The sequence below is a fragment of the Wolbachia endosymbiont (group A) of Volucella inflata genome (assembly GCF_947250665.1).
In the GTDB taxonomy this organism is placed as follows: Bacteria; Pseudomonadota; Alphaproteobacteria; order Rickettsiales; family Anaplasmataceae; genus Wolbachia; species Wolbachia pipientis.
In genome coordinates, this window is record NZ_OX366338.1 from 1,095,760 (window position 1) to 1,153,430 (window position 57,671).

General features: G+C 35.3%; 57 protein-coding genes, 2 tRNA genes, 1 other RNA gene and 4 pseudogenes (2 of these 64 only partly in view). 29 read left to right on the forward strand and 35 right to left on the reverse strand.

What is annotated here, in order from left to right; genetic code table 11:
- Both OOK85_RS05625 and OOK85_RS05630 read right to left on the reverse strand, forming a co-directional pair.
- Window positions 1–77 carry the beginning of an NADH-quinone oxidoreductase subunit D gene (locus OOK85_RS05625; RefSeq protein ID WP_065106821.1) on the reverse strand. It extends 1,096 nt beyond the left edge of the window, so only the first 77 of its 1,173 coding nucleotides appear in the window; the start codon lies at window positions 75–77; the stop codon falls past the left edge of the window.
- Between the two features lie 73 nt (window positions 78–150).
- Window positions 151–1,488, reverse strand: a complete 1,338-nt coding sequence (locus OOK85_RS05630; protein WP_264702686.1) for an IS110 family RNA-guided transposase — start codon at window positions 1,486–1,488, stop codon at window positions 151–153.
- Between the two features lie 480 nt (window positions 1,489–1,968).
- On the opposite strand from OOK85_RS05630, the gene OOK85_RS05635 reads away from it, so the two are divergent.
- From OOK85_RS05635 to uvrC, 15 genes are all read left to right on the forward strand, one after another.
- Window positions 1,969–3,147, forward strand: a complete 1,179-nt coding sequence (locus OOK85_RS05635; RefSeq protein WP_264702688.1) for an aspartate aminotransferase family protein — start codon at window positions 1,969–1,971, stop codon at window positions 3,145–3,147.
- 88 nt (window positions 3,148–3,235) lie between these two features.
- Complete coding sequence (locus OOK85_RS05640) at window positions 3,236–4,519, forward strand: HlyC/CorC family transporter (RefSeq protein WP_264702690.1); 1,284 nt, start codon at window positions 3,236–3,238, stop codon at window positions 4,517–4,519.
- Window positions 4,520–4,532: 13 nt separating this feature from the next.
- Window positions 4,533–4,799 carry a DUF2312 domain-containing protein gene (locus OOK85_RS05645; protein ID WP_182319348.1) on the forward strand — a complete coding sequence of 89 codons (267 nt, stop codon included), beginning with the start codon at window positions 4,533–4,535 and terminating at the stop codon, window positions 4,797–4,799.
- Window positions 4,792–5,367, forward strand: a complete 576-nt coding sequence (locus OOK85_RS05650; protein WP_264702693.1) for a UbiX family flavin prenyltransferase — start codon at window positions 4,792–4,794, stop codon at window positions 5,365–5,367. The genes OOK85_RS05645 and OOK85_RS05650 overlap by 8 nt, the downstream gene beginning before the upstream one ends.
- Window positions 5,351–6,238: a bifunctional methylenetetrahydrofolate dehydrogenase/methenyltetrahydrofolate cyclohydrolase FolD gene (gene folD, locus OOK85_RS05655; RefSeq protein WP_264704202.1), complete on the forward strand. Its 888-nt coding sequence runs from the start codon at window positions 5,351–5,353 to the stop codon at window positions 6,236–6,238. The genes OOK85_RS05650 and folD overlap by 17 nt, the downstream gene beginning before the upstream one ends.
- 623 nt (window positions 6,239–6,861) lie before the next feature.
- The gene (locus OOK85_RS05665; RefSeq protein ID WP_264702164.1) at window positions 6,862–7,614 is read left to right on the forward strand and encodes an IS5 family transposase; all 753 of its coding nucleotides are present in this window, start codon (window positions 6,862–6,864) and stop codon (window positions 7,612–7,614) included.
- Window positions 7,602–7,730 carry a hypothetical protein gene (locus tag OOK85_RS05670; protein WP_264702676.1) on the forward strand — a complete coding sequence of 43 codons (129 nt, stop codon included), beginning with the start codon at window positions 7,602–7,604 and terminating at the stop codon, window positions 7,728–7,730. The genes OOK85_RS05665 and OOK85_RS05670 overlap by 13 nt, the downstream gene beginning before the upstream one ends.
- 707 nt (window positions 7,731–8,437) lie before the next feature.
- On the forward strand, window positions 8,438–8,650 hold the full coding sequence (locus tag OOK85_RS05675) for a hypothetical protein (RefSeq protein ID WP_006279675.1): 213 nt from the start codon (window positions 8,438–8,440) through the stop codon (window positions 8,648–8,650).
- Window positions 8,651–8,655: 5 nt separating this feature from the next.
- Complete coding sequence (nuoG, locus tag OOK85_RS05680; protein WP_264702695.1) at window positions 8,656–10,704, forward strand: NADH-quinone oxidoreductase subunit NuoG; 2,049 nt, start codon at window positions 8,656–8,658, stop codon at window positions 10,702–10,704.
- Window positions 10,688–11,713 carry an NADH-quinone oxidoreductase subunit NuoH gene (nuoH, locus tag OOK85_RS05685; protein WP_264338578.1) on the forward strand — a complete coding sequence of 342 codons (1,026 nt, stop codon included), beginning with the start codon at window positions 10,688–10,690 and terminating at the stop codon, window positions 11,711–11,713. The genes nuoG and nuoH overlap by 17 nt, the downstream gene beginning before the upstream one ends.
- On the forward strand, window positions 11,706–12,701 hold the full coding sequence (hemB, locus tag OOK85_RS05690; RefSeq protein ID WP_264702698.1) for a porphobilinogen synthase: 996 nt from the start codon (window positions 11,706–11,708) through the stop codon (window positions 12,699–12,701). The genes nuoH and hemB overlap by 8 nt, the downstream gene beginning before the upstream one ends.
- 146 nt (window positions 12,702–12,847) lie before the next feature.
- A complete protein-coding gene (locus OOK85_RS05695; protein ID WP_182364786.1) occupies window positions 12,848–13,606 on the forward strand; it encodes a phosphatidylglycerophosphatase in 759 nt (252 codons plus the stop codon).
- 44 nt (window positions 13,607–13,650) lie between these two features.
- Window positions 13,651–14,490, forward strand: a complete 840-nt coding sequence (locus OOK85_RS05700; protein ID WP_182318999.1) for a glycine--tRNA ligase subunit alpha — start codon at window positions 13,651–13,653, stop codon at window positions 14,488–14,490.
- A gap of 3 nt (window positions 14,491–14,493) precedes the next feature.
- Complete coding sequence (gene glyS, locus OOK85_RS05705) at window positions 14,494–16,611, forward strand: glycine--tRNA ligase subunit beta (RefSeq protein WP_264702702.1); 2,118 nt, start codon at window positions 14,494–14,496, stop codon at window positions 16,609–16,611.
- Entirely contained in the window at window positions 16,595–18,412 is a 1,818-nt protein-coding gene (uvrC, locus tag OOK85_RS05710) for an excinuclease ABC subunit UvrC (RefSeq protein ID WP_264702704.1), read from the forward strand. The genes glyS and uvrC overlap by 17 nt, the downstream gene beginning before the upstream one ends.
- 101 nt (window positions 18,413–18,513) lie before the next feature.
- Here uvrC and OOK85_RS05715 read toward each other — a convergent pair.
- Window positions 18,514–18,590: transfer RNA gene (locus OOK85_RS05715), tRNA-Arg, on the reverse strand.
- A gap of 148 nt (window positions 18,591–18,738) precedes the next feature.
- On the opposite strand from OOK85_RS05715, the gene OOK85_RS05720 reads away from it, so the two are divergent.
- From OOK85_RS05720 to OOK85_RS07730, 6 genes and pseudogenes are all read left to right on the forward strand, one after another.
- Complete coding sequence (locus tag OOK85_RS05720; RefSeq protein WP_264702705.1) at window positions 18,739–19,557, forward strand: ABC transporter ATP-binding protein; 819 nt, start codon at window positions 18,739–18,741, stop codon at window positions 19,555–19,557.
- A gap of 209 nt (window positions 19,558–19,766) precedes the next feature.
- Window positions 19,767–21,103, forward strand: a pseudogene (locus OOK85_RS05725) (IS110 family RNA-guided transposase).
- Between the two features lie 152 nt (window positions 21,104–21,255).
- Window positions 21,256–21,423 (forward strand): twin-arginine translocase TatA, encoded by a 168-nt coding sequence (gene tatA, locus OOK85_RS05730; RefSeq protein WP_006013840.1) that lies wholly within the window; start codon window positions 21,256–21,258, stop codon window positions 21,421–21,423.
- A 166-nt stretch (window positions 21,424–21,589) separates the two neighbouring features.
- Window positions 21,590–22,246 (forward strand): exopolysaccharide biosynthesis protein, encoded by a 657-nt coding sequence (locus tag OOK85_RS05735; protein ID WP_264702706.1) that lies wholly within the window; start codon window positions 21,590–21,592, stop codon window positions 22,244–22,246.
- Complete coding sequence (gene cysS / locus OOK85_RS05740; RefSeq protein ID WP_264704206.1) at window positions 22,239–23,612, forward strand: cysteine--tRNA ligase; 1,374 nt, start codon at window positions 22,239–22,241, stop codon at window positions 23,610–23,612. The genes OOK85_RS05735 and cysS overlap by 8 nt, the downstream gene beginning before the upstream one ends.
- 6 nt (window positions 23,613–23,618) lie before the next feature.
- Complete coding sequence (locus tag OOK85_RS07730) at window positions 23,619–24,038, forward strand: DedA family protein (RefSeq protein ID WP_319803665.1); 420 nt, start codon at window positions 23,619–23,621, stop codon at window positions 24,036–24,038.
- Window positions 24,039–24,241: 203 nt separating this feature from the next.
- Here the strand turns inward: OOK85_RS07730 and OOK85_RS05745 are convergent, their stop codons facing one another.
- Window positions 24,242–24,994, reverse strand: coding sequence for an IS5 family transposase (locus tag OOK85_RS05745; protein WP_264702164.1), 753 nt, complete (start codon window positions 24,992–24,994; stop codon window positions 24,242–24,244).
- 61 nt (window positions 24,995–25,055) lie between these two features.
- Between OOK85_RS05745 and OOK85_RS05750 the strand changes: the two genes are divergently transcribed.
- Entirely contained in the window at window positions 25,056–25,886 is an 831-nt protein-coding gene (locus tag OOK85_RS05750) for an IS630 family transposase (protein WP_264704208.1), read from the forward strand.
- 48 nt (window positions 25,887–25,934) lie between these two features.
- Here the strand turns inward: OOK85_RS05750 and OOK85_RS05755 are convergent, their stop codons facing one another.
- Together OOK85_RS05755 and OOK85_RS05760 are read right to left on the reverse strand one after the other, a co-directional pair.
- A complete protein-coding gene (locus tag OOK85_RS05755; RefSeq protein WP_264702707.1) occupies window positions 25,935–26,624 on the reverse strand; it encodes an ankyrin repeat domain-containing protein in 690 nt (229 codons plus the stop codon).
- A 47-nt stretch (window positions 26,625–26,671) separates the two neighbouring features.
- On the reverse strand, window positions 26,672–27,301 hold the full coding sequence (locus tag OOK85_RS05760; RefSeq protein ID WP_264702708.1) for an ankyrin repeat domain-containing protein: 630 nt from the start codon (window positions 27,299–27,301) through the stop codon (window positions 26,672–26,674).
- A gap of 310 nt (window positions 27,302–27,611) precedes the next feature.
- Here OOK85_RS05760 and OOK85_RS05765 point away from each other — a divergent pair, with 310 nt between their 5' ends.
- Window positions 27,612–28,364, forward strand: coding sequence for an IS5 family transposase (locus OOK85_RS05765; RefSeq protein WP_264702164.1), 753 nt, complete (start codon window positions 27,612–27,614; stop codon window positions 28,362–28,364).
- A gap of 1,267 nt (window positions 28,365–29,631) precedes the next feature.
- Here OOK85_RS05765 and gatB read toward each other — a convergent pair.
- Entirely contained in the window at window positions 29,632–31,056 is a 1,425-nt protein-coding gene (gatB, locus tag OOK85_RS05770; protein ID WP_264702709.1) for an Asp-tRNA(Asn)/Glu-tRNA(Gln) amidotransferase subunit GatB, read from the reverse strand.
- 1,182 nt (window positions 31,057–32,238) lie between these two features.
- Between gatB and ruvX the strand changes: the two genes are divergently transcribed.
- Window positions 32,239–32,706, forward strand: coding sequence for a Holliday junction resolvase RuvX (gene ruvX, locus OOK85_RS05775; protein WP_010082183.1), 468 nt, complete (start codon window positions 32,239–32,241; stop codon window positions 32,704–32,706).
- Window positions 32,707–32,750: 44 nt separating this feature from the next.
- On the opposite strand, the gene ruvC is transcribed toward ruvX, so the two are convergent.
- The 10 genes from ruvC to pheS all read right to left on the reverse strand — a co-directional run bounded on the left by ruvC (window position 32,751) and on the right by pheS (window position 40,746).
- Window positions 32,751–33,239: a crossover junction endodeoxyribonuclease RuvC gene (gene ruvC / locus OOK85_RS05780; RefSeq protein ID WP_038199503.1), complete on the reverse strand. Its 489-nt coding sequence runs from the start codon at window positions 33,237–33,239 to the stop codon at window positions 32,751–32,753.
- Window positions 33,240–34,067, reverse strand: coding sequence for a cytochrome c oxidase subunit 3 (locus OOK85_RS05785; RefSeq protein WP_264702710.1), 828 nt, complete (start codon window positions 34,065–34,067; stop codon window positions 33,240–33,242).
- 47 nt (window positions 34,068–34,114) lie between these two features.
- Complete coding sequence (locus OOK85_RS05790) at window positions 34,115–34,846, reverse strand: thiaminase II/PqqC family protein (protein WP_264702711.1); 732 nt, start codon at window positions 34,844–34,846, stop codon at window positions 34,115–34,117.
- A complete protein-coding gene (locus tag OOK85_RS05795; RefSeq protein WP_264702712.1) occupies window positions 34,815–35,489 on the reverse strand; it encodes a thiaminase II/PqqC family protein in 675 nt (224 codons plus the stop codon). The genes OOK85_RS05790 and OOK85_RS05795 overlap by 32 nt, the downstream gene beginning before the upstream one ends.
- Before the next feature lie 125 nt (window positions 35,490–35,614).
- Entirely contained in the window at window positions 35,615–36,787 is a 1,173-nt protein-coding gene (gene metK, locus OOK85_RS05800; protein WP_264702713.1) for a methionine adenosyltransferase, read from the reverse strand.
- Between the two features lie 57 nt (window positions 36,788–36,844).
- Window positions 36,845–36,921 (reverse strand) — tRNA-Ile (locus OOK85_RS05805).
- Between the two features lie 9 nt (window positions 36,922–36,930).
- Window positions 36,931–37,200, reverse strand: coding sequence for a 50S ribosomal protein L27 (gene rpmA, locus OOK85_RS05810; protein WP_264702714.1), 270 nt, complete (start codon window positions 37,198–37,200; stop codon window positions 36,931–36,933).
- A 10-nt stretch (window positions 37,201–37,210) separates the two neighbouring features.
- Entirely contained in the window at window positions 37,211–37,513 is a 303-nt protein-coding gene (gene rplU / locus OOK85_RS05815) for a 50S ribosomal protein L21 (RefSeq protein WP_264702716.1), read from the reverse strand.
- 896 nt (window positions 37,514–38,409) lie between these two features.
- Window positions 38,410–39,702: a bifunctional UDP-N-acetylglucosamine diphosphorylase/glucosamine-1-phosphate N-acetyltransferase GlmU gene (glmU, locus tag OOK85_RS05820; protein ID WP_264702718.1), complete on the reverse strand. Its 1,293-nt coding sequence runs from the start codon at window positions 39,700–39,702 to the stop codon at window positions 38,410–38,412.
- The gene (gene pheS / locus OOK85_RS05825; RefSeq protein ID WP_264702720.1) at window positions 39,703–40,746 is read right to left on the reverse strand and encodes a phenylalanine--tRNA ligase subunit alpha; all 1,044 of its coding nucleotides are present in this window, start codon (window positions 40,744–40,746) and stop codon (window positions 39,703–39,705) included.
- 268 nt (window positions 40,747–41,014) lie between these two features.
- Here pheS and OOK85_RS05830 point away from each other — a divergent pair, with 268 nt between their 5' ends.
- On the forward strand, window positions 41,015–41,965 hold the full coding sequence (locus OOK85_RS05830) for an IS481 family transposase (RefSeq protein ID WP_264702189.1): 951 nt from the start codon (window positions 41,015–41,017) through the stop codon (window positions 41,963–41,965).
- On the opposite strand, the pseudogene OOK85_RS05835 reads toward OOK85_RS05830, so the two are convergent.
- The 17 genes and pseudogenes from OOK85_RS05835 to OOK85_RS05915 all read right to left on the reverse strand — a co-directional run.
- Window positions 41,961–42,230: pseudogene (locus OOK85_RS05835) on the reverse strand (transposase); the annotation flags it as partial. The gene OOK85_RS05830 and the pseudogene OOK85_RS05835 overlap by 5 nt on opposite strands.
- A gap of 145 nt (window positions 42,231–42,375) precedes the next feature.
- A complete protein-coding gene (gene ispG / locus OOK85_RS05840; protein WP_264702722.1) occupies window positions 42,376–43,656 on the reverse strand; it encodes a flavodoxin-dependent (E)-4-hydroxy-3-methylbut-2-enyl-diphosphate synthase in 1,281 nt (426 codons plus the stop codon).
- Window positions 43,657–43,672: 16 nt separating this feature from the next.
- Window positions 43,673–44,293, reverse strand: a complete 621-nt coding sequence (locus OOK85_RS05845) for a TRP75-related protein (protein WP_264702724.1) — start codon at window positions 44,291–44,293, stop codon at window positions 43,673–43,675.
- 196 nt (window positions 44,294–44,489) lie between these two features.
- Entirely contained in the window at window positions 44,490–45,062 is a 573-nt protein-coding gene (locus tag OOK85_RS05850; RefSeq protein WP_264702726.1) for a hypothetical protein, read from the reverse strand.
- Window positions 45,063–45,235: 173 nt separating this feature from the next.
- Entirely contained in the window at window positions 45,236–47,353 is a 2,118-nt protein-coding gene (locus OOK85_RS05855) for an FtsK/SpoIIIE family DNA translocase (protein ID WP_264702728.1), read from the reverse strand.
- Window positions 47,354–47,632, reverse strand: a complete 279-nt coding sequence (locus OOK85_RS05860; RefSeq protein ID WP_264702730.1) for a YggT family protein — start codon at window positions 47,630–47,632, stop codon at window positions 47,354–47,356.
- Window positions 47,633–47,803: 171 nt separating this feature from the next.
- A complete protein-coding gene (locus OOK85_RS05865; protein ID WP_264702732.1) occupies window positions 47,804–48,079 on the reverse strand; it encodes a type II toxin-antitoxin system RelE family toxin in 276 nt (91 codons plus the stop codon).
- Window positions 48,070–48,291, reverse strand: a complete 222-nt coding sequence (locus OOK85_RS05870; protein WP_264702734.1) for a hypothetical protein — start codon at window positions 48,289–48,291, stop codon at window positions 48,070–48,072. Before OOK85_RS05870 ends, OOK85_RS05865 begins: the two co-directional genes overlap by 10 nt.
- An 83-nt stretch (window positions 48,292–48,374) precedes the next feature.
- Window positions 48,375–48,686, reverse strand: coding sequence for a type II toxin-antitoxin system RelE family toxin (locus OOK85_RS05875; RefSeq protein WP_010962380.1), 312 nt, complete (start codon window positions 48,684–48,686; stop codon window positions 48,375–48,377).
- A complete protein-coding gene (locus tag OOK85_RS05880) occupies window positions 48,667–48,888 on the reverse strand; it encodes a hypothetical protein (RefSeq protein WP_095742622.1) in 222 nt (73 codons plus the stop codon). The genes OOK85_RS05875 and OOK85_RS05880 overlap by 20 nt, the downstream gene beginning before the upstream one ends.
- A gap of 106 nt (window positions 48,889–48,994) precedes the next feature.
- Window positions 48,995–49,288: a type II toxin-antitoxin system RelE family toxin gene (locus OOK85_RS05885; protein WP_306700832.1), complete on the reverse strand. Its 294-nt coding sequence runs from the start codon at window positions 49,286–49,288 to the stop codon at window positions 48,995–48,997.
- On the reverse strand, window positions 49,269–49,487 hold the full coding sequence (locus tag OOK85_RS05890) for a hypothetical protein (RefSeq protein ID WP_006279413.1): 219 nt from the start codon (window positions 49,485–49,487) through the stop codon (window positions 49,269–49,271). Before OOK85_RS05890 ends, OOK85_RS05885 begins: the two co-directional genes overlap by 20 nt.
- 200 nt (window positions 49,488–49,687) lie before the next feature.
- Complete coding sequence (locus OOK85_RS05895; protein ID WP_006279412.1) at window positions 49,688–50,125, reverse strand: ClpXP protease specificity-enhancing factor SspB; 438 nt, start codon at window positions 50,123–50,125, stop codon at window positions 49,688–49,690.
- 23 nt (window positions 50,126–50,148) lie between these two features.
- Window positions 50,149–50,485, reverse strand: a transfer-messenger RNA (tmRNA) gene (ssrA, locus tag OOK85_RS05900).
- 124 nt (window positions 50,486–50,609) lie between these two features.
- Complete coding sequence (locus OOK85_RS05905) at window positions 50,610–51,200, reverse strand: CvpA family protein (RefSeq protein WP_182318983.1); 591 nt, start codon at window positions 51,198–51,200, stop codon at window positions 50,610–50,612.
- A gap of 57 nt (window positions 51,201–51,257) precedes the next feature.
- Window positions 51,258–51,854 carry a riboflavin synthase gene (locus OOK85_RS05910; protein ID WP_264702741.1) on the reverse strand — a complete coding sequence of 199 codons (597 nt, stop codon included), beginning with the start codon at window positions 51,852–51,854 and terminating at the stop codon, window positions 51,258–51,260.
- A gap of 189 nt (window positions 51,855–52,043) precedes the next feature.
- Window positions 52,044–53,735, reverse strand: coding sequence for a hypothetical protein (locus tag OOK85_RS05915; protein WP_264702743.1), 1,692 nt, complete (start codon window positions 53,733–53,735; stop codon window positions 52,044–52,046).
- A 66-nt stretch (window positions 53,736–53,801) separates the two neighbouring features.
- On the opposite strand from OOK85_RS05915, the gene OOK85_RS05920 reads away from it, so the two are divergent.
- The 4 genes and pseudogenes from OOK85_RS05920 (at window position 53,802) to OOK85_RS05935 (ending at window position 56,844) form a co-directional block, all read left to right on the forward strand.
- Entirely contained in the window at window positions 53,802–54,554 is a 753-nt protein-coding gene (locus OOK85_RS05920) for an IS5 family transposase (protein ID WP_264702259.1), read from the forward strand.
- Between the two features lie 16 nt (window positions 54,555–54,570).
- A pseudogene (locus OOK85_RS05925) lies at window positions 54,571–55,506 on the forward strand (IS256 family transposase); the annotation flags it as partial.
- Window positions 55,507–55,527: 21 nt separating this feature from the next.
- Window positions 55,528–55,828 (forward strand): annotated as a pseudogene (locus OOK85_RS07890) (winged helix-turn-helix domain-containing protein); the annotation flags it as partial.
- A 65-nt stretch (window positions 55,829–55,893) separates the two neighbouring features.
- Entirely contained in the window at window positions 55,894–56,844 is a 951-nt protein-coding gene (locus OOK85_RS05935) for an IS481 family transposase (protein ID WP_264702189.1), read from the forward strand.
- Between the two features lie 163 nt (window positions 56,845–57,007).
- Here OOK85_RS05935 and OOK85_RS05940 read toward each other — a convergent pair whose 3' ends face one another.
- Window positions 57,008–57,671, reverse strand: partial view of a PDDEXK nuclease domain-containing protein gene (locus OOK85_RS05940; protein ID WP_264702746.1) — the 3' portion only. 368 nt of this gene lie beyond the right edge of the window; only the last 664 of its 1,032 coding nucleotides appear in the window; its start codon lies off the right edge, out of view; the stop codon is at window positions 57,008–57,010.

Sequence of the window (57,671 nt, forward strand, 5' to 3'; positions counted from 1 at the left end):
AAAACAAGACGCAACACTCCATGTGCAGCTGGGTGCTGAGGTCCAAAATTTAACATCATTGTCTTTAGATCGGGCATGTCCAGTAGTTTAAGATATTAAAATTGTATAGGCTAAAGTGCGCTCAAAGTCAATAAACTTCTCCTAAGAAACTCACTCAACTAACTCTTCTTGTTGAACTAATATGTAGCCAAATTCGCTCGCTTTTTTGATCAAATTTTTTACAGTTCTATCTTTATAGCGTGTTTCATAGTATTCCATTCCTTTTTCTACATATTCCTGTCCGTATTTGAGCATACTATAAAATATGCATGCCATTTTTCTTGCAGTAGCTGTTATTGCTTTTGGTGCTCCTAGTCGTTTTTTCAATCTTCTGTAGTATGCACCCAACGCACTTTTACTATTTCCTACAGAATGAGCAGCTATTCGCAAAGCATTTGCAGCACGGTTAATGACTTTACGTGTTTTTGTGTTAAACACTTTTTCCCCTGTAACTTTATTAGCAGGACTGAGTCCCAACCACGATGAAAAGTGCTTTTCTGTTGGCCATTTACTATGGTTTATACCAACTTCTGAAACTATGGTTTGTATACTTAATACATCAAATCCAGGAATTTTAGTGAAATCCATACCAGTTATTCGGTGCAGTTCCTCATACAAAGCAAAGCTTGGCTTACTTTTGCTATTTTTATTCTTTTGCTTACTTAGCTGTTTGCTTTCACAAGACTTTGTTTCAAACGTTTTGTAATAGGCCTCAATGTTTCTATCACACTCTGCTATTTTTTCTTGATAAATATTATATAGTTCAAATTCTTGCTTTAGCGTGAATAAGTGTTCCTCTCTATAATCACCAGCTAACGCTTTTGCAATAGTAGACTGATCATTTTTTATTCGTGCATCCCTGAATTTAGCCAATTTCTCAGGATCTCTTTCGCCTTCAATTATAGCTTCAATGATTTTCATACCAGTTATCCCAGTAATATGACTAATAACCTTGTGTAATTGTATATTCATTTGAATTAATGCCTTCTGCATACGCAGAATATGTGTAGATGCACTTTCAGTGAGATTTTTGCGTTGCCGCACGTAACTGCGCAATACACACATCTGATTATCTGGCCTAAACGATCCATGAAGCAGTCCGTAGCTATGCAGTTGTTGGAGCCATTGGCAATCTTGAACGTCAGACTTCCTACCAGGTACATTCTTTACATGCCGTGCATTTACCAATCTTACCTCGAATTTGTATGACTCAAGTATTTGAAATAAAGGAATCCAATATACTCCTGTTGATTCCATAGCTACTGTTGTAACTTTACACTTTTTCAACCACTGTGCTAAGTTATGAAGGTCTTCAGTAAAGCAGCCAAATTTCTGAACGCGTTGTTCATCTCTTCCTTCAGGTACACACACATAGTGTACAGCTGAACCAATGTCTATTCCTGCTGCATTAGGATTCACTATTTCTAATTTACTTTTTGCTTTTTTCATGGTAACTCCTACATATAATTTGTAATAGGGAAACGCTTCAGCTTGGAACGGTTGATAGTACAATCTCCTAACCGAGGTAGTCTAAATGACTCCATCAATGATTTGACCGTTCCTTCCAAAACCATCCTTGCATACGGGCACTTAGGCACCATTGAAAATGTCGGTCATAACTGCAGAGGCGCTTCCTGTACAACTATACTTGAAAACTACTAAAAACTTAAATTTGTGTGTTTCTTTCTGATTTGACAGATTTCGTCTGTTCGATGCTTGCATAGGCTACAACTATCATTCAATAGAAACAAAAACTTTTACAATGGCTAATAAGTGTTGGTAAAACTAAGTCACTTTAGCTATAGAATGACAAAAAAGGTTTGCATTAGCCAAATTTTTAGTTGAAGTAGCATAAGAGGTTAAAGGAAAAGCTTTGTGTTAATGGATTCATTTCAGGTATAGTATAGATAATACCACAATACTTATAAAATGGATCATGTTGTTAATGCGTATAATAGACTTGACACTCCTATAGTCAGGGGAGAAGGGGCATATCTTTTTGATAAAGATGGTAAAAAATATTTAGATTTTGCTGCAGGTATTTCTACAACTTCTTTAGGGCATTGTCATCCATACATTACAGATAAGCTGAAAGAGCAATTGAGCTCACTATGGCATTGCTCTAACATTTTCACTATTCCCGAGCAAGAAAGGCTTGCCGAGCGTTTAACAACCCTTACTTTTGCAGATAAAGTTTTTTTCTGCTCAAGTGGGCTTGAAGCAACAGAAGCTGCAATTAAGTTTATTCGTCGTTACTTTTATTCAAAAGGGCAAGCAAAACGTAATCGTATTATTACAATTGAAGGAGGCTTTCATGGCCGCAGTATTGCTGCAATTTCTGCTGGAGGCAATGAAAAATCACGCGAAGGTTTTGCTCCGCTCCTTTCTGGTTTTGATAAAGTGCCAAGAAATGACATTAAAGCATTAGAAGAAAAAATCAACAATGAAATAGCTGCTGTATTTTTAGAGCCCATACAAAGCGAAGGTGGAGTATATCCACTAGACGTGGAATATCTTCAAAAAGTAAGGGAAATAACAAAAGCTCAAGGAATAATTTTGTGCTTTGATGAAGTGCAGTGCGGATATGGACGCATCGGTTCTTTATTTCATTATCAAAATGTCGGCATTGAACCTGATATGCTAACCTGTGCAAAAGCTATGGGTAACGGTTTTCCTTTAGCTGCATGTTTAGTGAAAGATTACATAGCAGAAGCAATCACTCCAGGAACTCATGGATCAACCTATGGTGGCAATCCACTTGCCATGACTGTTGGTAATGCAGTGCTCGATATAATGCTAAAAGAAGGCTTTTTTGATCATGTTAAAAAAATTAGTAAAGATTTAAAAGAAAAGCTGTTGCTTTTAGCTAAAGAATTTCCTGAGATGATTTTAGAAGTTCGTGGAGAAGGGTTACTAATGGGAATAGAACTAGCAACTCCTGTAGCTGATAAAATTATTAGTCGATCTCTTGATAAAGGTTTAATAATAACTAGGGTTTTAAACAACAAAGTAGTAAGGGTAACCCCACCACTTATCATTGAGGATGAGCATGTGAACGCAGCGTGTAATATGCTTTATGATTTGTTTTTTAAGATTAAAGGTATATAAAATTCGGCAATATAAATTCAGGCTTGCAAATGCCTCTCATAACATGTAAAATTAATTTTATTTTTTATCACAATAACATCGTACTTTAATGGATTGGTTATTGGTCTTAGTATCATCAGCAATTTTTGTTTTGTTAGTTTTATCGTTTTTGTTCTCAGGAGCAGAAATAGGCTTAACCTCAATTAGCCGTTCTCGAGTTAATAAGCTAAAGCTAGACGGTAACAAAAGAGCCAGGATAATAGACCGCTTATTAAATAGGAAAGAATTGACAATAGGAACGGTATTGCTCGGCAATACAATTATTAATATTACTTGCTCTGCTTTATTTACAGCAATATTTATCAATCTTTTTGGAAATGAGGGCATTCTCCTATCAACAATTATAATGACATTTTGTATTTTATTGTTCTGCGAAGTTCTACCAAAAACTTATGCTATTCAAAATCCTGAAAAATTTGCATCATTTTCTGCTTATTTTGTATTGTTTTTTGTAAAGATTTTTTCTCCATTGACGCTAGGTATTCAATTTATTGTTAACCTCATCTTGAAATTATGTGGACTGCATAAAGATAAGGAAGTGATATCTGCAGCGGATGCAATGCGTAATATGATTACTCTTCACCGCAGTGAAGGAACTATGTTACAACAGGATTTAGATATGCTAAGCAGCATACTTGATTTGGCTGAGACAGAAATATCACAAATTATGACCCATAGAAGAAACCTATTTTCTCTTGATATAGATCGGAATAAAGAAGAGTTAATAAGAGAGATTTTAACCAGTAGTCACAGTAGAGTACCTTTATGGCAGAAGGAACCAGATAACATTGTCGGGGTGATTCACGTGAAAGATCTAATAAACGCCTTGCGTGAAAAGGATAGTAAAACAGAAGAAGTTAACATTGCCCAAGTTATGTCAAGGCCTTGGTTTATACCAGAAAGTACGCCGCTCAGCGTGCAACTTCACAACTTCCGTAAGAACAGGAAACACCTTGCATTTGTTATTGATGAGTATGGAGCACTGCAGGGAATTGTAACTCTTGAGGATATACTGGAAGAAATAGTTGGGGAAATTTCGGATGAACATGATTTGATCACGGAAAATTTTATAAAGAAAATATCTGATAATATGTATCACATAGAAGGAAAATCTACTATTAGGAACATTAACAGGCAGTTACACTGGAATCTCCCTGATGAAGAAGCTACAACTCTAGCAGGTATGATTGTGAATGAAATAGAGCGCATTCCTGACGAAGGCGAGGAGTTTTCCATGTATGGTTTTCGCTTTAAGATTTTAAAAAAAGATAAAAATATTATTACTGTTGTTGAAGTGCAAGTAAAAACTGGTAATACTAGTAGCAGCAATTAATTAGTGGAGTTTCATGGAAGATACAGTAAAAATAACGGCTGAAGAGTTGAAGGGTTACATAGAGAGAATCGAAAAACTTGAACAAGAAAAGAGGGATGTGCAAGATCACATTCGTGATGTATATGCAAAAGCTGCAGATGAAGGTTGGGATACAAAAGTGATGAAACAAATTGTTAGGCTGAGGAAGATGGATGATGATGACAGAGAGGAACAGGAAATATTGCTTGATACCTATAAACGTGCATTGGGAATGAGCTACGAAGAAGAGTTAAGTGAATAGCAGAATTGTAATTGGAATAAGTGGAGCATCTGGTTCTATTTACGGTGTACGTATTTTAGAAGCGTTGAAAGACGTCGATTATGAAACTCATTTAGTGATAAGCAGTGCTGGGAAAATAACTTTAGCTCATGAAATTACAGAAAAACTTGAAGATATTACATCACTTGCAGATTTTTACTATTCTGAAGAAAAAATAGGAGAAAAAATAGCAAGTGGCTCATTTAAAACCTCAGGAATGATTGTAGCACCATGTTCTATGAAGACAATGTCTGAAATCGCATCAGGTGTTACTTCCAATCTATTGACAAGAGCTGCAGATGTAACACTAAAAGAAAGAAGAAAGTTAGTTCTTATGGTGCGAGAGTCACCACTGCACCTTGGGCATTTACAAAATATGTTAAAATTAACAAAGATGGGAGCAATTATTGCTCCACCAGTACCAGCTTTTTATATTAAACCAAAATCGTTGGATGATATTATTAATCATTCTGTTGGCAAAGTATTGGATTTATTTGATATCAAATTACCCGACTTTAAGGAGTGGCAAGGAAGTGACAATTATTATTGATGGTAAAAAAATAGCAAACGACCTATGTGAGAGGCTATCACAAAAAATTGATATTTTAAAGAGAGAGTATAACATTTTTCCTTGCTTGAAAGTAATTCTCGTGGGCAGCAATCCAGCAAGTCAGGTTTATGTTCGCAACAAACAGAAAAAAGCAGAATCAATAGGCATAAGTTCTGAGACCATTGTTTTGCCTAATAATATTTCAGAAGATGAATTGATTGAAAAAATCAATGAGTTAAATGAAGATCCATCTGTGCACGGGATTTTAGTGCAATTGCCTTTGCCAAACCACATTAGTGCAAGCAGAGTAATTAATGCAGTAAGTGTTGAAAAAGATGTAGATGGCTTTCATGATGAAAACGTTGGCAAATTAGTTAAGGGTGAAAAAAATTGCCTTATACCTTGCACTCCTAAAGGTTCTTTGCATTTAATTAAATCAATTGAAGAGAACCTTTCCGGTAAAAACGCAGTGGTGATTGGTAGGTCAAATATTGTGGGTAAACCAATGTTTCACCTATTGCTGCAGGAAAATTGCACTGTTACCATCTTGCACTCACAGAGCAAAGATTTAGCTGAATATTGCTCTAAAGCGGATATAGTAGTTGCAGCAGTCGGAAAGCCAAATTTTGTTCAAGCAGACTGGATAAAGAAAGGTGCAATAGTGATCGATGTTGGCATAAATAGCGTTAATGTAGAAGAACAAAGTAAGCTTGTAGGTGATGTTGACTTCGAGGGAATAAAAGGGAAAGCCAAAGCTATGACCCCAGTACCCGGGGGCGTTGGCCCAATGACCATTGCATTTCTAATGATGAACACTGTTATTGCTGCTTGCTTGCAGAAGGGAGTTGATGCTTCTGATTTCATTAGTTGAGGTATGAAGAGGAAAGCTATATGAAGATAGAATGTACCATATCACAATTAATAAAAAATTGAGATTTTTGAAATTCCTCAGTAGTCAAATTTATTAAATATTTAGGATCATCATCTATTCTTTTTTCTCCACAAGTATAGCTAAAGTGGCTTAGGTTTACCTACAATTTGAAAAACAACAAATTCGTCATTCCGCTACTCGTTAGCGGAATCTATCCCGCGAATGAATCCATAGCTGTACGAACATTCATTTTTGAAGGTAAATTGCACAGCAAATGGTGTCATCCCAGTGCCCAGACACTGGGATCCAGAAAAATTGATTGTAAACAAACGACTATACAACATTTTCAATAAAATTACAAAAAAGCTGGATTCCAGTGTCAAGCACTGGAATGACATCGTTTATTATGTGATATCGTGCCATATTGCAATGTTCGTACAGTTGGTGCGACCCGAAAGTCGTGATTTTGTGATGGTTAAATTCCATCTTCCCTAGACATCGGGGATAATGTATGTCTCACATTTTAGAGAGTGGCAACCTCTAGGCTCTGTGGACAAAAAATATGAAAAGAGAGAAAAAGATGGTAGTTTAGCCTAATAGGTAAAAAATGGAGAAACTACCATATGCAATATTACATCAAAGAGGAAAATTGGAAACAAATTTTAGAGTTCATAAAAAGCGTAAAAGGAATGCACAGCAAAGATGAAAAACGTTTAAGAATATTCATAGAGGCAGTGTGGTACATAGTGCGAAGTGGTTGCCAATGGAGACTTTTACCAAAAACTTATGGTAATTACAGGAGTATACATAAGCGATTTAAAAGATGGTGTGAAAGAGATGTCTGGAAAAAATTGCTTGAATATACTAAACAAGAGCCTGATTTAGAAGTTGCTATAATCGACGGTACGATCATCCGAGGCCATCCATGTTCATCTGGATATACAAAAAACTCCAAGGATCAAGAAGCTTTAGGGAGGAGCAAAGGTGGCTTTACAACTAAAATACATGCGCTTGTCGATGCACTTGGAAATCCACTTAAATTTACTCTGACTCCTGGTCAAAGAAATGAAATTACGCAGGCACAAGTGTTGACCGAAAGTATCTATAACTCTACTGTAGTAGCTGACAAGGGCTACGATAGCAATGCCTTTGTTACAAGTCTTGAAGACAAGGGATGTACAGTAGTTATTCCGCCAAAACGGAATCGAAAAGTGCAAAGGTATTACGATGAGCATATCTACAAAGAACGTCATTTGATTGAGTGTTTTTTTGGTAAAATTAAAAATTTTAGGCGCATTTTTTCCAGATTTGATAAAACTGCTGAGGTTTTTATGGGTTTTCTCAATTTTGTTGGAGCTCTTGTATGGCTTCTCTAAAATTTTGTCCACAGAGCCTAGGATGCAAGCATGAGATAAAAGCAGGTAACACTAAACCTTATAGTGAATCCCTGCAAACAGAGTTAGATATGGTTACGAGAGGAACCAATGCCTGAATTGTCGTAACGAACGATATGCGAAATAAGGTTGGTTAACGCATAGACCAAAAGGTACGGAGAAAGTGGATAATTAGAACTTGACTGGTCTGATTAAGATGTTTCCCATCTCCCGGCAAAAAGTTGGAACCTAAGTCTAACATGAAACAATTTCATGGAACGGAGTAACATTATAGATGCTCTTATTCTTTAAGCAGGGAGCCACCCGTATGCACCTATAATGAGGGATTGTCTAAGAAGCCAAGGCCTAAAATAATGTTTAGGATATGCTGACGTGGACACTGTAATTTGGAAGGTAAAGTTGTGAGTAGTGGTTAATATGTTATGAGCCAACATTAAGTGTTAGGTATGAATGAATACGACTTCTCTAGTAATATAGAGAATGCTGTATTTAAGCTATAAAAACAAATTTACCAAGCTTTGAAATGTTAATTACATGGAGAAGTATGTATGACAAACACCAAGTTAGAGAGAAGCCGGATGTGGTGAAAGTCACAAGTCCGGTTTTGAAGTCGAGTGGGGAGAGGTGACTTTCTCCACTTAGATAACTGCGTCATGCGCTGGAATGGCATCAAGGGGTAACTTTTTATTTAAACAATGATTGTAAAATGATTATAATAAGAGATCTATTGAAATTTTAAAGTTATTAAATATTGACGCTGTATACTTAAGTGTTAAAATAGAATGAAAAGTTTTTAGGAGTTTATATGGCAGCAGGTGGGAAAGCAAAGACAGCTAGTAAAAATAACCCTACTCAGCGTAAGAAAGCTGAGCAAAAAATGTATAAAGATAAACCGGTAAAACCTGTTAGATATATAGATCGTGACTCGCGCATGAATTACATGTCTGCTCAATATGACAACGGCAATCTGGTTGAAGATGAGGTGAGCGGCAATCCTATAAAGTGGGAAGCTGTATAATAGTTGTGGTTAAAGTTACTATTAATTCTAAGGAATGTGAAGTAGAGCATGGGCTCACTATAATTCAAGCTTGTGAAATTGTGGGCGTTGAAATTCCACGTTTTTGTTATTATGAGCGTTTAGCAATTGCTGGTAACTGCAGAATGTGTTTGGTTGAAGTGGAGGGTGGACCTCCCAAACCAGTAGCTTCTTGTGCAATGCCAGTTGCAGAGGGAATGGTTATTTATACTGATACCCCTAAGGTTAAAAAGGCACGTGAAGGAGTACTAGAATTTTTGCTAATTAACCACCCGCTTGATTGCCCAATTTGTGATCAAGGAGGTGAATGTGATTTGCAAGATATCACGATGGCTTATGGAAAAGGAATCAGCAGGCTTGATGAGTATAAGAGAGCTGTGCCGAAAAAACACTTCGGACCGCTGATTGAAACTGCGATGAATAGGTGCATTCATTGCACTCGGTGTGTTAGGTTTTTGTCCGATGTTGCAGGTACAAATGAACTTGGAGGAATAGGAAGGGGAGAAAACATAGAGATTAGCACTTACATAAAAAGGCATATTAGCTCTGAATTGTCCGGAAATATCATAGATCTCTGCCCGGTAGGAGCTTTAACTTCAAAGCCTTACTCTTTTACGGCACGTTCATGGGAGCTATCACACTGCGAAACTATAGATGTGCTAGATGCTGTGGGAAGTAGCATTAGAGTTGACTACCGTGGCCTGGAAGTTATGCGAATATTGCCAAGACTGAGCGAAGAAGTAAATGAAGAATGGATATCAGATAAAACTCGCTTTGCCTATGATGGACTCAAAGTTCAGCGCCTTGACCGACCTTATGTAAAAAAAGATGGTAAATTAGCCCCAGTTGATTGGAATGAAGCATTAATTATTGCTGCAAAGAAATTAAAGAATACAAAATCAAATAAAATAGCTGCAATTGCAGGTGATTTAGCAGATTGTGAATCTATGCTTCTACTCAAAGAAGTGATGCAGAAGCTCGGCTCGGGGAATATAGACTGCAGGCAGGATGGTGCAAAGCTTATACCAAGTAATCGTGGATCGTATGTGTTCAATACCACTATTGAAGGTATAGAAAATGCAGATTTATGCCTGCTTATAAATACAAATCCAAGGATAGAAGCACCGATCATTAACGTAAGATTGAGAAAGAGATATTTACAGGGCAACTTTCCTATTGCAAGTGTTGGTCCTAACATTGAATATTTATATCATGTCGAGAAATTGGGCGATAATCCTGATATTTTGAGTGAAATAGCAAATGGAAGTCATAAATTCTGTGAGCTGCTGGTGGCTGCTCAAAACCCTATGCTGATTATCGGTCAAGATGCATTAGTAAGAGACGATTCTGAATCAGTTCTAGTTCTAGCTGGCAAAATTGCAGAAAAATTTAACATGATCAGAGATGACTGGAATGGCTTTAATATGCTGCATAAAGCTGCAGCAAGAGTTGGTGGGCTAGATACTGGGTTTGTTCCTAAAAAAGGCGAAAGGGATATTAATCAAATATTGGAACATGCAGAAAGTGGTGAAATAGAAGTGGTTTATCTTCTTGGTGCAGATGAAATTGATACATCAAAATTAGAAAATACATTTGTAATTTATCAAGGTCATCACGGTGATAAGGGTGCACATGTGGCAGATGTTATCTTGCCTGGTGCTGCATATACAGAAAAATATGCAACTTATGTAAACACTGAAGGTCGAGTGCAAAGAACAAATTTAGCTGTATTTCCTCCAGGTGAAGCAAAGGAGGATTGGTTAATTATTAAAAATCTCTTGCAATATTTGGATCTTTCCTTACCATATGATAGTTTATTTGACGTAAGAAAAAAATTAGATACTATCGGTCCACAGTTTAGAAATGCTGATCAAGTGGTAAAAAACACATGGGTACCAATCAGCAATGGTAAAATAAATTTAAGTAATACACCTTTTACTTTAAAGGAGTGTAGTTTTTATATGACGGATTCAATAAGTCGCGCTTCAAAAATAATGGCAGATTGTACTAAAGCTTTTTATGAACACGCTAGTTAATATTTTATTTATTTTAGTACCGCTACTACTTTCAGTTGCATATTTGACATACTTTGAGCGTAAGGTCCTTGCTGCAATTCAACTGAGGCACGGCCCAAGTGTAGTTGGACCTTTTGGGCTATTGCAGCCATTTGCAGATGCTATTAAGCTCCTGATTAAGGAGCCGATAATACCATTTAGAGCGAGCACCATACTGTTCATTATGGCTCCAATGCTTACCTTTATCTTGGCATTAATTGCCTGGGCAGTTATACCGTTTGGTGCTGAAGTAATTGTAGAAAATGGCCAGCAAGTAGTTATTCCTAAGGTTATAGCAAATATTAATGTTGGAGTGCTTTATGTGCTAGCTATATCGTCGCTGGGAGTATACGGCGTGATTATTGCAGGCTGGTCAAGCAATTCTAATTATGCATTTCTTGGCGCTATACGGTCGGCTGCTCAGATGATTTCGTATGAAGTTTCAATAGGCTTAATAGTTGCTACAGTCGTTATTACCACTGGAACATTAAATCTTGGAGAGATGGTGGTAGCGAAACACAATATGCCATTTTGGGTTGATTTGCTACTAATGCCTATAGGAATAATATTTTTTATTTCTTTGCTTGCAGAAACTAATCGTCACCCATTTGATTTACCAGAAGCTGAAGCAGAGCTTGTCTCTGGATATAACGTTGAATATTCATCCATGCCTTTTGCCCTCTTTTTTCTTGGAGAATATGCAAATATGATTCTAGCAAGTGCTATGATGACGATATTCTTTCTAGGAGGATGGTATCCGCCGCTGGAGTTCAGTTTACTTTACAAAATTCCAGGTTTGATTTGGTTCGTTTTGAAGATAGTTATACTTTTGTTCGTATTTATTTGGATTAGAGCAACAATACCTCGTTATCGATATGATCAGCTAATGCGCCTTGGTTGGAAAGTGTTTCTGCCAATATCGGTGCTTTGGGTGGTACTCATTTCAGGAGTGTTGCTCTTTACTGGGAATTTACCTGGATCCAATGTTTAATTTTCCAAATACAAGATTAAGGCGCAGGCGCTCGAGCAAATGGGTTCGCAATTTAACAAGTGAAAATAGTTTATCAGTAAATGATCTGGTTCTTCCTCTGTTTGTTCACGACAGAGAAGAAACAACTGAACCAATTTCTGGCTTACCAGGCGTAAAGTGTTATTCAATAGATGGGTTAGTGTCTATAGTTAAGGAAGCTAAAGATTTAGGAATTAATGCTGTTGCAATTTTTCCTGTAGTTGATAGTAAACTAAAATCTGAAAACGCTGAGGGAGCATATAATTCTGACAACTTAATCTGCAAAGCAATCCGTGCTGTAAAATTAAAGGTACCTGAAATTGGTATTATTGCAGACGTTGCACTGGATCCATACACTATTCATGGCCATGACGGCATTTTAAAAGATAATCAGATGGATGTAGAAAACGATGAAACTATATCAGTACTGTGTAAGCAAGCACTTGCTTTAGCGAAGGCAGGATGTGATATAGTTGCTCCTTCTGATATGATGGATGGTAGAATAGGAAGAATCAGAAAATCATTAGATGATAATAACTTTCAAGACGTATTAATATTATCTTATGCGGTGAAATATTGCTCTAGCTTCTGTGCTCCATTCAGGCAAGTCGTTGGTTCATGTGGGCTATCACATTCTATAGACAAAAGTGGTTATCAAATGGATTATAAAAATGCGCACGAAGCAATGTGCGAAATTGAAATGGATATAAATGAAGGTGCAGATTTTATTATGATTAAACCAGGTATGCCATATTTGGATATTATCAAAACAGCAAGTGATAAGTTTAATTTTCCGATTTTTGCTTACCAAGTAAGCGGCGAGTACGCAATGATAAAAGCTGCTGCAAATAATGGCTGGCTAGATTATGACAAGGTGATTTATGAATCTTTGATTGGTTTCAAACGTGCGGGTGCAAGTGCAATATTCACTTACGCTGCACTTGATATTGCAAAAAATTTAAGTGCATAAGCCCTATAAAATTATTAAATTTTTGGCGCACGTTCTTCTACTGTTGCTGCATATTGCTTAAAGTTTTCCAATACATGTTTTAAGTTGTTGATAAGTCCGTTACAATACAGTATTATAAATAATATAAACCAAGTGTTACTTAGAACATGGGGATTTTTTTTAAATTTTTGGGAAAGATGCTAGGTAAGGTTTTTCCTGCCAAAACAGTAAGCTCTCTTTTAGGAATAGGATATTTACCAAGTTGGCAGAACTATTGGTCTTCTTTTTTAATATTATTTATTGTCGATGTTATATTAATTCTTACATATGGAGGCGAATACTTACTATATAAAATGCCAGACTCAGGAATAGTTGTAGCTGCTGTTTTTACAAAATTGGCAATAGTTATGTTAGTAATGCAATTAATTGGAATATTTATTTTTCATGCTCAAGACCCTTCAGCAAACAGTGGTGAAGAAATAGTAATACAAATAGCGTCAGGGCAAGTACTGACTGTAGCACTTTCAATGCCAGCAATAATGTCAATTTATTATGCTGTAAGTAAACTCTATGGGAATATATGTAAGCAGATGTTTCAATGCCCATTTTGGTTTAATGATTTTATGCACTTTTTCTTTTTTCTTATGATACCTTACGTATTTTTTAATGTCGTAGAAGTGATAAAACCATGGCCAATAAGTTCAATACAGCTCAGCTATAATAATGCAATGTCAATTACATTTGAGGGGATTTTTCACACATTTTATGCGGTGATTTTACTGTATTTAACAGCATTTATATTCTGCGATTTAACTATGCATGATGCAATTGTCCTAAATAAAAGCATAATTCAGTATGTGAGGGAAAGTTCAGCAGTTTTAGGTGATTATTTACATGATACTGTTAAAAAAATAGGTATTGAATAGTACTTATTTATTTATATATTTAGTATAAAAAGTGTACAATTTGTGTGAACTTACAAAGTATAATAAAAGAGTTACAAGATTTTTGGGCTAGTGAAGGATGTGTTATACTTCACTCATACACATCTGAAGTTGGTGCTGGCACATTACATCCCGCAACAATTATGTCTGTAATTGATACAAAACCGACAAAAATTGCATATCTACAACCAGTAATTAGGCCAGCAGATGGGCGCTATAGTGATAATCCTAATCGTTTGTATCAACATCACCAATATCAAGTTATAATAAAGCCATCTGGTAATAATTTACAAGACGTCTATTTAGATAGCTTAAAAGTTCTTGGCATATCTACAGAAAAATATGATATTAAGTTTGTTGAAGATGATTGGGAAAATCCGAGCGTTGGAGCATCAGGACTTGGATGGGAAGTTACATGCAATGGAATGGAAGTAACACAGCTTACTTATATACAGCAAGTTGGAGGGATTGACTGCAAGATGATTCCTGGTGAGGTGGCATATGGGTTGGAACGTTTAGCAATGTGCATACAAGGTGTAGATAATGTTTACGATATAATTTGGAACGATAACGGTGTAACTTACGGAAATATTTTTAAACAAAGAGAATATGAATTTTCTTATCTAGCATTAGATTATTATGATACTAAAGTGGTACAGCAGCAATTCGAAGATACGGAAAAATTGTGCAAGTTCCTTATTGAAAAGGAGCTACCAATGGCAGCTTATGACCAATGTATTAAAACTAGTCACCTACTTAATCTGCTTGATGCAAGAGGTGTGCTTGGTGTGAATGAACGTACAGCTTATATTGGTAGAGTTAGAGAGCTGACAAAAAAATGTTGTGAATTGTACATGAGTAAATAGCGTATGTCGTTGCAGTTGTTATTTGAGTGCCTTTCAGAAGAAATACCACCGAGAATGCAGAATTCAGCTACAGTTCAAGTTAAGAGCTGTATTGCCAATGTTTTTAACAAAAATAATGTAAAATTTACATCAATGGAGGTTTTTATAACGGCACGTCGCATTACCCTATTTGTCGACAACATAAATGCTTTGGAGCTAAAGGATTCCAATAACGAAGTTAAGGGACCAAACATTAACGCACCAAAAAGTGCTATCGAAGGTTTTTTAAGAAAATATCAGAAAAATGAAGAAGATTTGCTCGTTCGAAAAGTAAATAATGAGGATTTTTACTTCATTAAAAGAGAAAGCTGCTCATTTAACATTCAAGAGTTTCTTAAAAATCAACTAGGAGAAATATTAAAAAATTTCTCTTGGCCAAAAAGTATGAGATGGGGCAAAGGAAAAGAAAGGTGGGTTAGGCCAATTAAAAACATTTTATGCATTTTAAATGATGAAATAATACCTGTATCTTTTGCAGGGATTACAGCATCTAACACAACATATGGCCATCGATTTCTCTCAAGTGGTACAGCGCTTACTGTTAAAACACCTAAAGACTATTTTGAATTGCTAGAAAAAAACAGTGTAATTCTCCAAATGGACAAAAGAAAGCAATTTATACTAGATCAGATTAATAAATTCACAAAAGAGCAGAATTTACAACTTGAGAAAAATGATTATTTACTAAATGAATTGACAGGGCTTATAGAGTGGCCAATCGTACTGTTTGGTGAAGTGAATCAAGAAAAGTCATTTGGATTACCGAAGGAAGTAATACTTAGTATAGTTAATACACAACAAAAATACCTTGCTTTAAGTAATGGAAAGAGAATTTCACACTTTGTCACTGTTGTCAACGTCAACAATGGTGAAGTTGTTAAAGGACACGAAAGAATATTAGAAGCACGTCTTGCTGATGCCCAATTTTTAATATCTCAAGATAAAAAGGAAAATCTAGACTATTATGTCAAAAGATTAGGTTCAATATTATTTCATGCTTCACTTGGCAGCGTGGGGGAAAAGGTGAAGCGTATTACGGCTCTGTCAAAGTATATAGCTATATTTATTCCACATGCTTCGCTGATAAAAGTTGAACGTGCTGCATATTTGGCAAAAGCTGATTTGGCAACATCGATAGTAAGAGAGTTTCCAGAATTACAAGGAGTAATGGGTGGATATTATGCTTCTTATTTTCAAGAAGATAGAGAAATAGTGGAAGCTATAACTGAGCATTATAAGCCAATCGGGCCAGAGCAGGAGTGTCCTAAATCTCCTTCTGCAATTGCTGTGTCAATTGCAGACAAAGTGGATAGCTTAGTTGGTTTAATTGCAGCAGGTGAGAAAATCTCTGGTTCGTATGATCAATTTGGTTTGCGGAGAATGACAATTGGTATAATTAGGACAATACTTGAAAATAATTTGCATGTTCCAATTAGGCTAATGATAGACAAGTCAGTATCTTTATATTCAAGGCTTCTATTTAATAAAAATACAGCGTCAGTTGATAAGCCAAATAGAAAACAAATTTTAGAACTAGTATTTAGATTCTGCTTAGAAAGATTCAAGGTTATTTTAAAAAATAGAGATATAAGGCAAGATGTTGTAGATTCAATACTATATAAAATCGATATTAATGATCTGCTGACAGCAGAAAAGCAAACTGTTATATTGGATCGTTATCTTAGTACTCCAGAAGGTGAACAAATTCTAAGCACTTACAAAAGAGTCAGTAACATGATGAGCAAAGCAAGGAAAAGTGATGGCACTACTTATAGTGCATCTTACGGTAAGAGGTTTTTGATTGAAAGTGAAGAAATTGCGCTATCAAATTGTGCTATAACTGCTTGTAAAAACATAAAACAAGCGATAAAAAATAACCACTTTAATGTAGCACTTGATGAACTTGCTGGTTTTGCTCCGTTTATCAATCAGTTTATGGACAGTATAAAGATTAACTGTGATTCTGATAAGCTGAGAAGAAACAGATTATCTTTGCTTGAAAATGTAGTTTCCATCTTTCATTTAGTAGCAGATTTTAACCTCATACAGGTTAAGCAATGGATAAATGCTCAGGCAATATAAAGAACAAATCAAATCATCTCCACAGTCCTGTGGCGTGTATAAGATGGTTGGAGATAAGAATAAAGTTTTATATGTTGGAAAAGCAAAAAACTTGAAGTCGAGGTTATCCGACTACCTTCAATTCGAAAACCTTTCTGAACGAATTAGAGTTATGCTCTTACAGGTTATTAAGGTTGAAATATTCATCACTGAGAATGAAATCGAAGCACTGTTTCTTGAAGCACAGTTAATAAAATCATTGAAACCACTTTATAATATTGTGCTCAAGGATGGAAAATTTTATCCTTATATAACAATTTCCAAGCACGATTATCCAAGAATAGCAAAATATAGAGGCAAATTTAAGAAGAATGAGTTTCATTATCATGGTCCCTTTACATCTGCTGCTGCTGTTAAGCAAACTATATTGTCATTGCAAAAAGCTTTTCTCCTAAGAGTATGTTCAGATCAATACTTTTCCTCAACAAAAAGACCATGTATTGAATATCAAATTAAGCGCTGCTCAGCACCATGCATAAACAAAATCACAAAAGACGAATACTGCCAATCAGTAAAACAGGCACGAAATACATTGCTTGGAAGAAATAAGGAAGTGAAAGAACAGTTACTTTTCACAATGAGAAAGTGCAGCAGTGAAGAAAACTATGAGCTTGCTGCTATATATAGAGATCGGGTAAAGTTTCTTGAGCAAATTCAAATACAGCACACGGATTTTTCTTTTGAAAAAGATGCAGATTTCTTCAGTATTGTACGTGAAGAGGATCTAGCATGTATTAGTGTGTTATCGTTCAGAAATAAAGACAACTACGGCAGCACTCCTTACTTTGCCGAGAACTGTGGTGATCACTCAAATGATGAAATTTTATCCACCTTTTTGGTCAATTTTTATAATTCAGCTAACATACCTCCAATACAAATTTACGTTCCAGATTCTATTGTGGATAAGGAAATTATAGAACAAGCACTATATAAGGTTGCTCAAAAGCCAGTAAAAGTTCTGCATGCAAAGAATAAAAAAGAGCGTGATTTATTGAAATTTGTTTATGATAACTCTCAGCATAGCTTAGAGCAGAAGCTTATCGATTATAGAAATAACCTAGAAAAGCTTGAGGAGCTTAGCAAAATCTTCTTGTTACCAAATATTCCAAAGCGTATTGAGGTTTATGACAATAGCCATATATTTGGAAATCAACAAATTGGTGTAATGGTTGTTGCAGGGCAGGAGGGTTTTTTAAAGAGTGAGTACAGAAAATTTACTATAAAGGAAAAATTTTCAGGCGATGACTATAAAATGATGAGGGAAGTGCTAACCAGACGTTTCTCCGGCAATATAAAAGGCATAATACCTGATTTTTTACTGATTGATGGTGGACCAGGACATGTTTCCATAGTACAGAATGTACTGGAAGTATTGAATATAAACGTTCCTTTTGCTTGTATGGCAAAAGGTCCTGATCGTAACGCAGGAAATGAAAGATTTTATATGCTGGGCAGGGAAGAATTCAGTCTGGCAAATGACAGCAAAGTCATGCTTTACTTACAATCGCTGCGTAATGAAGCCCACCGTTTTGCGATAACTTCACATAGAAAAAAACGCGATAAACAGTTTATAGTTTCACAATTAAGCAAAATACCCGGCATTGGCAACAAAAGAAAAAAAGCGTTGATGTCTTATTTTGGTTCAGTGAAAAATATAAGCAAAGCTTCTCTGGCTGAAATTCAAAACGTACCTGGAATTAGTAAAGGTTTAGCAGAAGTCATTCTTAAATACGTGAATTATAAGAGAGGAGTACTGGAATGACACAAAACCCGTTTTATTATTAGGGAATTTATATCTTAAAACCGCAAAAAAAGGTGTGCGTATTTGTGAAAAAAAATCTCCATAAAATTTGTGAAGCAATGTGGTGGGACTAGTGCGATTCGAACGCACGACCTTCGGATTAGGAGTCCAACGCTCTATCCTGCTGAGCTATAGTCCCGTGTTTCCTACCATTTATGTAAAGTTATAGCAAAAAATCCTTCTCTTTTCTAGATTTCTTGCATAACCAATTTATGACGACAAAAAACATTTCTGTACTTCTTGAGTATGATGCTATTATATTTAATAACATGGTTTAAGTAAGATTAATGCTAGTTAACAATATTGGTTATTTCTATAACAATCAAGACGACTTTGCTTTAAGCAATATAAACATTAAAGTAAAAAAAGGAAGTGTTGCATGTTTATTGGGGCATTCTGGCTGTGGCAAGTCAACAATTTTGAAATTAATTGCAGGGATAGAAAATCCAAAATCTGGAACTATTTTTATAAATGATAGGTTAGTTGCGAGCAATAAGGCATCAGTCGCTATAGAGCATAGAAATATCGGATTGATTTTTCAGCATTCTGCATTATTTCCTCACAAAACAGTAGTAGAAAATATAACCTTTGCTATCCGCAGCTCTTCCAAGAGAGAAAAGCACCTAATTGCATTGGAAATCTTGAAGTTACTCAATATAGAAAAATATGAAAATATGTACCCTAACGCCTTATCTGGAGGACAGCAACAATTAGTTGCAATAGCAAGAGTGATGGCACAAAACCCTGATGTTGTGTTGTTAGATGAACCATTTTCTAATTTAGATATACTGCTCAAGTGCCGAATAAGACAACATATATTGTCCCTTTTTAGAAGTAAAAATATCCCTGTGCTAATGGTAACTCATGACCCGCAAGAAGCATTGAAAGTTGCAGATTTTATCTACGTAATGAAAAATGGTAAAATTATTCAATCAGGAGTTTCTAGCGATATATACCATAAGCCTAAAGACGATACGCTAGCAAAGTTTTTTAGTGAGCTCTCTTCTACTCTACAGTTAAGCGAAAAGTTTCCACTTATTCGCTGCAAGCATCGAACAGACGAAATCTGTCAAATCAGAAAGAAACACACAAATTTAAGTTTTTAGTAGTTTTCAAGTATAGTTGTACAGGGAGCGCCTTTGCAGTTATGACCGACATTTTCAATGGTGCCTAAGTGCCCGTATGCAAGGATGGTTTTGGAAGGAACGGTCAAATCATTGATGGAGTCATTTAGACTACCTCGGTTAGGAGATTGTACTATCAACCGTTCCAAGCTGAAGCGTTTCCCTATTACAAATTATATGTAGGAGTTACCATGAAAAAAGCAAAAAGTAAATTAGAAATAGTGAATCCTAATGCAGCAGGAATAGACATTGGTTCAGCTGTACACTATGTGTGTGTACCTGAAGGAAGAGATGAACAACGCGTTCAGAAATTTGGCTGCTTTACTGAAGACCTTCATAACTTAGCACAGTGGTTGAAAAAGTGTAAAGTTACAACAGTAGCTATGGAATCAACAGGAGTATATTGGATTCCTTTATTTCAAATACTTGAGTCATACAAATTCGAGGTAAGATTGGTAAATGCACGGCATGTAAAGAATGTACCTGGTAGGAAGTCTGACGTTCAAGATTGCCAATGGCTCCAACAACTGCATAGCTACGGACTGCTTCATGGATCGTTTAGGCCAGATAATCAGATGTGTGTATTGCGCAGTTACGTGCGGCAACGCAAAAATCTCACTGAAAGTGCATCTACACATATTCTGCGTATGCAGAAGGCATTAATTCAAATGAATATACAATTACACAAGGTTATTAGTCATATTACTGGGATAACTGGTATGAAAATCATTGAAGCTATAATTGAAGGCGAAAGAGATCCTGAGAAATTGGCTAAATTCAGGGATGCACGAATAAAAAATGATCAGTCTACTATTGCAAAAGCGTTAGCTGGTGACTATAGAGAGGAACACTTATTCACGCTAAAGCAAGAATTTGAACTATATAATATTTATCAAGAAAAAATAGCAGAATGTGATAGAAATATTGAAGCCTATTACAAAACGTTTGAAACAAAGTCTTGTGAAAGCAAACAGCTAAGTAAGCAAAAGAATAAAAATAGCAAAAGTAAGCCAAGCTTTGCTTTGTATGAGGAACTGCACCGAATAACTGGTATGGATTTCACTAAAATTCCTGGATTGATGTATTAAGTATACAAACCATAATTTCAGAAGTTGGTATAAACCATAGTAAATGGCCAACAGAAAAGCACTTTTCATCGTGGTTGGGACTCAGTCCTGCTAATAAAGTTACAGGGGAAAAAGTGTTTAACACAAGAACACGTAAAGTCATTAACCGTGCTGCAAATGCTTTGCGAATAGCTGCTCATTCTGTAGGAAATAGTAAAAGTGCGTTGGGTGCATACTACAGAAGATTGAAAAAACGACTAGGAGCACCAAAAGCAATAACAGCTACTGCAAGAAAAATGGCATGCATATTTTATAGTATGCTCAAATACGGACAGGAATATGTAGAAAAAGGAATGGAATACTATGAAACACGCTATAAAGATAGAACTGTAAAAAATTTGATCAAAAAAGCGAGCGAATTTGGCTACATATTAGTTCAACAAGAAGAGTTAGTTGAGTGAGTTTCTTAGGAGAAAATAATCTAGTTTGGGATTGTTATAAAATAATTAAAAAACCTTGATTTATAATTAAATAAAGGTGATATAATCTATGTGTTACTTGACTTCAGTCAAGTTTTAATATTTAAAGGTCAATATTTTAAATGGAGGTGAAAATGAGTTTAGGACCATGGCAATTGTTTCTAGTCTTAATAATAATTTTAGTTCTGTTTGGTGCAGGCAGATTACCGCAAGTTATGGGTGATTTAGGAAAAGGCATCAAAAACCTTAAACAGGAGCTTAAGGACTCAGAAAAATTATCGTCTAACGAACCAGATCGTTAGCGTCCTCATACTTCGTGACATGCACCTTAGTGCATGTCATCTGTTTAAAAACTTAGTCAGGTTAAAGAATGAAAGAGATGAAGTGTTGGTATGAAATAAATAACAAATATTGAAATACAGCAACAACTATGTTAGCTTAGGAGGAATATTTTATTAAAAGATAATTGTGCAAAAAAGTGAGAAACTAACTAAAGATAAAAAACTAGCTTCTGATATTCTAAAAGAGGTTGCAGATACCAATAACAATGATAGCAATAAAGTAACTTTGTTTGACATTAAAACAGCTTTGCATGAGCGCGGTTTTGGTATTTTAATAATCATCTTCTCCTTGCCGCTATCGGTGCCTATACCGGTTCCACCTGGTTATACAACTATTCTTTCTATACCTTTAATCTTATTCTCACTGCAGCTTCTATTTGGATTTGATTCTCCTTGGATGCCGGATTGGTTGGAAAGAAGGTCTTTTCAGCGTTCAACACTAGCTCTTGTGGTGGAAAAAACTTCTCCAGCATTAAAAAAAATAGAAAAGTTCATGAAACCAAGAATGTCTTTTATTTTCTATGGGCCCGGTGAAAAGATTTTAGCTTTTGTAATGTTGCTTTGTGCATTATCGATAGCTCTTCCACTACCTCTTACTAACTTCATTCCTGCAATTGGTACGACTCTTATTTCGCTTGGCATTATGAGTAAAGATGGGTTTCTATCCATATTGGGAGTTTTAATATCATTGTGTGGGCTATTGCTTACTCTTGTTGTAGTAGTCAAAGGGCCACAACTTATCATTGGGGCATTTTCTTTTCTCAAAAGCTTCGTATATGGTTAGGCTTTACAATACCTTAACAAAAAAAAAGGAACTTTTTACACCAATCGATAAAGATCATGTGAAAATGTATGTTTGCGGACCAACAGTATATGACACAGCACATATAGGCAATGCACGGTCTGTTGTTGTGTATGATGTGTTATTTCAGCTACTTAAGTTTTGTTATGGCAAAGTTACTTATGTGCGTAACATAACCGACATTGATGATAAGATAATTAATGCAGCAAGTGAGAAAAATAGCAACATAGAAAGTATAACCACATATTACATTAAAGCTTTTCATGATGATATGGAAAGCATAAATTGTAAAGAGCCAACATACGAACCAAAAGCAACGGAAAACATAGATTATATTATAAAATTAATTGAACATTTGCTGCAATCAGGCCACGCTTATGAATCTGACAAACACGTGTATTTTAATATAGAATCTTACCATGAATATGGTGCTTTATCAGGAAAAAAAACTGATGAATTGGTTCCAGGTAGCAGAGTTGAAGTTAATGAAAATAAAAAGCACCCGGGAGATTTTGTGCTGTGGAAGCCTGCAAGTGATATTGACTACAAACTTTCAAGTTATTGGGATAGCCCATGGGGAGAGGGCAGGCCTGGATGGCATATAGAATGCTCAGCAATGTCATATGCTTACCTTGGCAAAGATTTTGATATTCATGGTGGCGGCATAGATTTACAATTTCCTCACCATGAAAATGAAATTGCACAGAGTAAGTCTGCATTTGCTGGATCAATGTTTGCAAAATACTGGATACATAACGGTTTTCTTACAGTAAATGAAGAGAAAATGAGCAAGTCCTTATTTAATATAGTCAAAGTAAGGGATTTGCTAGATAGTGGAATAAAGGGTGAAGTAATACGCTATGCACTGCTCAAAACTCACTACAGAAAACCACTTGATTGGACAGCAAACGTTATTTCTGATGCACAGGAAACCTTAAACAAATTTTATCGGTTATTACGTGGTTTAGATACAACGAATATTGATGAAAGTAACGCAGAGATTTCTAAAGATTTTATAGACGCTTTAAAAAACGACTTAAACATCCCTGAAGCTCTAGCTATATTACATGAAATGGCTGCAAAAATTAACAAAATGAGTAATGAAAGTGAAAAGCTTAAATTAACTGAGAGTTTTGTTAAGAGTGCCAGATTTATTGGTCTTCTTGAGTCAAGTTATGAAAAGTGGTTTGCTGTGGATGTAAATCATCAAGAAATAGAAAGGTTGATAGACTTAAGAAAAATTGCAAAAAAAAATAAAAATTACGATACTGCAGACAAAATAAGGGATCAGTTGAAACAAATGGGGATTACAATTTCTGACAATGAAGATGGTACAACAACCTGGTAAACTCATATGGAAAACTACTTCCTCTTGTTCACAGATAGTCTAGTATCGTCGTTAGTTTTACCCATACATCAAGGTTTTGTGTTCAATACGATGCTTTATTTCAGGTCGTATTACACTCCACTACTGATGTTATTTTTTGGAGTACTAGGATCAAGCCTTGGTGGAATGGTTAACTGGTCTTTAGGTAGAATAACAATCTCTATACGAAAATCATACCACAAATTAGAAAACGAATATACAACGCCAAAAGTTACAAAAAATTTGCTAATTTTTGCAACTTTATTACTTTCATGGGTGCCAGCACTTGGAAGTGTGATTCAAATTTTATCAGGTTATTTCAAGTTAAACCTTTATATCCTTGCCCCTTTAATCATTCTATCTAATTTCTTCTATTTGTTATATCTAATACTTACTTTTGGAGTATAACAGCTATAGTACTACAGCTATTAAAGCCCACTTCTGTCATCCTATGGCCTGACAGAGGCTGAGCTATAAATTATAGCTCTTTTCATAATGGTCCAAACGGGTTAAAATAAGAGTTTATAGTAGTGAAGGTAAGTATGCCAGCAGCATATAGTTATGATTTAAGAAAAAAAGCAATGGAAGTGCTAGGCTCTGTGGACAAAATTTTAGAGAAGCCATACAAGAGCTCCAACAAAATTGAGAAAACCCATAAAAACCTCAGCAGTTTTATCAAATCTGGAAAAAATGCGCCTAAAATTTTTAATTTTACCAAAAAAACACTCAATCAAATGACGTTCTTTGTAGATATGCTCATCGTAATACCTTTGCACTTTTCGATTCCGTTTTGGCGGAATAACTACTGTACATCCCTTGTCTTCAAGACTTGTAACAAAGGCATTGCTATCGTAGCCCTTGTCAGCTACTACAGTAGAGTTATAGATACTTTCGGTCAACACTTGTGCCTGCGTAATTTCATTTCTTTGACCAGGAGTCAGAGTAAATTTAAGTGGATTTCCAAGTGCATCGACAAGCGCATGTATTTTAGTTGTAAAGCCACCTTTGCTCCTCCCTAAAGCTTCTTGATCCTTGGAGTTTTTTGTATATCCAGATGAACATGGATGGCCTCGGATGATCGTACCGTCGATTATAGCAACTTCTAAATCAGGCTCTTGTTTAGTATATTCAAGCAATTTTTTCCAGACATCTCTTTCACACCATCTTTTAAATCGCTTATGTATACTCCTGTAATTACCATAAGTTTTTGGTAAAAGTCTCCATTGGCAACCACTTCGCACTATGTACCACACTGCCTCTATGAATATTCTTAAACGTTTTTCATCTTTGCTGTGCATTCCTTTTACGCTTTTTATGAACTCTAAAATTTGTTTCCAATTTTCCTCTTTGATGTAATATTGCATATGGTAGTTTCTCCATTTTTTACCTATTAGGCTAAACTACCATCTTTTTCTCTCTTTTCATATTTTTTGTCCACAGAGCCTAGACGAAGGGGAAAGCAGAGAAACGGTAGCAGCAAGATTTAAAATTGGAAGAACTACATTATGGGAGTGGCAGCAAAGAAAAAAAGAAACAGGAGATTTTCAGTCGAAAAAACTTGGAAATGGAGGTTATAATCACAAAATTACCGACTGGAATAAATTTACTGAATTTGCCAAAAAACATGGTGGAAAAACTCTATCGGAAATGGCTAAGCTTTGGAGTAATGTTAGTATCCCAACGATTCATCGAGCTCTTAAAAAAATTGGACTCACACGCAAAAAAAAGACATATGGATACAAAGAAAGGAATGAAGAAAAACGTGCTGAATTTTTGAAAATTATAGCAACAAAAGAACCTCAAAACTTAGTATATATAGATGAATCTGGTATTGATAATACCGAAGACTATCCCTATGGATATTCTCAGAAAGGACAGCGGTTTTATGCTCTAAAATCTGGTAAAAAAATTCAACGAATCAGTATGATTGCAGCCTTAAACGGCAGAAAAATAGTTGTTCCGTTAACATTTGAAGGCCACTGTAATATGGATATCTTTAATAAATGGTTTGAGCAGTTCCTAACACCGATTTTGGAACCTGGACAAACTGTTATCCTTGATAATGCTACTTTTCATAAGTCTAATAAGATTACTGAACTTGCTAAAGGAGTTGGTGCAGAAATTTTATATCTACCGCCTTATTCTCCCGATTTTAACAAAATTGAGCATCATTGGTTTGCTATAAAAAACAGAGCTAGGAAAAACATTCCTCTATTCACATCTTTTCGTCATGCTGTTGATTCTGCTTTTCTATGAACTTTCCGGACTATTATGAAAAGAGCTATAAATGCAAAATTTCAATAGTTATAAGGATGCACCATGAGCTAAAAGCAACTCCACAAGCTTTTGGTGATTATATTTAGTAGCATAACACAATGCCGTTCTGCCTTCATTATTTTTTGCGTTAACGTCTGCATTGTGTTTTAGTAATATTTTTGCTATATCAACCCTTCCCATAATAGCAGCAAAGTGTAGCGGGGTGTTGCCATTTTCATCTTTAACGTCAACATTAGCACCTTCTTGAACAAGGTATTCCGTTACTTCTACACCTCCCCATAATAGACGGTTATTATTGGCAATCAAGTGTAATGGTGTCCAGCCACGTTTACTTTTGGCATCAATATCACTACCCCCTTCAACAAGACATCTTACTATCTTCAAGTTCGCGTACGGAACTGCCCAGTGCAATGGTGTTAGATTATCGCTATCCTTGGCATTAACATAAGCGCCTTGTTCTACAAGATATCTTACCACATCAACTTTTTCCCTGATAGCAGCCCAATGTAATGGAGTATCACCATATCCGTCTTTGATATTAATATCAATTCCTTTACCAATCAGGTACTTTATTGCATCTAGTTTCGCAAACCTAATAGCCTCATGTAACATAGTTTTGCCATTGCTATACTTAGCGCTAACATCAATACCCATACCTTTTTCTTTTATAAGGTATTCTGCTATATCAAAATTTTCACTTTCAACAGCCCAGTACAACACAGTCCAGCCATAATTATCTTCAATACCAACACTAGCGCCCTTATTTACAAGATATTTACCATGTCTAACTCTCCACTCTTAGCAGCCCAGTACAATGGCGTTTGGTAAAAACAGTCCCTAGCATCAATATTAGCACCTTCATTGATCAGGTATTTTGCTATGTCCAATTCTCCATTCCCAGCAGCTAAATGCAATGGGGCAATATCACACCCATCTTTAGCATTAACAATATCACTAAGCTTATTTTGACGTTTCCTCTTTATATGTGCTAATAAGTTTTTAATCGCTTTATAATCACCATTTTCAACAAGCAAATGTAAATTAGTGTTTCTGTAAAAGCCATCAATTAACCTACCATGTTTACTTGAATATCCCCAAATAGATGCAACATGAATTTTACTATCTTTCGCTAAATCACCACTGTTTATCAATTCCAGAACTTTTCTTAAGGTATCTTCTTCTCTGCCTTCCTTTTGTAAATTCAATTCAGTTACTTTCTGCACTAGTCTGTGAATGTTTGCCACTCCCTCTTTTAAGTCAATCATTGAATATCTATCGAGTAACTTAACAGCATTCCACAGCTTTTCTTCATCATCTGCTATTAATTTTGAAAAGATTTCTTCTATATGAATCTTGTCAGGAGCAAGGTAGGCCATTATTTCCAGAATACTCAAAGCTTCAAAACCACATTCTTTTTGTGCTATAGCGTCAATTGTAATTTTCCAAGTTATGAATGTTGTTTTAGTATAACGGTCACCTCCATATTTGGACTCAAAGTCAAGCAGCTTCTCTGCTTCTTCTTCATACTTTTTCAGATAGTCACTAACACCAATTTTTTCTTTACCCCTGTAACTTAGTACAACATTTTTTTCATTAATATATGCAATTGCTTGTTTTAAAGCTAGGCTCTGTGGACAAAAAATATGAAAAGAGAGAAAAAGATGGTAGTTTAGCCTAATAGGTAAAAAATGGAGAAACTACCATATGCAATATTACATCAAAGAGGAAAATTGGAAACAAATTTTAGAGTTCATAAAAAGCGTAAAAGGAATGCACAGCAAAGATGAAAAACGTTTAAGAATATTCATAGAGGCAGTGTGGTACATAGTGCGAAGTGGTTGCCAATGGAGACTTTTACCAAAAACTTATGGTAATTACAGGAGTATACATAAGCGATTTAAAAGATGGTGTGAAAGAGATGTCTGGAAAAAATTGCTTGAATATACTAAACAAGAGCCTGATTTAGAAGTTGCTATAATCGACGGTACGATCATCCGAGGCCATCCATGTTCATCTGGATATACAAAAAACTCCAAGGATCAAGAAGCTTTAGGGAGGAGCAAAGGTGGCTTTACAACTAAAATACATGCGCTTGTCGATGCACTTGGAAATCCACTTAAATTTACTCTGACTCCTGGTCAAAGAAATGAAATTACGCAGGCACAAGTGTTGACCGAAAGTATCTATAACTCTACTGTAGTAGCTGACAAGGGCTACGATAGCAATGCCTTTGTTACAAGTCTTGAAGACAAGGGATGTACAGTAGTTATTCCGCCAAAACGGAATCGAAAAGTGCAAAGGTATTACGATGAGCATATCTACAAAGAACGTCATTTGATTGAGTGTTTTTTTGGTAAAATTAAAAATTTTAGGCGCATTTTTTCCAGATTTGATAAAACTGCTGAGGTTTTTATGGGTTTTCTCAATTTTGTTGGAGCTCTTGTATGGCTTCTCTAAAATTTTGTCCACAGAGCCTAGTTTATCATCTTTAGCTAAGTTCAAAAAAGAACTTTCCATAGTCTTAGAGTTTTCAGCACTTATCCATATCACATTATCGTAATAATCCTTTCCATATTTGTAAGCATATTTCCTAGCTAACTCACTCTTACCTACCCCTCCAAGACCACTAATAGAGGCAACCTGCGATATCACCGCTTGTTTTTTTGCACTTCTTTGTAGTACATTATGCAGAGCTGTTAATACTCTGCCTCTACCAGTAAAAGATGCCACTGGCTCTATTATGCCAAACCAAACCGCTCCTAAAATTTCCTCTCTTATTTCTTCAAGAAGAGCTTTTGCTTTCTCATATGATAGAAACTCCTCTTCTTCTTTCTCCAGCAAAATCAGCACTTCTTCCTGGTAACGGCTGTAAAAGTGCTTTTCATCAGTATTGCTGAATTCCTTGCCCAATTCACTCTTAATAATTTCACTAAGTTCAGTTCCGCTTGGCAAATTGACTGCAAATACTAATTTATTTAAAAAGTCTTCTATTTCTTTATCGCTGACTTCTCTACCTACCTCACGCTTTATAAAATTCTTATTCTCCTGCAAATATGAGATAATGCTATCATCAAATTTATATCTTACACCATCACCTACATCCAGAAACTCATCTTGTGTGTCTATTCTTATGACTGAAATTTCCTTTCCTTTATTCTTCCCACTCGGCATCATTCTCAGCTTTCTTACTGGATGCGATGTCGAATCCGCGGAATCAAAATCATCATTTGTAATAATGACAAAATCCTCTATTTCACCCTCAAACTCTCCACTACTTTTGATCTTTAAATAAGCAATGAGATATTTTATTAAGCCAAACGCACCATTCTTTCCCGGTGTTAATAAGTCACCTATACTGATCTTTTTGTGCCTACCCTTCCTGTGCTTGACTTGTATGAATCTAAGTACTATTTTCCCATCTTGTTCATACCGAAGAACAATATCATCAAAATCCTTAGCTGATTTTTTCTCTGTGAATAGGCGGAAAGAATACTCTCTGTCTACTGCATGTTTAGGAAACAGCATTAGCCATCTTGCTTGATACATAATACCATGAAAGGTGCGCTTAACCACCAAGCAGGACGATCTTCTAGACACCCTCAGCCTCACATAATTTTAAAAATAGTACCAACAAATGGTAAAAGAGTAATAAATCGATATGTCACGATATACTGCAACGTAGACTTGGGAATACTACAATATGTGCTGTTATGCAAATAAAAAACTAACTGTTCAGTTTCTCACTCAAGATTGAATTCACTATATCAGGGCTGGCTTTTCCCTTGGTAGATTTCATGACCTCGCCGACAAAGAATCCGTATAGTCTTGTTTTGCCGCTTTTGTATTCTTGAACTTTATCTTGGTTGTCATTGATGATTTTGTCAATGATTTCTGATATTTGACCTTTATCGGTTATTTGCTTTAGGTTCTGCTCTTCTATAATAAGGGATGCAGGCTTCCCAGTTTCAAACATAATATCAAAAACTTGTTTGCCGAGCTTAGCAGAGATCGTTCCATCAACGATAAAATTGAGGAGCTCGGACAAGGCATTTGCTTTGATTGGAGAGCTTGTAATATCGATACCTGCTTTATTTAAACGACCGAAAAGCTCTACAGTGAGCCAAGTAACAGCGAGCTTTGAATCGTGCTTTTTTATTAATTCTTCAAAATAATCAGCAATTGCTTTATCAGAAGTAATAACGTCTGCATCGTATTCATTGATACTGAGCTCTTTAACGTACCGCAGTTTTTTTTGATCTGGCAACTCAGGCAAAGATGATTGAATTAAATCAATTTTCTCCTGGCTTACCTCAACAGGTAATAAATCAGGCTCAGGGAAGTATCTATAGTCGCTTGCATCTTCTTTGTTTCGCATCACTTTTGTTTTTCCCGAAGCAACGTCAAACAATAAGGTATCTTGACTTATTTCTTCCCCACCTTCTAAAATTTCAATTTGTCTTTGTATTTCATAGTCTATAGCTTGCACAATATAACGTATCGAGTTCAGATTTTTTATCTCACAACGAGTGCCAAATGTGCTACTGCCTTTTAGGCGGACAGAAACATTTGCATCACAACGAAGTGATCCCTTTTCCATATCACCATCACATGAACCAATGTAACGCAAAATCTGCCTCAATTTTTTCATGCATTCTGCAGCTTCTGCAGATGAACGGAGATCTGGTTCTGAAACAATTTCCATTAAAGCAACCCCTGCACGATTTAAATCTACATAAGTTTTGCTTTCCTCATGAACGCTCTTTCCTGCATCTTGCTCTAAATGAATTCTCGCAATTCTTATTTCTTTTTCATTATCGTTGATAAATACTCTACCGTTTTTAACTATTGGCTCAAAAAACTGGGTTATCTGGTAACCTTGCGGTAAATCGGGATAAAAATAATTTTTCCGGTCGAAGTAAGAACACTTATTAATTTCTGCAGAAAGTGCAAGACCAGTGCGTATTGCTTGCTCTATGCAGTAATAATTTAGTATTGGCAGCGTACCTGGCATTGCCGCATCAACTAGAGAAACTTGAGTGTTATGCTCAGCACCAAACTCCGTTGATGAGCTAGAAAATAGCTTCGTATTAGAAGAAACTTGAGCGTGCACCTCAAGCCCAATTACCGCTTCCCAATCCTCTTTCGTCATGTATTTTATTTAAATGATAATCTTAATATTCTGCAAAATTAACACAAAAAGTCAAAACAAAACTCATGTTAGCTAAGTAGTATGCAGATTGTTTTACCCATAGAAACGGGTTAAATGCAAAAGATTACTTGACAAACTCCGCCAGCGCCCTTATCATGAAACTGAAGCTATTTATTTATCTTCGCAATCTGTGCAGGTTAATGACAAAAAACTTAGGGTATTTGGCGTCTCATGTTTAATTTTTCGCACTACGTGCATCGCATGTCTTTAAAAATTTTTAGGTTTTTACCTATATAAGCCGAAACACGCTTACAAAGCGTTTAAGACAGCAAAAAACGTCAAATTGACAAGGGAGAATTTGAATGCTAGCTACCCTAGGGTTTCTTTGCCTTTTTTCCTGCTTAGTAAATTTCTTGAACACTTGCGGTGTAGGTTAGTTGCAAGTTAAAAGCAGCTAAATTGCAGTGTTTAAGACTTAAAAAACGCCAATACTGAAAATAGACAATGATCAGGGCTTCTTTTGCCTTTTTTTTTATTTGGTAAATTTCTTAAACATTTATAGCTAAACGACAACCGTCATCCCGCTGCTTGTTAGCGGCCGAGATACCGCGAATGAATCGCGGTATGACGTAGGATTGCTGTCATTCCAGTGCCAAGCACTGGGATCTAGCCTTTATTATGCAGTCACTTGGTTGAAATTAAGTCTTCTGGATCCCAGTGTCAGCTACTTGGATGACACCATTCTTTTTCCTGGATTCCAGTGTCTGGGCACTGGAATGACATCCTCCCTTGTGGAGATTGCTCTCAAATCACAATGTTCGTACAGCTATGCAAATACAAAGGTGTCATTCCAGCGCGTGACGCTGGAATCCAGTTGAGCTATTTCAACAAAAATACTGCATTTTGAGATGAACGTTTATTCTCACCAGACTTATTTACAAGTATAACAATTAAAGTCTGGATTCCAGTGTCAAGCACTGGAATGACATCATAGGGGCACTGCCGTTTTGGATGGAAACCAGTGTCAGCTACTTAGATGATACCTTTTTTCTACTTAGTTTGGGTTATGCAAGAAGTCTATTGCATTCCTGAGCAATTTGATTCATTATTCTTTTTGTAAAAAATTTTCTTAACTTTTTCTCCACTTTTTTGGGTAAGGTCACTTTAAAGGAAGTCTAATAGATGCTACATAGAAATCCAGATGAGTTTCTAAAGTCTATTCCAAAAGATAAGCGCATAATGTGCCTTGACATGGGAGAAAAGCAAATAGGCATAGCATTTAGCGATAAAACACAGCTCATAGCCACAGCTCATAGCATATATCACAGAAAAAATATGAGCAAAGATTTAGGTTATCTGCATAGAATATTCAAAGAAAATGAATCTGGATCAATGGTAATAGGACTACCATTAAAAATGGACGAGCAAGAAACTAAATGGTGTAAAACTATAATCCAATTCGCAAATAAAATAATAAAAAAATATAAAGTAAATATATACTTACAAGACGAAAGCTTCTCAACATCTATCGCAACTCATACACTAAAAATTACTGGAATATCAATCACAAAATCGAAAAAAATAGATGATAAAATCTCCGCATGTATTATTTTGCAACGAACGTTAGACAAGATAAATACAATCAAATAGTTTTTCCAGATCTGGAAATCTTCAAACTGAATCCCATATAAAAGTTACTCAACAAAACAAGAACCTTTCGTATAAGCATGACAAATTGCTACAGCAAGAGCGTCAGCAGCATGGTGGCATTTTATACTCAAATTTTTAACTATTTGCTTCACCATAAATATAATCTGATCCTTATCAGCATGGCCATTTCCGGTAATGCTTTTTTTTACATAGTTTGCATCATATTCATTCATAGTTAGCTTTGTTATTTTTAACGCTAAAATTACAACCCCTCTTGCATATCCTAAAGTTAGTGAAGATTTAGGATTTTTATTAACAAAAATTTTCTCCACCGCAGCTTCATTCGGAGAGTATAGGGAAATTACTTTCTTTAATTGTTCAAAAATTATATGTAGGCGTTCACCTGTACCCAATTTACCATCAGTTGATATGGTACCGCCGCCCAAAAATTCAATATTATTTTTTTCGTTCAGGCTGATAATGGCCCACCCAGTCTTGCTTATTCCTGGATCTAGACCTATTATTTTAACCACTTAATAAACGCTTAACCAATAGACAAACAAAAATAAAAATATCCAGACTACATCTACAAAGTGCCAATACCAGGAGGCAAACTCAAAGCACAAATGGTCCTGAAGTGTAAATTGGCCTTTCCGTGCTCTAAATAAACACACTGATAAAAATATTATTCCTATTATAACGTGTGCGCAGTGAAAACCGGTAATCATATAAAAATTGGATGTATAAATAAGCTTTTCTCCTGTTTCTTGTAGAGAAAAACTCGCTTCATGATACTCTATTGCTTGCACTATTATAAAAAAAACTCCAAGCAATATAGTTATGGACAGCATTTTAATCATGCTCTTTTTATCATTTTTAAGTAAAGAGTGATTTGCCCAAGTAATTGTTGTACCAGAAAGCAATAATATTAACGTATTCATGAACGGTAGTGACCACGGATCAGGTGGCAAAATTCCCTCAGGGGGCCATTCAACTTTTTTTGCAGGAGAAAACGCCTCAAATAAAAAAACTGGATCAAGCCAGGCTTTAAAGAATGAACAAAAGAACACTATAAAAAATACGACCTCCGAGAGAATAAATAAGTACATTGCAAATTTGAGTCCATGTTTTACAATGGCAGTGTGACATTTGTCATAAATGGCCTCCCTTATTACATCTCTCCACCAATAGAACAGCACCCCTGATACTGCGGGGATGCCTAAAACTAAACCAAACATTCCGAAAATTTGTTTATGAAGCGCGCCAACTAACCCAAGTGCAAGAATAAGAATTGCTGCTGATATAGCAATTGGCCAAGGGCTTGGATCTACTAAATGAAAATCATGTTCTTTACTTTTCATAGCATTTTAAAAAATACTTATTAAGGATACAAATTAGCTTAAAATTGTCAATATTCCTTAAAATCTTGATTGAATTGTGAAAAATTATATGCACCATTCAAAAAATCTAACATGAATTGGGCGCTTATTCTAAATAACTTAAGCATCCTGCTCTTTTCATTTTCTCTTGCCCTGCTGCAATATTCATCAACAATATTTTCTAAAATAATGCATCCAGATTCTATAAAACTACCGCTATAAAAATCAAACCAATCCTTATATCTATTATTTTTCTTGAATCTATTTTTCATACTATCAACGATAGTCTTGTATATAAACATATAAGAATACAAAACTGTTATGGCTTCATAAGTGTTGCTATATGAGGTAGACAAAAGAAAATTAGTGAAATTTAAGCACTCAAGAGATTTCTCTCCACGATTTATAGCATATATAGCAAAGTAGTGGTTATGCAAAATTCTTTCAATAGCAATTGCCCCTCGAGCCACCCTAATAAGTGAAACAACATTGTTACAGTCTTCTACCCTGGATGCAGTAATTAAAACGGTACGAATATAATCACTCAAGAGTAATGTACCTTGTTGAATATAGAATCTGAAACTTTCTATACTTAGAGTGTTATTCGCCAATTCAACATTAAAAGGATGCTCAATTATATCCTTTAAAAGATTTGATCCATAACAACTCTTAATTATACCACTGAACACTACAATACTGCCAACGCAAACAATTTGTGCTAATGCGTTTTTATTGAGGTATATTAGAGTAATATGCCTCATTCAAAAACACTATCTCTAGCTCCAGTCCTTTTCTACAAAGCTCATATATCTTTTCCTTTTCACAATCACTAGCTTTTTTGTATAGCTCACTTGTAATATCACTAACCTCTTCAACCACCGCGTCCATTCCTTTGCTATTACAGATATCAATCCACTTTTTGTATTTGTTACTTTTAATCCCCTTAGTTGTTATCTCATTTGCCATATGGCATATAACAATTTGGTATACATTAAAGGAAGAATAAGACAACACTAAGGTCTCAGTAACAGAATTGTGATACGCAGTACTCATGAAAAGGTCAACACAGGCAGAACAAGCTCTTGACTTTTTATGATTATCAGATAGATCACAATCCTCGAAATATTTTTTATATTGTTCTCGAAAATCAAATGCTCCTTTTGCTATATCAATTAACCTACTTATTGTTTCAACATCATTAACTTTAGCTGCAACAACTAAGTGAGCACGAGCGCAATCTACAGAACCTAGAAAATCCTGCTGAAGGTAAAATTTAAATCTTTTATAATCTAAAGTACCATTCATCAATTCAACATAAAAAGGATGTTCTTTCATCTTATCAATAAGATCGGAAAACTCTTTTACAATTATGTTGTACAGTTCTCCTTCTATTTCGTTATACACTTTATGAGCCTCACAATAAAAACTGAATATAATAATTATTACTAATATAGTATCATTATTATGAAAAAGCAATTATACTTTAACAATAAGCTAGTATATAAATATTGGGCTGTAAATCAAAAATTTTAGCAATCTAAAGAAATTTTACTATTACCTTCTATATTGAATTCTCTACAAAGATCAGCAGACAAGTTCATGCTTTCCCAAGAAAATCCACCGTCCCTTTCCGACTGTTTACCAAAATGTCCATAACAGGCTGTACGTTTATATATAGGATGATTAAGCGATAAATGCTTGATTATGCCTTTTGTTGATAAATCTATATTATTCTCGATAAACTTTTTAATTACTCCTTCCTCTACCATATTCGTACCAAATGTATCAATATAGAATGAAGTAGGTTTTGATATACCAATTGCATAAGAAAACTGCACCAGACAACGTTCAGCCAACCCTGCAAAGACAATATTTTTAGCAAGATATCTTGCCATATAAGCCGCAGATCTATCAACTTTGGTTGCATCTTTTCCGGAAAACGCTCCTCCACCGTGTGGAATATAACCTCCATAAGTATCAACCATAATTTTCCGTCCGGTTAATCCACAATCACCAACCGGCCCACCAATAACAAATCTACCAGTTGGATTGACTAAGAGATTTTCCTCAGGACACATCCATCCTTCAGGTAAATATGAAACTATGTAAGGGTAAATTATTTCTTTTACTTTTGATTGATCCAAATCCTCAGGGTGCTGTATTGAGACAATAATACTTTCAGCACGTACCGGGAGGTTATTCTCATATGCCAAAGTGATTTGTGACTTTGCATCCGGACCAAGTTTTGCTTCTTTAACTGCGCTCATGATATTTTTCAGAATCGAGTGCGCATAAAAAATGGGAGCCGGCATAAGGTTTTCTGTCTCTGTTGTTGCATAGCCATACATTATGCCCTGATCTCCAGCACCTTGATCCAACCCTATTGCAATGTCATTTGATTGCTCATGTAATAATATATTTACCTTCACTTTTCTCCAGTGGAAACCATCATGCTCATAACCAATATCTTTTATTGTATTCCGTACAATACTTTCAATCCTGCTCTTTTTGATGTTAGGCCCGAATACTTCCCCAGCTATAATAACGTTATCTTTGGTGACTAAAGTCTCTATTGCAGCTCGCGCAAAAGGATCAGTGAAAAGGTATTCATCAAGTATTGCATCTGAAATTTGATCTGCTACTTTATCTGGATGACCAGCCGCCACTGATTCACTGGTTATTAAATTTTTATATAAACTCATGTTTTTGCTTATACAACATCAAAACCGCTATAGAAAACACAGTTAGTAACTACTAAATGGTGGGTCTGGGAAGAGTTGAACCTCCGACCTCACGCTTATCAGGCGTGCGCTCTAACCACCTGAGCTACAGACCCCTGATTTATTCAAGCTGAAGCTTTCATATTATCTGTAGGCAAGATATCAATAAAAGTCTTTTTATTTGCTGATCTTCTAAAGCTGACCCAGCCTTCTATTTTAGCAAAAATCGTATGATCTTTACCTATACCAACATTCTTTCCAGGATGGAATTTTGTGCCTCTTTGGCGTACAATTATGTTACCAGGAATAACTTTTCCATTCCTCTTTATCCCTAACCTACGACCTGCCGAATCTCTACCATTACAGGAACTACCACCTGATTTTTTAGTTGCCATATCTTACCTCTTACTTTTGAAGACTAATTTCATTTATACGAAGAACAGTTATATACTGCCTATGACCAGTTTTCCTACGGTAATTTTTTCTTCTTTTCTTCTTAAAGATTATAATTTTTTCCCCCCTGCACTGCTCCAATACTTCAGCTTTAACAGTAGCATTAGATGAATAAGATAAGCCATTATTTGAAACACAAATCACCTTATTGATTTCCACCTCTTTTTTTTCCTCAGCTTCTAACTTCTCTACTTTTATTATACTGCCTTCTTTTACTAAATATTGCTTCCCACCAGTCTCAATTACTGCAAACATGATAAATATAAATTATTGTTATTAACTTTAATCGTAAACGATGTCATATACGCTGTCAATATAAATAAAAAGCATGACTTAACGTTCTTTTTTAGCTATCTAAACACTTCTATCTTTCTTCACCCTTTATCTACTTTTTCTCAGACAGTAGACTTCTTGCATAACCTAAGCAGAAAAAAGGCAAATAGTTATTATAGCTCTAAGTTTACCGACGATAAGAACCGTCATTCAAGTAGCCCCTCCCTGCCATCCAAGTAGCCTTCTCTTCCTGTCATCTAAGTAGCCTCCTTCTCCTGTCATCCCAGTGCCCAGACACTGGGATCCAGGTTGGATACTGAGTTGGTGAGTATAAAAGTGTTGTGTTATGGCTAACGCTAACTCTACGTCATACTGCGATTCATTCGCGGTATCTCATCCGTTAACACGTAGCGGGATACTTAACCTTCATACCGCGATTCATTCGCGGTATCTCTAGATCCCGCTCACAAGCAGCGGGATGACGGTTGTCGTTTAGCCATAAATATTTAAGAAACTTACCAAATGAAAAAAAAGGCAAAAGAAACCCCGTGGTGCTGGTTTTGACCCTCTAATACTTTAAATTGGCGCTATAATAATGTGCTGACGCTTAGTTTAAGCGCGGTTTGGCTGAATGTAGAAAAAATTTAAAAGGCATGCAGCAGCTATAATTTTATGTAATCCGCCAAAAGATACCCTGAGTTTTTTACTGAATTTTGTCATTGAACCTGCGCAGATCAAAAACAAGTTTTGAGTCAAAAATACCCTTAATACTATAATAAGGGGGCTGGCGAAGTTTGTAAAGCAATTTTTTTTGTTTCTATTGAATGACAGTTGTGGCCTGGGAGGTAATGCAAGAAGTCTAATATAATTACAGCGAATTACTTTATTCTCTTAATCACCTGCTTTTCCCTTGCTATTGCAAGGCTTTTTTCTGGTACATCCTCAACTATAACACTACCTGCTGCAATTACAGATTCATCATGAATATTAAGCGGCGCAATTAGTGAGCTATTGGCACCAACAAAGCAATTGCTCCCTATATTCGTTTCATGTTTATTTTTCCCATCATAATTACAAACAATAGTGCCTGCTCCTATATTACTCTCCTGCCCTACTTTAGCATTTCCTATATAACTTAAGTGTTTTATTCTAGTGTTTTGACCAACTTCACTTGTTTTCACTTCCACAAAATTTCCTATTTTTGCCTTATTACCAATTGTTGTGTTTCCGCGTATTCTGGTAAATGGACCGACCTCAGCATTACTTTTAATTAAGCAGTTTTCTAAATGCGAAAATGGCAGTATTTTCGCACCAGACTCTATTTTCACTCCAGTACCGAAAAAAACATATGGGTAAATAACTGAATCTCTGGCAATTTGCGTATCAAGAGAAAAGAAAACAGTCTCTGGTGCAACAAGCGTTACTCCGGAGTCGGTAAAAACTTTTCTTTTATTTTCTTGAAAGTAAAATTCAGCTTTTATAAGGTCATTTCTGTTATTTATTCCAGTTGCCTCTTCTCCACCGGTAATAACGTAACCGACATTTAAATTACTCTTCACTGCAATAGAAACTATATCAGTCAAATAATATTCATGAGTTGAGCTATTGCACTCTATTTTCTCCACCAATTCACGTAAATTCTTTGCACATGCCACCATTATTCCAGCATTGGCAAGAAATTCTTCATGATTATTTTTATCACTCTTTGCTTCTACGATTTCTCTTAAGGAACCATTCTCAATAATTAACCTACCGTATTCTTTATTGCTTGTCATAAAACCTAGGCAAACTAGAGCCTTGCCTTCTAAATAACTAATCATTTTAGTTATTGTGCTGCTTTTTATGAGCGGAGTATCCCCATACTGCACAACAACTATGCTTGAATCTGGCAATTCTCTTAGGTTTCTCATTGCAGTTTTGACTGCATCTCCAGTGCCAAGTGTTAATTCTTGTGTAATTAACTGTATATCCTTAAAGCACTTTAGTCTTTCAATTAAAGGCAGATCAACTACAACAGCAATATTTTCAGGATTTAACTGTTTTGCATTGTAAATGACATGCTGGAGCATGGAAAAATTGCCTATTTTGTGCAGAACCTTAGGCAAATCTGAATTCATCCGCCTGCCATGCCCGGCAGCAAGTATGATAAAAGTATGAGCTTTATTTATCACTTATCTTAAAGATGAAAAATGAAAACCATAATGATCAAGCCAACTGATTTTGTTATCGTAAAAGCTTCTTAGGTCGCTGATTTGATATTTTAGCATCGCAAGCCTTTCTATACCAATGCCAAACGCAAAACCGTTGTATTTAGTATGGTCTATTCCAACATTTTGAAAGACATTTGGATGCACCATACCACATCCAAGCACTTCTATCCATTTACTACCTTTATAACTTATGTCCACTTCCGCAGAGGGTTCAGTAAAAGGAAAAAAACTATTACGAAAACGTATCTTCAGCCCTTTATCTCCAAAGAACTTATTAAGGAAGTGATGAATAGTAAATTTTAACTGGCCCATATTGACATTCTCATTGACATATAACCCTTCTATCTGGTGAAACATAGGAGTATGAGTTGCATCAAAGTCATTTCTGTATACCCTACCAGGGGCTACTATTTTAATTGGGAACTTTTTTGTTTTTTCCATGATTCTAATCTGTACAGATGAGGTGTGAGTGCGCAGTACCATTCTTTTATCGTTTATTTTATTCTTTAAGTAGAAGGTATCTTGCTCCTCTCGCGCAGGATGATGACTTGGAGTATTCAGTGCATCAAATACATGAAATTCATCTTCAATATCAGGGCCATCAACTGCTTTAAAACCCATATGTGCAAAAATAAGCTTTACTTCATTTAGAACCTTACTGAGTGGATGGATCTTGCCGATTTTTTCTGGTCTAACAGGCAACGTAATATCAACTGCCTCGTTCTGCAATTTAAAGCTAACTTCTTCTGTTTTTAGCACATTTTCCCTATTCATGATAAGATGATCTATCTTATCACGTAAAGCGTTAATAACTGCACCTAAATCACGCTTTTTCTCTGCATTTTCTATCTTTTTTAAGTTATCAAAATACGCTCTAACTACACCCTTTTTTCCCAAATATAATAGCCTAACTTTTTCTAAATCTTGCAAAGAAGAAGCATTCTCAATTTCGGAAACTGCTTTATCTTCAAGTGAAAGTATGTCATCTAATAACTCTTTATTCATCTTAAAAATGCTGGCTTAAACTTTCATTATAGTGAAATTTTAAATATCATCAACAATCCGAAAAATTGCCCTATTCTGATTATTAATTTATTGACTAATTAATCTTTTTTATTTACCTTTGCGTTGATGAATTTGCTGTATCAACTATGCACAACAGTAACACTGAAACTAAGAATAAGTATAAAATAGAGGATTTACCTAGGTGTACAGTCCCAGAGTGTGATGGTATGATAAAATATGAGAAAAAAATACCATCAAAGGAGGAGTTATGGGACAAATATTACATGGGTGCGCCAAAACAACACAGACGATTCGTAGAGCAATACAAAATAGAAAAGAGAGCATAGCAAAACTCTCCAAGCATTATAACCTTAATCCAAAAACTATTATTAAGTGGAGAAAACGTTCATTTACGAAAGATGCTGATATGGGTCCAAAGCGTCCAAGATCGACTGTTTTAACGCTAGAAGAGGAAGCTATAATAGTTACATTTCGCAAGTATACACTACTGCCACTAGATGATTGCCTTTACGCTCTGCAGTCTACAATTCCGCATTTGACTCGCTCTAGCTTGCATCGTTGTTTACAAAGACACAACATTAGCAGATTACCAACTGTTGATGGAGAAGTTAAGTCAAAAAAGAAATTCAAACAATATCCTATCGGTTACTTTCATATTGATATTGCTGAAGTTAGAACTGAGGAGGGCAAATTACATTTGTTTGTTGCTATTGATAGGACATCCAAATTTACCTATGTTGAGTTGCGTAACAGTGCTACAAAACCCATAGCTGCTGAGTTCTTACGTAATTTGATTAGAATTTTACCGTATAAAATCCATACTATTTTGACAGATAACGGTATACAATTTACAAACCAGAAGCGTCATAAGTATGCTTTCCAACATATATTTGATAGAGTTTGCGAAGAGAATGTTATTGAACATCGTTTGACAAAAGTTAGCCATCCTTGGACGAATGGGCAAGTCGAGCGTATGAATAAAACTTTAAAGGATGCTACAGTTAAGAAGTATTACTATCAATCGCACCAGCAACTTAAAGAACACCTTTATAACTTTGTTATGGCTTATAATTATGCAAAGAGACTCAAAACTCTTAAGGGTCTTACTCCTTATGAATTTATATGTTATCAGTGGACACAGTCTCCAGAATTATTTATACTAAATCCACACCATCACACTCTGGGACCATACACCTAGGCGTCAAAAGCTCAAATGAACCTGCACTTGTCCGTAAAGTCTTTCCATTTCTCCCATTTCTTCGATTATTCTCTTCACTTTCAGCTAATAAGTGATTTTCTATTTCACCTTCCAAACTTGCCTCCAGCAGCTTTTTTATAAATGGTGTAAATGCTCCATCCCTTCCTGTCAACGGTTTTCCTTCTCGTATATACGACAGGATATTTGTTTCTAATTCTTTATAATCTACCAATCCGGTAATTCTGTTTACTATTTTTTGACTCATTGTCAAACCTCCATTTTTTTTTATATCAATTTATTACTTTTTTTTCGGTTTGACACACTTTTTTGAACATTCCCAACGAAAAAAGAAAAACAAGGTTTAATTTTCTTTTTTATTTGCGATTTATCTATTAATCAACCGTGAAAGGTTACGTGTAATGCTCCTTCACATAATTATCAATAATTGCCTTAAATTCTTCAGAGACATTATCACCTTGTAAAGTTTTGAAATATTTGCCGTCTTTGTAGACTGCTGAAACAGGTTTTTCTCCATATCCAGGCAAGCTAATTCCCAAGTTTGCGTGTTTGCTTTCTCCAGGACCGTTTACTATGCATCCCATAACAGCAATGCTCATATGCTCTACACCTGGATTTTTTTTCTTCCACATCGGTATATGAGTTTTTATATAGCCATTCACTTCTTCAGTTAATATACGAAAACGATCGCTACTCGTGCGCCCACAACCAGGACATGAATTAACTTGAGGGTTAAAGTATCGCAAGCCTATAGACTGCAATATTTCCTGACACACCACCACTTCATTAGTACGAGATTCACCAGGGCGTTGAGTTAAAGAAGCACGTATTGTGTCTCCAATACCATTTTGCAATAAATAAGTAAGCCCTGCTGTGGTATTTATCACGCCTTTATTACCCATACCAGCTTCAGTTAAGCCCAAGTGCAAAGCATAATTAGAAAATTTTACAAGCGCTGTGTAGACCGAAATTAAATCTTGTACTCTACTGACTTTACACGAAATGATTATTTTGTTTGAATTTAGACCAATTTCTTCAGCTTTTTTTGCACTATCAAGAGCAGACATTACAAGTGCTTTGCGCAGTATAACATCAGAAGGCCTTGAATTACTAAGCGAAGAGTTTTCATCCATCAATTTTTGCAAAAGGTATTTATCAAGACTACCCCAATTTACTCCAATTCTAACCGGAAGATCGTGCATTATTGCATACTCTATCACCCTTTCAAACTTCTCATCACGTTTGTCACCAAAGCCTATATTGCCTGGATTGATTCTAATTTTACCCAGTATTTTGATGTTGTCTGGATAATCTTGAACTAATTTATCTAGCTCATATTGACCGCAGCCTACCAATATTTTACCGTCAAAACCTTCTTTATTTATCTCTTCTACTATATAAGGTATGGCCCTTGCTACTTCTTCTGAATTCAAAGCAATCCGTACTAACTCTGAACCTGCACGCGCTAGTTCTGTTATCTCTTTTGCATAATGTTTTGCGCTACTTTTTATATCATCAGAATCTATATGCACACCAAGCGCCATAGATTGTACAACTACAGGATTATTTCCGCCTATCTTTACTTTTCCAACTTCTACAACATGAGTTTTGTGCCTGGAAATCGGCAGTAATTCATATGCATCATCATTCAATATCAGGTCTTTATCTAGCATATTATTAATTGTGATACTATTTTACTGTGTCAGCTACGCTGCCAAATGAACTTGAACCATTCAAACTATAAGCATCTACGTTATCCAAATTAGCAATAGAATCATGTGAGCACGTTCTTCTTGATGGAGTTTCTTTTATAGTGATATTTATAGGAGAAACTTTCTTTTCTCGTGTTGAAGTAACTTTCTTCTCTTCTTGTTGTTCACTTTCATGCTGCTTATTTTCATACTGGGAAACTGGCTCTTGATCTATAAATACAGCACCCTTTAAACGTGCGATATTAATACCATGCTGATTTATCATAGCGCTCTCTTCATCGTCGACTATGCACGCTTCCATGTCATTTGGCTCATTATCAAGACTAGCAATTTTTTTCTCTTTTAATTTTTTGATTAAATCTTCTTTATTTATAGCTCGATCTTGTAACTTTTTTTTCTTGAGCAATTCCCTGCGCTTTTCATACAGTTTATATGACTCAGCAAAATCCTCATCTGTATGAAAGTTTGCACCACCAGGGTTACCAGGAGGTATGTATTTCTTACTGAGCTTAGATTTAGCTTCAGCACTATGCACAGTAAAAAAGCTAGAAACCAAAAACATTAATATAAACAAAACTTTAGAAAAAATCCTAAGCATATGGTGCTATAGTAAATATCGTGTTTTAAAAGATAGCAATTAACAAACTTTAAGTAAACCAGAATCTTTACTAACTTTACAATACAAATATTTTTCTAAAAAGTGATATATTTACTATCAAAAACCTACATAAGCTAAGAGAAGAGTAAGGTGTTACAAGTTGTGTAACACCTTTTCAAGAAGAGTGTTATGCAGCTTAGTTTGGCATTTGCATATGCTTCTTTTCATTGCCATCGATAGCATCTACATTATTAAGTTTTGCGTCTGGCGTATCTTTAGACGAGTTCTTTTCTTTCTCCCTTTCACACTTAACTCCCTGATAGATACAGAATGCAACAAAAGAAGTTATCGCTATCGCAGCAACAGCACTGACTATGGCACAAGTTAGTATTGCTTGTTCTTGCCCGCCTACTACCTCTGCAAATGTCTCTACTTTTTCTTCTAAGCCTGTAAATTTTTCTTGCAAACCATCTAGGTACTCTTGTACCTTCTGAAATTTCTCAGCATCACCTGTTTGACTTTTTTGTAATTCCCCTAACAGATCAGATATTTTTTGGAATTGTGTAGCATCGCCTGTTTGACTACTTTGCAAATTCCCCAGCTCACTGAGTATATTTTGAAATTTCTCAGCATCACCTGTTTGGCTTTTTTGCAATTCTCCTAATAGATCAGATATTTTTTGGAATTGCGTAGCATCACCTAATTGGCTTTCCTGCAGTGCTGTTACATCTGATTTGTCAAAACCGAACACAAATTTAGTTATACCCATTTCTAACCCCCTAGCTAATTAATATATTACTATTGTACGTTCTTAGTACTTAAATTAGTATTAAATCAATTGTCATTATGTATTGACTTTTTAATAATTTTGTTTAACTTGCTTTTTGAAAGTGCGGAAACTTAAATTAAGGTATTTACAAGGTTGCAAAAAAAGAAGCCCTGTTATTCAACCAATATCTCTCTCTTTCCTGAATAATTTGGAGCACTGACAATACCTTCCTTTTCCATTCTTTCAACGATGTTTGCGGCTCTGTTATAGCCTATTCTAAGTTGTCGTTGAATGTAACTGGTTGAAACTTTTTGATCTCTTTGAATGATGGCCACTGCTTGGTTGTAAAGGTCGTTTTCTTCATCCTCTGTTTCACCTTCTGATTCCACAGAAGAATTTTCATCTTCTTTGGTGATTTCCTCCATGTAGTTTGGCTCACCTTGCATTTTCAGATGATCAACTATATCTTGTACCTCATTATCACTTACAAATGGGCCGTGAACTCGAATGATCTTACCACCAGAGGCCATATAGAGCATATCACCCATGCCGAGCAATTGTTCAGCCCCTTGTTCGCCAAGTATTGTACGGCTATCTATCTTAGAAGTAACAGCAAAACTGATTCTCGTTGGAAAGTTCGCCTTTATCACACCTGTAATCACATCCACAGATGGGCGTTGTGTTGCCATTATGATGTGTATTCCTGCAGCACGAGCCATCTGAGCTAAGCGTTGAATAGAGCACTCTATTTCTTTGCCGGCAACAAGCATCAAATCTGCCATTTCATCCACGATCACTACAATATACGGAAATGTCTCCATCTTGATTGGTATTTTTTCAAACAAAGGCTTACCTGTTGTTGAGTTAAAGCCAATCTGCACAACGCGCTCTAATTCTATTCCACTATTCATCGCTTCTGTGATTTTTTGATTATAGTTTATAACATTGCGTACATTCAAATACGACATCATGCGATAGCGGTTTTCCATTTCTTTCACTATCCACTTAAGAGCGATAACAGCCTTTTTTGGCTCTGTTACCACTGGCGTTATTAGATGCGGTATTGCATCATATATTGAAAGCTCAAGCATTTTTGGGTCGATCATTATCATCTTGCATTCGTCAGGACTTAATCGATAAACGAGCGACAGAATCATAGTGTTAATCGCAACTGATTTACCAGACCCTGTGGTTCCAGCAACGAGCAAGTGAGGCATTTTAGTTAGATCTGCAATAACTGGTTTTCCACTTATTTCTTTGCCAAGTGCAATTGGAAGATTTAAGTTTGCATTTTGGTATTCTGGTGATTCAAGCAAATCACGCAGTATTACAATTTCCCGTTCCTTGTTCGGCAACTCTATTCCCATAGCATTTTGCCCACGAATTATTGAAATACGTGCAGAGAGTGCACTCATCGAACGTGCAATGTCATCTGCAAGGCCAATTACTCTTGCAGATTTCGTACCAGCTTGTGGTTCAAGTTTGTATAAAGTCACAACCGGCCCATAGCATACACTGATAATTTTTCCTTGCACGCCAAAATCACTCAGGACTTGTTCCAGCAGAGATAAATTTTTATTGCTCTCCATTTCATTCAGCTGCTTTCTCTGCAAAGACTCTTCTGCTTTGGAAAGTAAATGGATGCTTGGAAACTCAAAATCACTAGACGGTTTAAAAATCTCCTCAGTGGCTTTTTCCTGTCTTTTTCTTGGTTGCTGTTTAGTGGTGATTTGAGTTCTATGTTTTTCTTCTACTACTAATGGTGCAACTGAATATTCAGCAGTTTTATGTGATCTGAAGAATGGAACATTTACAAATAAGCAAACTATTTTTTTGAATAGGAAAAATATAGAGTAAATTGTTCTCTTCCAACCAATTAGTCCTACAAGACCTATTGATGTTACTATCACAAATACATAAAATGGGCAGTTATTAATGAGTGCATTCCCTATTATTCCACTGTGTCTGTACCTTGCAGTGATGCCTAGCGAAAGTTGTGGTAATATAGCACATACCCCTAAATTGATTAATATTAAATAGAGAATTTTCAGCAGTATTTTTGCTGGCCTGAAGATCAACAAGTAAACTATGGTTGTAGCTATTGTAACACTAGTTAATCCAAGAAATTGAACCAATATATCAGCTAAATATGAACCTACTATTCCACCTAAATTTGTCACTTCCTCATTTGTAGCCGTGTTTAAGGAAGGATCTTTATAGTTGTAGCTAAAAACTGATATATATATTAAGAGTGATAGGTATATCGCTGATTTGAGATATTTTTTTAACATCTACCTAAAGTAGTAAGCTACTGTATATTTTACAAAGTGAATTGCTATTAGCAATATCATTATAGATAAATCTAATCCGTTGAACGGTGGTATATATCTTCTAATAATCTTTAGTGGTGGATATGTCAATTGGTTCAAGATGTGCATTATGCTACTGACAGTTTCATTATATATGTTCACCATATTAAGTTTAACCAGCCAGTTTAGGACAACCCAACATATTAGAATGAAGCTATAAAGATCAAGTAACGTATTGAGTAGATATATGATTGGATGCATACATATCTATTACACGAAAGTTATATAAAAGACAAGTATTTAGCCTTTTCAAACTCAAAATGTTGTTTTTGCTGAACCAAAAAAAACTTCATTTTTTGAGCTGCGCAAAGCCACCTAAAGTAGAGAATGGACAAGGAAGGAGGGGTGTATAATATATATTAATGTTGATATTTATTTCTTATAAATATCATCTCTATGTCCTATCTCTGTGATAGTTACTATATGATCTAATTGATTTACTCTGTAAATTACACGATAGTCACCAACTCTTAGCCTTCTAAATCCTTTTAAGTTATGATGTAGTGGTTCACCAAAATTTATTGGGTCAACTGTAAGACGTTCTTTTATAGCCTTTTGAACTCTTAGCCTTATTATCTTTGGAAGGTTTGGTAAATCTTTTTCAACAACACTCTTTAGAGACTTAACCTTGTAACGCTCTAATCCCACTTAATATCTTCAAAATCAACTGTTTCTGCACCTTCAACATCACGCTCATCAGAAATTTTAGATACTAAAAAATTCTCCATTTCAAGCTCAACTGCTTCTCTAAATAGTTTTCCTGCTAATTCTTGAACGGGCTGTTTAGTAAATTCAGATAATTCAGCAAGATGCTTTAAAGTTTCTTCGCTAAGAGCTATGTTAATGCCTGAATTTGCCATATGTTTTACCAAAGTCCACTAATAATTATACAACATTTTTTTTAATTTTTCAATAAAGAAAGGAGTGGTGTATAAAAATATATTTAATGTTTCAGTAGGTCCAATATTGCCTGCTTGTAAATATTGTCCCTGTGTCCTATTGAAACAATAATTACTATACGTTTTACAGTATTTACACGGTAGACAATACGATAATCATCAGCAACTTTTATTCTTCTATGTTCCTTTAATCTCTTGCGTAGCAACACACCGTTACCAATAGGATCAGTCTCAAGATACTCTTTTATTGCATCTTTAATACTTGGCTTTACATCTTCCGGCAAGGAAGGCAAATTTCTTTTAAGAACATGCTTTAGATATTTAATGGTGTATTGCTTATTTCCAGATGTCTTCACTATCCTCTACTTCTTCTGCATCATCAGAATTTAACTCCCTAATAATTTTGGAAAATGCAATATCTTCCGCTTCAAGTTCGATTGCTTCCTTGACTAGCTTTTCTGTTAATTTTTGAACAGACTGCTTGGTGGCTCTAGCTAGTTCAACAAGATGCTGCGAAGTTTCTGGGTTGAAAGTTACACTAACTTTTGAATTTACCATAAGTTTTACCAAAGTCTACTACTATAGCTATTTTACAACATTTTTTTTAATTTTTGAATAAAGAAAGGAAGGAAGGAGGGCTGTATAAAAATATATTTAATGTTTATCAAGTAGCCTTCTCATAAATGGTGTCTCTATGTCCTGCTGTAGCAACAAATACCTTATGTTTTGCAATATTTACAGTATAAATAATTCGATAATCACTAACCCTTATTCTTCTATACCCTTTTAGCCTGCCACGTAATGGTTTACCAAATTTAATTGGATCAGTTGTAAGCCGCTCGTTTATCGCTTTTGTAATCCTTGATCTTATTGTTTTTGGAAGATTTAGAAAATCTCTTTCAGTAAAGTTTTTTGAGTAGACAATATCGTATTTCAGTTTATGTCCTCTCCCTTTCAGATAGTACTGTGTTCCAGTCTACATCCTCACATTCCTTAATAGTTTTATATAACGCAATATCTTCTACTTCGCACTCGATTCCTTCGATGACTAACCTTTTTGCTAGTTCTTGAACGGATTCCTTGGTGATTTCAGCTAACTTAGTAAGGTTATGTGAAGTTTTTGGGTCAAAAGTTATACTAATTCCTGAATCTGTCATATGTTTTACCAAAGTCTACTAATAATTATACAACATTTTTCTGAATTTTTCAATAAAGGAAGTTGATGATATGTAAGAAAAATTTTGCCACCTGCGTTAATAAATAATTAAAGATTTAGCATATTTATCTACCCTCTATTCTATTACTTAAGTTAGACCACTTTTTTCTATTAATATTTTTTGTTTATAAAGATGAGCAGTTACTCATCACGCAGTTGATCTATGGATATAATACTACCGTTTGATAGTTTTTCAGTACATTTTTCACTTTTGTATTCTTTATCAGAGTCGATACTGATTTTGTCAAATATTAAAACATCTCCTGAAATTTTATCACGAAACTCACTAATAGCAAAAAACGGTATAGTAATTCGCTCTTGTTTTCCTTGAAAACTCAAACTGACGCTAAATTTATCCTCAGAAACTTTTAAATCATAGAATTGATGCTGTAATATAATAAGCATTTGAGTAGGGTATGACTTTTTCAAACGATCTGGCATGGTCACACCATTAAAATATGTGAAAAATAATATTTCTAAGTGAGGGATAAAACCATTACCTGATATAACATCTAAAGTCTTTTTGATAACTTGAAACTTAGCAGAATTAAGCAGTTTTTTGTAATCTGTTTGCTCCATATAACTTTCACATACGTAAATTTTGGGGGAACTTCTGTTACCCGGCGTTCCCTGAACCGTGCTTTAGTAATAAATTGGTTGTGCTAAATTAAGCAGCAACACAACATTCATTACTACCAGCAGCAAAGTTATCGTTTGCATTTAAATTATGAACTCTTAGCGGTGGTGTCTAACCGAGCAAAGCTACCATCTTTACTATGCATGTCGATCCTTATTCGTCCCCGTATAAATTAAAAAACATGGTGGAGACGCCGAGTACTGCCCTCGGGTCCAATACACCTATTACAAGGTAATTTTATCGCTATAGTACACAAAATGTACATAGCTATTATATAGCAACATTAAATAAATGTCAAGATATTATGACCTTAAGTTGATTTATTGCTAAAACAAAATTAATATTTCCAGTAAAAAATTCTGTGCTCTTAACCTGACACATATGGCTTTTTGAATACTCCCAATGAAAATATTTATAAATAAATATTTACTCTTCTTTTTTATTGTTTTTAGGTTTTTCTTGATCAACCATTTCTCCACCGATCTCTTTTATTTTTAGTATCAACGACTCTGGTACATACATGTCAATTACTTCTTCTGCTGTCACAAATAAAGCCTGATAAGAGTGTGAATTTATTATCCAATTAGGCAATATGTCTTCTGCTTCTATTTTATACTCTCCCTCTTTTTTGTCATATACTGTGTAGCAATATAAGTGCACAGCAAAAAATAATACATAAGAGAGCAATATTCCTTTAAGCACTCCGAGAAAGATTCCAGTAACTCTATCGATAAACCCCAACCTTATGGGTGATAATATGTACATTAGCCAGTTATTTATTATCATGAATATAAGATTAAGTATAATAAATACAGAGATTGTAGAAAGTATGTTTAGTGTAACTTTAGAATCAAAATATTTACTATAATTTGGAGTGAAAAAATCATAGTGATTAGCTGTCAGAAAGACCGATAAAAATAGAAACATTAGTGCGCATAGCTCTTTTATAAAGCCTCTAGTTACCGAGATTATTACGCATAGAACAACAATGAAGATAATTAGGCTATCGAAAAGCATGTTTTATATCTATATGGTTTTCAAGATATAATAGTTGTAAATAACAAGGTTGTAAAATTAATTGTATTTATGCTGCATCAATTGATCTAAATACCTAGCGATCATGTCAATTTCTAAATTCAAATAATCATTTACTTTGTTGTACTGAAAAGTTGTATTTTCCCATGTATAGGGAGTGATATTTACTGTAAATTCCTGATTAATAACTGAATTCACTGTGAGGGAAACCCCATCTAGTGTAACGGAGCTTTTTTTTGCAACAAATTTAATTAATTCTTGTGGGCACGATAGTTTGATTTCATGAGAATCTAAATTTTGATTAATTGTTAAAATTTTTACTATCCCATCAACATGACCCTGAACCAGGTGGCCATCGATCTTATCGCTTAATCTCATTGCTTGTTCGAGATTTATTTTTTTTCCTATTCTCCACGTATTTAAGTTAGCAACCTTCATAGTTTCTTGAGATGCTTGGACTGTAAATGTATCGCTCATTATATCAACAACAGTTAAACACACACCAGAGCAAGCTATTGAATCTCCTTTATTTATAGAGGATAAATTTTGTGTCTTGATATGGAAAATTTGATCAGAGTTGGAGTGAGTGGTAGTATCAGTTATAGTCCCGATATCCGTGATAATTCCTTTAAACATATGGTGAAAATAAATAATTTTACCATGAAAAATTTTTTACAACAACTTATTTCTATTTTGTTATAGTTAAAGTAATTCTGGTTTACCGACAATTTAAAAAACGACAAATTCGTCATCCCGCTACGTGTTAGCGGGATCTAGAGATACCGCGAATGAATCGCGGTATGACGCAGGAAAACTGAGTCTGCACTAGCTATAGGTGCGAGAAAGGGGATCGTTTTCACTTACTTGCTTAATAGATTCTATAGAATATTCAGAATATATAAAGTAAGCTAAACTCAAAACACATAATGCAGTTAATATTGGTAACCCTATGTTCAATGCTAGCCCAATACTTTCTCTTTTTTCTGGTGGCACTAATCCTTTTAACATTGACACTTTTCCTGATGGAAAATGCCATAAGCAAAGTGTTGATGCAGATGCTACTATTATAAATAGACAAAAATAAGCCTTTTTTGAGGAAAATACAGTTTTTAACGGTGATTTGAGTGTAATGTTAGTAGGTGGTAGAGTTTTAGCTTCATTTGTTGCTGGTGAAGGGTGTGTAGTTTTATTTGGTAGATTTCTGTTTTCACGAGAAATGCTTTCAGGTTGTGGAGAAGGTTGTTGTATATAAACACCTGAAACTAATTTAAGCAATTGCTCTTTTTTTCTATATACTTGTTTTTGTAAATATTCTTTACCTAAAAGTGAGTTACTAAGAGGTTGTGGCCTTTCGAGTATCTGTAATACTTCTGATATTTCACCTGGCTCTAATATTGCACGTAATTGTTTATCTTGAAAGTAAACAATATTGAATACTGAGCTGAAAATATTGCGAAATGTTTCTGGATCTTGATCTTTGTATCCACTCATCACTTCAATAAATATTTCATCGAGTTTTTTCCCCCTGTACTCAATTTGGTTATCTATCATAGCTACTCTAGTATCATTTCGTGCTTGTTTTATGGTAGGTTGTTTTTCTTCCTCTGATAGTTCTTTAGCCTGCTTTTTCGATTTTTTTCTATTAGCTTTAAAATACTCTGTGTGCGAAGTAGTTTGACCTACATTCTGTTCTGCTTCTTGAGGTATTGGATTTTCTATACTACCCCCTGTCATCCGAGTAGCTTGACTACTTGGATCCATGTTTCTTTTTTCCTGGTCAAACGCTGGAATAACACCAAATGGTATATTGTTGCTCTGTATAGAAAATTTTGGCAATTGTTGGGAAAAGAATTGTGACGTATTAAAAAAATTGGGTAGACAGAAAAAAGATCTAAACCAGAAAACGTTTTCATGCATTGCAGCAACTACTATCGAAACACGTGTAACTTGTTTTCCATTATTTGTTACATCGAAGCCAAATGAGCCTGTAACTGGTACGATTTGTTTATTTTGTGCATTTTTTTGGTTAGTTTCACTCTGTTCTTTTTTGTCTTCATTTTCAGTTTTTTCTGCATGTTGTAGCTTTTCATTTAGAAATAACTCGATTTGGTACAAGTTGTCCAGGTTAATGTTTTCAACGTCTGTTTGTAGCGTTATCGTTGTGCCCTGCAGAAGGATTTGAGGCGGAGCACTATTTACGAATTCTTCTACAGTTTTATAACTGTTAGTTTTACAGTAGTTATTATATAGTTCACTGCTTTCTTTGGGCACTTTTATGTTGGCTGTAAATTTTTTTTCCCGGGAAAGGCAGATTTTGAAAAAATCAATTAAAGAGTTTATTTGAAATAATCTTATATTAAAGGTGTCTTTATCTGTTGCTGTTAGCTCAAATGAAAATTCTTGTATATTACTTTCAATACTTCTCGAGCGAATAGCACTGATCTTAATTGTTTCGCTAGAAAATGCTTTACTTATGTTTCTGGATTTTTCCTTAAAGAGCTTAGGCTCTGTGGACAAAAAATATGAAAAGAGAGAAAAAGATGGTAGTTTAGCCTAATAGGTAAAAAATGGAGAAACTACCATATGCAATATTACATCAAAGAGGAAAATTGGAAACAAATTTTAGAGTTCATAAAAAGCGTAAAAGGAATGCACAGCAAAGATGAAAAACGTTTAAGAATATTCATAGAGGCAGTGTGGTACATAGTGCGAAGTGGTTGCCAATGGAGACTTTTACCAAAAACTTATGGTAATTACAGGAGTATACATAAGCGATTTAAAAGATGGTGTGAAAGAGATGTCTGGAAAAAATTGCTTGAATATACTAAACAAGAGCCTGATTTAGAAGTTGCTATAATCGACGGTACGATCATCCGAGCCCATCCATGTTCATCTGGATATACAAAAAACTCCAAGGATCAAGAAGCTTTAGGGAGGAGCAAAGGTGGCTTTACAACTAAAATACATGCGCTTGTCGATGCACTTGGAAATCCACTTAAATTTACTCTGACTCCTGGTCAAAGAAATGAAATTACGCAGGCACAAGTGTTGACCGAAAGTATCTATAACTCTACTGTAGTAGCTGACAAGGGCTACGATAGCAATGCCTTTGTTACAAGTCTTGAAGACAAGGGATGTACAGTAGTTATTCCGCCAAAACGGAATCGAAAAGTGCAAAGGTATTACGATGAGCATATCTACAAAGAACGTCATTTGATTGAGTGTTTTTTTGGTAAAATTAAAAATTTTAGGCGCATTTTTTCCAGATTTGATAAAACTGCTGAGGTTTTTATGGGTTTTCTCAATTTTGTTGGAGCTCTTGTATGGCTTCTCTAAAATTTTGTCCACAGAGCCTAGAGATAGGGAGGGAAGCTTTGAACCCCAAATAGTCAAAAAAAGGCAAACAAACCAGAGCTTGAAACGAAGATTTTGAGCACATTTGCCAGTGGTATGGGCTATAGAGATATAGCGTCACATGTTGAGGAAATTTATGATCACAAAATATCGGCGGCAGAGATATCAAGTATTACTGATAAATTGCTACCAGTAATCAATGAATGGCGCAGTCGTCCGCTGCAATCTGTATATCCGATAGTTTTCATGGCTTTTTAAAGTCAAAGAGGACGGACATTGTGTAAGTAAATGTATGTACAATATATTGGGCATAGACCAAAATGGCAGAAAAGAAGTCTTGGGCTTTTATTTGGCTGAAAGTGAAGGAGCTAACTTCTGGTTGGGAGTGCTAAATGATCTCAAAGAAAGAGGAGTAGAAGATGTCCTGATTGCCTGTGTAGATGGGCTAAAAAGCTTTCCTGCAGCGATAAATAGTGTATTTCCTAATGCAGAGGTACAGCTATGTGTGGTACATCAGATACGCAATTCTCTAAAATATGTATCTAGCAAAGATGTAAAGATTTTCATGAGTGATTTAAAAAAAGTATATCAGGCTTCAAGTAGAGAAATAGCTGAAAATTATCTGCTTGAGTTGGAAGAAAAATGGGGAGAAAAGTACCCATTGGTTGTAAAATCCTGGCAGAATAATTGGATCCGGCTATTTTAAGTATTCTGGCCCAGTTAGGAGGCTAATTTATACTACCAATCCTATTGAGGGATTGCATAGACAGATTAGAAAATTTACTAAAACTAAGGGCTCATTTACCAGCTTGTACAAACAGGTATATTGTGCTATAAAAAAGGCAGAGCAAAATTGGACTATCCTAATTGGGCTTTAACTATATCTCAACTTGATATCTTCTTTCCCGGCAGATTGAAAATTGAGTTGAATTAAAAATGCGGTTTGACACACTTTTTTGAACATTCCCTAAGTAAGTCTACAGCACATAGACTGATGCAAAAGTTAGGTTTTTCGTATATTACTCCAAGGCCTGTGCACAATAAACAGGATAAAAATAAACAAGAAGAGTTTAAAAAAAAATCTTAATGAAACTATTGTCACGTATCCCGAAAAAGAGCTATTTTTCTTCGATGAATCGCGGTTTGGCACACATTCAAAAATTGGACACGGGTGGTTTAAAAAAGGCATTAGGACACAGGTTAAGGTAAAATTAGGTAGGCAAAACTTTTATCTCTATAGTGCAGTTAATCCTAGGTGTACAGTCCCAGAGTGTGATGGTATGATAAAATATGAGAAAAAAATACCATCAAAGGAGGAGTTATGGGACAAATATTACATGGGTGCGCCAAAACAACACAGACGATTCGTAGAGCAATACAAAATAGAAAAGAGAGCATAGCAAAACTCTCCAAGCATTATAACCTTAATCCAAAAACTATTATTAAGTGGAGAAAACGTTCATTTACGAAAGATGCTGATATGGGTCCAAAGCGTCCAAGATCGACTGTTTTAACGCTAGAAGAGGAAGCTATAATAGTTACATTTCGCAAGTATACACTACTGCCACTAGATGATTGCCTTTACGCTCTGCAGTCTACAATTCCGCATTTGACTCGCTCTAGCTTGCATCGTTGTTTACAAAGACACAACATTAGCAGATTACCAACTGTTGATGGAGAAGTTAAGTCAAAAAAGAAATTCAAACAATATCCTATCGGTTACTTTCATATTGATATTGCTGAAGTTAGAACTGAGGAGGGCAAATTACATTTGTTTGTTGCTATTGATAGGACATCCAAATTTACCTATGTTGAGTTGCGTAACAGTGCTACAAAACCCATAGCTGCTGAGTTCTTACGTAATTTGATTAGAATTTTACCGTATAAAATCCATACTATTTTGACAGATAACGGTATACAATTTACAAACCAGAAGCGTCATAAGTATGCTTTCCAACATATATTTGATAGAGTTTGCGAAGAGAATGTTATTGAACATCGTTTGACAAAAGTTAGCCATCCTTGGACGAATGGGCAAGTCGAGCGTATGAATAAAACTTTAAAGGATGCTACAGTTAAGAAGTATTACTATCAATCGCACCAGCAACTTAAAGAACACCTTTATAACTTTGTTATGGCTTATAATTATGCAAAGAGACTCAAAACTCTTAAGGGTCTTACTCCTTATGAATTTATATGTTATCAGTGGACACAGTCTCCAGAATTATTTATACTAAATCCACACCATCACACTCTGGGACCATACACCTAGAGCTTGTAATCCATAAAAATCACTTACTCCGTTACTGTCTGCTTCCAAAGTTTCAAGGCTATGAGAGAGTAAGGTATTGGCTGCCACCCTTCTTCCTGAGCCTCCATGCTGAGCTTTTGGTTTTTGGTTTGCTAAATAATTGTTTGAATGATTTTAGTAACCATTACTTTTCCTTATCTGAAATTTTGGATAATTCAGCTTCTAATTCTTCTATCGTCGGTAAAGCTGTTTTTATGTTCTCTGGTAGATTTTCAGTTATTCGATATTCCGCTAATCCTATTGGTTTATTTATGTCTTTGAGTGTATATTTAGCAAGTACATCGTCTTTAGATTTACATAAGATTAACCCTATAGAAGGTTGATCTGTCGAGTGCTTCAGTAAATCATCAACTGCAGAAAGATAAAAATTCATTTTACCAGCATATTCCGGCTTAAAATCCTTATCTTTTAGTTCAATCACTACGAAGCAACGTAACTTTAAATGATAGAATAATAAATCAATATAAAAGTCTTTATTACCAACATCTAAATGAAATTGTCTACCAACAAATGCAAATCCTTCACCGAGTTCTAACAGAAATTTTTCCATATGCCCTACGAGTCCTTTTTCTACTTCTCTTTCATGAGCATCCTTACCTATACTTAAAAAATCAAAAATATACGGATCTTTTAATGTGTAATGTGCTAGATCGGATTGTGGAGATGGTAATTTTTCTTTAAAATTAGTTATTGCTTTTCCTTGACGTTTATGTAGTCCAAGTTCTATCTGCATCACCATAATGTTACGTGACCAGCCATGTTCAATAGCTTTTTTTACATAAAATAAT

What these genes read in the sequence shown, in the direction of transcription:
- OOK85_RS05695 (WP_182364786.1), top strand. Translation starts at nt 12,848, where the DNA reads ATGGGGATTTTTTTTAAATTTTTGGGAAAGATGCTAGGTAAGGTTTTT.
- pheS (WP_264702720.1), bottom strand. Translation starts at nt 40,746, where the DNA reads ATGAATAAAGAGTTATTAGATGACATACTTTCACTTGAAGATAAAGCA.
- OOK85_RS05635 (WP_264702688.1), top strand. Translation starts at nt 1,969, where the DNA reads ATGGATCATGTTGTTAATGCGTATAATAGACTTGACACTCCTATAGTC.
- ispG (WP_264702722.1), bottom strand. Translation starts at nt 43,656, where the DNA reads ATGCTAGATAAAGACCTGATATTGAATGATGATGCATATGAATTACTG.
- gatB (WP_264702709.1), bottom strand. Translation starts at nt 31,056, where the DNA reads ATGACGAAAGAGGATTGGGAAGCGGTAATTGGGCTTGAGGTGCACGCT.
- OOK85_RS05920 (WP_264702259.1), top strand. Translation starts at nt 53,802, where the DNA reads ATGCAATATTACATCAAAGAGGAAAATTGGAAACAAATTTTAGAGTTC.
- glyS (WP_264702702.1), top strand. Translation starts at nt 14,494, where the DNA reads ATGTCGTTGCAGTTGTTATTTGAGTGCCTTTCAGAAGAAATACCACCG.
- rpmA (WP_264702714.1), bottom strand. Translation starts at nt 37,200, where the DNA reads ATGGCAACTAAAAAATCAGGTGGTAGTTCCTGTAATGGTAGAGATTCG.
- OOK85_RS05720 (WP_264702705.1), top strand. Translation starts at nt 18,739, where the DNA reads ATGCTAGTTAACAATATTGGTTATTTCTATAACAATCAAGACGACTTT.
- OOK85_RS05855 (WP_264702728.1), bottom strand. Translation starts at nt 47,353, where the DNA reads ATGTTAAAAAAATATCTCAAATCAGCGATATACCTATCACTCTTAATA.
- OOK85_RS05870 (WP_264702734.1), bottom strand. Translation starts at nt 48,291, where the DNA reads ATGGCAAATTCAGGCATTAACATAGCTCTTAGCGAAGAAACTTTAAAG.
- OOK85_RS05910 (WP_264702741.1), bottom strand. Translation starts at nt 51,854, where the DNA reads ATGTTTAAAGGAATTATCACGGATATCGGGACTATAACTGATACTACC.
- OOK85_RS05905 (WP_182318983.1), bottom strand. Translation starts at nt 51,200, where the DNA reads ATGCTTTTCGATAGCCTAATTATCTTCATTGTTGTTCTATGCGTAATA.
- rplU (WP_264702716.1), bottom strand. Translation starts at nt 37,513, where the DNA reads ATGTTTGCAGTAATTGAGACTGGTGGGAAGCAATATTTAGTAAAAGAA.
- ruvX (WP_010082183.1), top strand. Translation starts at nt 32,239, where the DNA reads ATGCTACATAGAAATCCAGATGAGTTTCTAAAGTCTATTCCAAAAGAT.
- OOK85_RS05830 (WP_264702189.1), top strand. Translation starts at nt 41,015, where the DNA reads ATGGGACAAATATTACATGGGTGCGCCAAAACAACACAGACGATTCGT.
- OOK85_RS05895 (WP_006279412.1), bottom strand. Translation starts at nt 50,125, where the DNA reads ATGGAGCAAACAGATTACAAAAAACTGCTTAATTCTGCTAAGTTTCAA.
- OOK85_RS05790 (WP_264702711.1), bottom strand. Translation starts at nt 34,846, where the DNA reads ATGAGGCATATTACTCTAATATACCTCAATAAAAACGCATTAGCACAA.
- OOK85_RS07730 (WP_319803665.1), top strand. Translation starts at nt 23,619, where the DNA reads ATGGAAAACTACTTCCTCTTGTTCACAGATAGTCTAGTATCGTCGTTA.
- hemB (WP_264702698.1), top strand. Translation starts at nt 11,706, where the DNA reads ATGTTTAATTTTCCAAATACAAGATTAAGGCGCAGGCGCTCGAGCAAA.
- OOK85_RS05765 (WP_264702164.1), top strand. Translation starts at nt 27,612, where the DNA reads ATGCAATATTACATCAAAGAGGAAAATTGGAAACAAATTTTAGAGTTC.
- OOK85_RS05645 (WP_182319348.1), top strand. Translation starts at nt 4,533, where the DNA reads ATGGAAGATACAGTAAAAATAACGGCTGAAGAGTTGAAGGGTTACATA.
- OOK85_RS05670 (WP_264702676.1), top strand. Translation starts at nt 7,602, where the DNA reads ATGGCTTCTCTAAAATTTTGTCCACAGAGCCTAGGATGCAAGCATGAG.
- OOK85_RS05850 (WP_264702726.1), bottom strand. Translation starts at nt 45,062, where the DNA reads ATGGGTATAACTAAATTTGTGTTCGGTTTTGACAAATCAGATGTAACA.
- uvrC (WP_264702704.1), top strand. Translation starts at nt 16,595, where the DNA reads ATGCTCAGGCAATATAAAGAACAAATCAAATCATCTCCACAGTCCTGT.
- tatA (WP_006013840.1), top strand. Translation starts at nt 21,256, where the DNA reads ATGAGTTTAGGACCATGGCAATTGTTTCTAGTCTTAATAATAATTTTA.
- OOK85_RS05675 (WP_006279675.1), top strand. Translation starts at nt 8,438, where the DNA reads ATGGCAGCAGGTGGGAAAGCAAAGACAGCTAGTAAAAATAACCCTACT.
- cysS (WP_264704206.1), top strand. Translation starts at nt 22,239, where the DNA reads ATGGTTAGGCTTTACAATACCTTAACAAAAAAAAAGGAACTTTTTACA.
- nuoH (WP_264338578.1), top strand. Translation starts at nt 10,688, where the DNA reads ATGAACACGCTAGTTAATATTTTATTTATTTTAGTACCGCTACTACTT.
- OOK85_RS05785 (WP_264702710.1), bottom strand. Translation starts at nt 34,067, where the DNA reads ATGAAAAGTAAAGAACATGATTTTCATTTAGTAGATCCAAGCCCTTGG.
- OOK85_RS05880 (WP_095742622.1), bottom strand. Translation starts at nt 48,888, where the DNA reads ATGGTAAATTCAAAAGTTAGTGTAACTTTCAACCCAGAAACTTCGCAG.
- OOK85_RS05745 (WP_264702164.1), bottom strand. Translation starts at nt 24,994, where the DNA reads ATGCAATATTACATCAAAGAGGAAAATTGGAAACAAATTTTAGAGTTC.
- OOK85_RS05845 (WP_264702724.1), bottom strand. Translation starts at nt 44,293, where the DNA reads ATGCTTAGGATTTTTTCTAAAGTTTTGTTTATATTAATGTTTTTGGTT.
- OOK85_RS05935 (WP_264702189.1), top strand. Translation starts at nt 55,894, where the DNA reads ATGGGACAAATATTACATGGGTGCGCCAAAACAACACAGACGATTCGT.
- OOK85_RS05860 (WP_264702730.1), bottom strand. Translation starts at nt 47,632, where the DNA reads ATGCATCCAATCATATATCTACTCAATACGTTACTTGATCTTTATAGC.
- OOK85_RS05630 (WP_264702686.1), bottom strand. Translation starts at nt 1,488, where the DNA reads ATGAAAAAAGCAAAAAGTAAATTAGAAATAGTGAATCCTAATGCAGCA.
- OOK85_RS05890 (WP_006279413.1), bottom strand. Translation starts at nt 49,487, where the DNA reads ATGACAGATTCAGGAATTAGTATAACTTTTGACCCAAAAACTTCACAT.
- OOK85_RS05665 (WP_264702164.1), top strand. Translation starts at nt 6,862, where the DNA reads ATGCAATATTACATCAAAGAGGAAAATTGGAAACAAATTTTAGAGTTC.
- metK (WP_264702713.1), bottom strand. Translation starts at nt 36,787, where the DNA reads ATGAGTTTATATAAAAATTTAATAACCAGTGAATCAGTGGCGGCTGGT.
- OOK85_RS05640 (WP_264702690.1), top strand. Translation starts at nt 3,236, where the DNA reads ATGGATTGGTTATTGGTCTTAGTATCATCAGCAATTTTTGTTTTGTTA.